This window comes from Bacillus sp. 5mfcol3.1 (genome assembly GCF_900114335.1).
Taxonomy (GTDB): domain Bacteria; phylum Bacillota; class Bacilli; order Bacillales; family Bacillaceae_G; genus Bacillus_A; species Bacillus_A thuringiensis_S.
On the sequence record NZ_FOST01000008.1, the window covers coordinates 57672 to 115342 of the forward strand.

Below are 57671 nucleotides of genomic sequence, written 5' to 3' on the forward strand. Positions count from 1 at the left end.
ACTAGGAAACTTAAATCGCTACATGTTACAGCTAAAAGTGCACTTTGTAGACGAAGTGACTGAAGTAGAGAAGAGAGCTACGCTGCAAGAATTACACGTAAGACGCGGCGACATAACAGAGTATATGGTACGTTCTACAGAAGTACGTAAAAAGTACAAAGACTATGACTTCCCAGTGCGTGAAAGTGTGCTACAGGAAAGAGGGCAAGTTGTAATTGGAAATAATTCATTTGGTAAGTATAAAGGTGAACTGCAAATCATTTTAAAAGAAATGCCGATAGATGAACGGAAAAATATCGTCGGTACAATTGCGGAAGAGGAGCTATTCTTACTAAATTATGTAGGAGCTTGGACGCAGTTTACTTGTGTGGAATAGGGAAGATAGGGGGCGTTCCAAATTTTGGACCGCCTTTTTAATATTAAAGTACTTTTAACGTCAAAATTTGTCGGTAAATCGATATCTCTTGTCGAATCGTTGATATATTATAAGTTACGATAGATATATTCGAAAAATCGTTGATATATTGTAGGTTACGATAGATATATTTGAAAAATCGTTGATATAATTTCATTTACTATGTCATTTTTCAGTAGTTTAATAGAGTAAAAAAAGAGCCAGCCTCAACGATGAGACTGACTCTTTTTTACTAACTAGTTTAATACTTTAACTGTAACTGTTTTACGTCCCCAGCTACTTGATGTACCTTTATCTGGCATTAAAACGTCGATTTTATTACCTTTAATAGCTCCACCAGTATCACCAGCGATTGCTACTCCGTAACCTTCAACCCATACTTTTGAACCTAATGGAATTACACTTGGATCAACTGCAATAAGTTTCATGTTTGGATTAGCTGTTAAGTTATGACCTAAAGCTGATTTTACTTGGTCGCCTGCTTTATAACCATTTTCAAGTGGATCTGCTGTGTAAGCTGTTGCTACAACTTGGAATTCACGAGAAGAAGATTGTGTGTTTTTCTCAGTTTCTTTTGCAACAGGTTGTTGTGTAGCTGGTTTTTGAACTTTATTAGCCGCTTCACGATCAGCTGCCTCTTGAGCCTTAGCTGCTTTACGAGCCTCAGCTGCTGCCTCTTGAGCTTTAGCTGCTTCACGAGCTTCAGCATCTGCCTGAGCTTTAGCTTCTGCTTGAGCCTTAGCTGCTTCTTGAGCTTTAGCCGCTGCTTGAGCTTCAGCTGCTGCCTGAGCTTTAGCTGCTTCACGAGCTTTAGCCGCTTCTTGAGCTTTAGTTTCTGCTTGAGCTTCAGCGTCTGCCTGAGCTTTAGCTTCTGCTTGAGCCTTAGCTGCTTCACGAGCTTTAGCTGCTTCCTGAGCTTTAACTTCTGCTTGAGCTTCAGCCGCTTCACGAGCTTTAGTTGCTTCTTGAGCTTTAGCTTTTGCTTGAGTTTCAGCTACTTCCTGAGCTTTAACTGCTTCACGAACTTTAGCTGTATCTTGAACATTAGTCGTTTTTTCAACTTTAACTACTGGTTGAACTTTAACTGGTGCTTTACCTGTTAAGTAAGGAACATGAACATAAGCTGTTTTTCCGTTATATTCAAATTGAATCCAATCATTCTGTACTTGGTGTGTTGTTTCAATTACATCATCTTTTTTCAACTTACCAAGAATTTCTGAGTCTGTGTTTGCTCCAGCACGTACGTTTAATACGTTTGCTGTGACGTAGTAAGTGTCTTTTGTATAGTCAGCGCTTATGAAAGCTTCTTTACCGCTATTCAATTGAACTTTTGACCAACCATTTTCTGTATGTAAAACATTTACTTTATATCCATCTAATAATTTTCCTACAACTTTTGATTCAGTAGTTGGGTTTTCTCGTACGTTTAGTACGTCAGTCGTTACGATCGTTTCTGCTTTAGCAGATGTTGTGAAAATCCCAAGACCAAAAACCGCTGCTGTTGCTATACCCATAAATTTTTTCATAATAGCCTCCATTGCATTTGTTTTCGTTGACCTCATTATAGCAACCATTATTTTCTTATTTGCGAAAAACATATAATTACAAAGCTTTCGTAACGGGGCATTAATATTCTGTAACAATTCCATAAATATCCTGATAGCGCTTCCTTGTTGTTTTTTGGCGTATTAGGGCATGTAAAACACAAAATGAGTAGTATTTCAATTACTGTAACATTAATAATGTTACAGTAATGTTTCTTGAGGATATCTATAGTGTTACGAAAACAGCTTATTTTACTGTTTAAATGAAAAAATAGTTATGGGATAATAACCTTTTTAGATGTGAAAAGATATAAATGAGGTGAAATTTAATGAAATATCGATATAATTGTTACAAAATCAGTCGAAGCATGGAAAAAATTACGCCTTGATTTTCGTCTGTTACATAGTATTTTTGCAATAATAGGATTAGATAATAGCCTTAGTACCTATAAATAATGAAGAGTATTAGAATGATAGTTGTAACATGAAACATATATAATAGAAGAAACTCGATTTAATAGGTAAATAAAAAACGTAGGAGTGTAAACTCCTACGTTTTTGTTTATTCATATCGTAAACATTCAATTGGATCAAGTTTTGCAGCTTTGTTAGCTGGTAATAGTCCGAATGCAATACCGATTAGCATTGAAATACCTACTGCAAGAAGTCCAAGTTCTTTTGAGACAACGAGTGGCCATCCAGCAAAGATTGAGACGATCCAAGCGAAGAAAATACCGAGCATGAATCCGATGAAACCACCAAGTCCTGTTAAAATACAAGATTCGATTAAGAATTGTGTTAATACTTTACCACGTGTTGCACCAAGTGCTTTACGAATACCAATCTCGCGTGTACGTTCTGTTACAGATACAAGCATAATGTTCATTACACCGATACCACCAACAAGTAAGGAGATAGCAGCAATACCACCGAATACCATTTTCATCATACCGATTGATTCGTCTAGTTGTTTCGTAAATTCACCTAAGTCTTGTGCTTCGAATTTGTGCTCAAATTTAGGAGCTTTCATTTCGTTTAAAACAGAAACAGCTTGTTTTTCTACACTTTTACGTTCTGTCGGAGAGGTCATTGTTAATCTTACAGAGTCATACTCATTTACTCCTGAAATGACAGGCGCATTTTCAAGTGATGTATAACCTTCAGGCATAGGCATTCCAAAGTCGTTTTTCGTTTCGTATACACCAACTATTTTATACGGCTTTCCTTTTATATCTGTGTATTGATTGGATTCCCAACCACTACTAAATAATTTGTTGAAAGCTTCTTCATTTAATATAACAGCAGGGATTGCTTGGTTTAGTTCACTGTCATTTAATTCACGACCGTGAACTAATTTTATTTTCGAATCTGTCATAAAGGAGCCTGTTCCACCTTTTAAATCAAGATTTACATCTTTTGAACCAGCAGCTGCTTTTACTTTCATACTTACGTCTGGATACACATCTTTAACGCCTGGTACAGTTTGCAGACGGTTTAGCATATCAGGTGTGATTTTGGCACTATCTGTTCCGTAATCAGGATTGTTGTAGTAAATCGTTACTTCATTATCTTTTCCTTGGCCTAATTCTTTTTTAAACTTTGCGTTTGTACCATCACCCATCGAGATGATAGTAATAATGGCACTAATACCGATAATAATACCTAACATTGTTAAGATAGAACGCATCTTATGAGCAAAGATAGAGGAAAGGGCCATGCGTATATTTTCACTCGTATTCAAAATTAACCCCTCCAATCTTGGACGATATTTCCGTCACGAATTACAATTTGACGTGCTGCAGCTTCCCCGATTTCACGATCATGGGTAATCATAATAATTGTTGAGCCTTGTTTATTTAATTCGTAAAAGAGGTCCATAATTTGTGTGCTTGTTTTCGTATCAAGTGCTCCCGTCGGTTCATCGGCTAAAATGAATTTTGGGTTATTTACGATTGCACGTGCAACAGCGACACGCTGCTTTTGCCCACCGGACAATTCGTTCGGTAAGTGAGTAGCGCGATCAGCTAAGCCTACTTTTGTTAAAGCAGCTAACGAGCGCTCACGTCTTTCTTTTTTATCGACTCCAGCGTAAATAAGAGGTAGCTCTACATTTTGAAGTGCTGTAAGTCTAGGTAATAACATGAAGTTTTGGAATACGAATCCGATTTCTTTATTACGTACGTGTGCAAGTTCTGTTTCAGACATGTTTGAAATGTTTTGACCAGCTAGTTCGTACGTACCTGTCGTCGGTTTATCTAAGCAACCGATAATGTTCATTAATGTTGATTTACCAGAACCAGAAGGTCCCATAATCGAAGTGAATTCTCCTTGGTTCAGTGTTACATCAATTCCGTGTAATATTTGAACGGACTCTGCACCATTTTGGAAGGATTTCGTGATGCCTTTTAAGTTAATCACTGGGCGACAACCTCCATACCATCTTTTAAGTCTTTTTCAGGCTTAGAGATAATTTCCTCTCCTTTTTTCACTCCAGAAACTTTTGCTTCGCTATCAGTCTCGAATTCAACAGTAACTGCTTGTTCTTTCGCTTTACCGTCTTTTACAACGAAGACAACATTTTTGTCACCTTTTTTCACGATACTGCTTTTCGGAATAATTGTACCAGTTGCTTCGCCAGATTTACTTGTTACGTAAACGTGGAAGCCGTTTTGTAGTTCGTCACTATTATCTAATGTGACAGTGAATTGGTAATTAGAAACAGTTTTATTTTCATCCATGCTCTTTAAAGGTGTAGAACCGATTTCTGTTACTTTTCCTGTCCAAGTCTTACCAGCGACAGTTTTTGATGAAACAGTTACTTCTTGCCCAACTTTCATACTAGCAAGCTCATATTCAGAAAGTTGACCTTTTACTTTAAATTGACCAGCGTGACGAAGAGTAATTCCGCTCATACCTGTTTTTTCGTCAGCAGTTTTTACGATATCATCAATTACGCCATCAGCAGGACTTGTTACAGAAAGATTGTTTACTTTCTCTTTTGCTGCTTTAATCATTTCATCAGCTTTTTCAACTTCAAACTTTTTCATTTCAATTTGTGATTCTAATTGCCCAACTTCGGCTTCTGATGCTTTTAATGCTTCAGCAGGAAGGCCTGCATTTTTATCTTTTTGTAATTTTTGTTTCGCTGTATCAATTTGTTTTTGGAGCAACGTTACTTCTTTTTGTGCGATTTTCTTTTGCATTTCTGCTTCTGTTACACCTTGTTTCGCAGTCGGATCATTGTATTTAAATAGAAGCTGACCCTTTTTCACTTCATCGCCTTTTTTCACAGCTAATTCATATGTTCCTTTTGTTGGATCGAATGAAATAGTTTCAATTCCATTTGGAATAACTTCGCCACCAAATTTTTGCGCGTTTTGGATTTGTTTTTCGGTTACTTTATATCCGCTATATGCCATTGCTACATCTGAACCGCCCCCAGCAAATGCAAAGTATGATCCAGCTGCAATTCCGATTGCTACTACACTAGTAATTAACACTTTATTTTTCTTTTTCATCTATTTATCACCTTTTCGTTCGTTTTAGTATCTACATTAAGTATAGAAGAGGTGAAGAATCTGACAAATCGTTTTAGCTTACAATAACCTTACAGTTTTGTAAGGTATGAATATGTAAATGTAAGGTAGAGGTTGTCCTAGTGTAAGCAAATGAATTGACTCGTCGTTTCTTTCTTACAATAATATTGTATGGAGGAAAGGAGGAAGGAAGATGGAAGCTTATTTTAGCGCACACCCATTAAAACCATTTATTCCATACTCAAGGCAACATGCCCTTATATTATTTATTATGTTGGTGGGGATATTTTTTCTGTATCAATACCAAGATGTATTACGTCAAAGTGAGTGGAATATAACGGTTCGATATGCAATTGTATTTTTATTTATAGGTAGTGAAATTGGGCTTCATATGTGGGAGTGGAAAGCGGGGATTTTTGAGCTAGCTACTTCATTACCGTTTGAATTATGTACGATTAGTTTATTATTAGCTTCGATTATGATCGTAACGAAAAGTTACCGCATATATGAGATTGTATTTTTCACGGGAATTATTGGTGCATCACAAGCTATTTTAACGCCAAACTTGCAGTATGATTTTCCACATTTTCGTTTCATTGAATATTTTATCGCGCATATATTGCTCATTTGGGCACCAATCTTTATGACTTGGGTGGAAGGATATCGTCCGACAGTACAATCTATTAAACGCACAATGATATTTTTAAACATATTGATTCCAATTGTTTCGTTTGTAAATTACAAAACAGGTGGTAATTATATGTTTTTAGCCCATAAGCCAGAAACAGCTTCATTACTTGATATGTTAGGACCACATCCTTACTATATTATTTCATTAGAACTCGCAGCGCTTATTGGATGTTTTATTTTGTATATGCCGTTTGCGAAAAGAGAAGGGCATACGCATAAAGAATCACTAGAATCATAACCTAGTGATTTTTTTGTGTGAATATTTACAATTCAGAAAATTAAGAATAATATTAGAGAGTAAATTATATAAAGAGAGAAGGGAAAACGTGGTCAAAAAATTTTTTCTGAATGGGATGGAAGTGACGTTTCAATTTCTTATTTCGATTTTGGGTATTATTTGTTTAGGGACATTGCCGAAACTATTTTATGGATTTGAGCTGCATGCATCACAGTACATAAAGAGTTTACAAGAAGTGTTTGTGAATTTAATGGACATCTCCAATTTTAAATATGTGGGAGATAAATTTTTATTTCCACAGTTGTTTGTCCATTATAAAGAAACAATTATTATATTTTTAGCTGCTTTTTTCATTTCATTATTTGTAGCATTTTGTATTGTTTATGTAATTATGAGTAGTTCACCGCGTATACAACATCGAATTAAATCATTTCTTATCTTCCTAGAATCCATTCCAGATATCCTTCTTATTTTAGTATCACAAATTTTAGTTGTATGGTTTTTTAAACAAACAGGTTTTTTACCTTTTCAAATTGCTTCAATTGGAGGCGAGTCGATTAGGGGGTTGCCAATATTGTGTTTGAGCATCCCGACTACGATTATGTTTGTAAAAATGGTCGTGCTTCGTTTTGAAAATGAACTAGAAAAAGATTATGTACTATTTGCTAAGGCGAAAGGGCTGGGGCGCTTTCATATTTTAAATCGTCATATTTTACGAAATGTGTTGCTTAGTACATTATTCTTTGCGAAAACGAATATCTTTTTTATGTTATCTAATTTATATATTATAGAATGGATTTTTAATACGGGTGGTATTTTTATGTTTTTGAAATCGTATTTCGGTATTAGAGTTGAGGTTTTCATCGTTAGTGTGCTTCTTATATATATTCCGATTTTTATTTTATTTAAATTGTTTCATTATCTCATTCCGGCTGCGATGAAGGAGAGATTATAATATGTGGACGTATATAAAACGTGATAAAAGATTTTGGATAAGCATTGGGTTTCTTCTCCTATTAGTTCTTTTGAGCATCGGAAATACGTTATGGAATGATGGACATATTAGACAAGTTACATTGCAATATGATGCGGATGAAAATCCACAAGTGCCACCGTTTCCACCTTCATTACAATTTTTACTCGGGACAGACCGGAAAGGGTATGACCTGTTACATTTAGTCATTGAGGGCGCGAAGTGGACGATTGGTATATCTATTTTAATTGCGGCACTTAGAATGGTAATAGGTGTGTTTTTCGGTGTCGTACTCGGAACGTATATAAAAAGAGGATTTTCAAAAATTGAGGCTTTCTTTGATAGTTTTACAGTTATTCCGACAGTTATGATTGCGTATTTTTTTCTTCAATCTGCAAATACATTTGGAAGCGGAGAGGAGACAACAACCTTTTTTGAAAGGGCTTCGTTTCAAGTGGTATTACTTGTACTGCTTGTAATGCCAGTTATTGCACTGTATGTGGCGAAGGAAGTTCGTAAATTGCGAACGGAAGAATTTGTTGATGCCGCGCGCATATTAGGTGGATCGAGAAGGCATATTGTTATAAAGCATATTTTCCCGCATCTCTATATGACGTTTATACTTGTATTTTTTCAGCAGTTTACGCAAACTCTTACTATTTTACTGCACTTAGGATTACTGGAAATATTCTTTGGCGGAACAGTTCAGTTTTTAGGACCGATAGAAGAAATAGACTCTTACACACATGAATGGTCAGGTTTAATTGGAGTCTATTTTAGATCATTAACAGTGAATCCATGGATCCCTCTCGTCCCAATTACATTTTTCGGGCTTACTATTTTTTCAGGAAATATGATTGTAAAAAGTATAGAAGAGGCGATGATGAAAGTAAGGTTAGGGGGAGAGATGAAGAAGGACGTTGTAGAAGAGGAACAATCTGCTGTGCAGTCGAAAGAAGAGTTATTTACTTTTAAGCATACGATGTAAAGAACCTAGGAAACTAGGTTCTTTTTATTTTATTATATTACAATATCGTAAGAGAGATGTAATGAAAATCGATAGGGGAGAAATACAATTTCGTATACACTTTATGTATAGAGAAATACGAGAGCGGGTGAAGGTATACGATGGATTTTTTAGAAGTATCAAAACGTAGTATAAAACGAAATATAAAAGATTATTTTCTATACTTTATTTCATTAGTAGGTAGCATTATTATTTATTTTACATTCGTATCGATTAAACGAAATGAAAGTGTAGTAGCTCTTTTAAAAGAATCGGATAAGGTGGAAACGACATTTACGTTTGCACAAATATTGTTAATTATCTTTTTAACGGTATTTATTTTTTATTGTAATAGCTTCTTTTTGCGAAAGAAGAAAAAAGAAATTGCGCTATATAGTTTACTAGGTATCCGTAAAGAGGAAATCGCGAAGTTACTTTTTTATGAAACATTATTAGTTGGTGGTGCGGCAAGTGTATTAGGTATTCTTGCTGGTTTATTTATAGCGAATATGTGCGCGGGGCTTCTCGTGAAGTTAATGGGAAGTGCGTTTACTTTTACATTTACGATTTCATTTGTATCTATAGTAGAAGTTCTTATAACGATAGGCGCAATTTTCTTTATTGCATCATGGAAAAGTAAAAAGTTAATTTATGAGCATCGTTTAGTTGAATTACTATATGGTGAAAATCAAAAAGAAGAGGCACCTACGTATTCAAGTAAGAAGGCAAAACGAGCGATTGTTTTATTAATTACAGGTTATATCATTGCGTTACTTACACAAGTTTTTGGATTTGGAGCAATTTTTATTACAGGTCTACTTATTTTTGGCTGTATTGTAAAAGGTACGTTTTTACTATTTGAGCAATATACAGTGAAATCACTCCATACAATCAAGGGAGATAAAACGAAATATTGGAATGGAACGAACATTTTATCGATTTCTTCATTGTTCTTCAGAATAAAAGGAAACGTAAAGATGCTTGCGTTATTATCTTTATTAAGTGCGGTAACATTATGCACCATTGGGGTGAGTTCCAGTATGTATTATGGGGCGCAGAAGACAGCGACCTTAATGAATCCAGTTAGTTATGAGTATGTAACAACTGGAAAGGAACTAGATAAGAAGGTTAGAGAAGAAATTCAAAAACATGAATTAGCAATTAAAAATGAAACGTCTGTAGCTATGCTGTCTATGCAAGGGAAGATAGATGGAGAACAAATATTAACAGGGTATTTAATAGGTAATGGTAATGTGCAAATGATAAAAGTGACAGATTATAATAAATCAGCTTCTATATTAGGCAATAAACAAGTTATTCTCGGTTCTGAAAAGGAAGTTGTTTTATTAGATCCGTATAAATCATATAACATCGAAAAGAATTCGCTTGAAGGAAACAATGTGTTCTTTGAAGGGATGAAGGACGATATTACAATCGTTAATCATCGAGAGGAAACAATTATGAGTGCGAAACTTGCACCAGTGGGGCTTGTTGTTCGAGATTCGTTATTTAATAAGTTGCAGCAAGGAAAGGATGTTTCAACAGTTAGTGGATTTATCGTTGAAGGAAACGGTAATAGAGCGCTAACGAAAGAGCTAGGGACAATCATTCCTAAAGAAGTGAAATTCCAATCATTTGAAGAGGCGAGCCAATCTGAATTGCAAGATGGTGCAGTGTTATTATTTGCTAGTATATTTTTAGGGATTGTCTTTATTCTTGCAACAGGCTGTATTTTATACTTTAAACAAATAACAGAAGCGATGGCAGAGCGACCGGCGTACGGAATGTTAAAGAAAATCGGACTAACGAAAAAGGAAGCAAGGGAATCTGTAAGAAAGCAAGTAGGTGCAATATTCTTAGTACCACTATTTCTTGCGATTGTTCATACGTTCTTTGCATTTTTAAGTTTGATGGGTTTTACAGGAATGTTTGAATATAGTCTTCCCTTACTAGGTAGTATAGGAGTGTATATCATAATCTACTTTGGTTATTATATGTTAACTGTTCGTTCTTACACAAATACTGTATTTAATAATAGAAGATAAAAAGAAGCAAGCATGGATTTCATGCTTGCTTCTTTTCTTTATTTTGTAGAGACTTCGCCTTCCGCTTCTGTTTGCGGAATAAAGTATCCAATTATACCACCGATTATTGCTGGAATGATCCAGCCAATTCCTAAGTTATAAAAAGGAATCGTGTGTACAATATTAGCGATAAAACCTGGTATCATTTCCACATTATCAAGTGCATGAATACAGCTAATAATAAATGCTGCGATCATCGCTCCAATGTAGACAGAAGGTTTACGTTTCGTATATTTATCGATAAATGATACGAAAACTAAAATGATCGTAATTGGGTACAAAATAATTAATACAGGTAGTGTGATTTTAATTAATAAGCTTAATCCTAAGTTTGAAATAACGAAACTAAAGATACAAACGTATAGCACAAGCTTTTTGTATGAAACATTTGTTAGCACTGTTGTGAAGTAATTTGCAAATGCACTTACAACACCAATTGCCGTCGTTAAACAAGCGAAGATAATGGCGATACTTAATAAAATATTACCGCTTGTCCCAAAGAATTGATACATAACAATAGCTAATAGTTGACCACCGTTTTCGAATTGCCCTAAGTTCCCGTTTGAAGCTCCGATATAACCGAGTAAGAAGTAAACAATTGTTAAGAATAGAGCAGCAATGCTTCCGCAAATGATTGTATATTTTGCGATAGATTTCTTCTCTTGTATACCGTTTTGACGAATTGCATTTACAACAATTGTTGATAGTACGAGAGCGCCAATTGCATCTAATGTTAAAAATCCTTCAAGAAATCCTTTGAAAAACGGGATGTCTTTATAGTCACCGATAGGCTCTGCAAACGTTCCTGGTGAAAGAATCGCTTTTGTTGCCATAATTGCAATAATTACAAGTAAAATTGGCGTTAATATTTTACCGATATGATCTACTAGCTTGGATGGATTTAATGATAAGAAGTAAACGACTGTGAAGAAAATCGCACTAAAAACTAACATAGAATACCATTGATCTGGGAAAAGTGGTGCAATCCCGATTTCATAAGATACAGATCCAGTTCGTGGAATAACAAATAGTGGGCCGATTGAAAGATAAATAATGATAGCGAATACTGCTGCGAATTTTGGATGAACACGGCTCGCTAAAGTGTTAAAACTACCACCAGCAAGGGCAACAGCAACGATAGCAAGTAAAGATAAACCGACGTCTGTAATAATAAACCCTGTAATGGAAACCCACATATTTTCTCCGGAAGAAAGACCAAGAAGGGGCGGGAAAATCATATTACCAGCACCGAAGAAAACTGCGAATAGTAATAAACTAATCGAAAGTATTTGCGCTGGTTTTAAAGTTGTATGCATATAAAGAAAATCCTCCTAATGAGTGTTTTTGTCGAAAATTCAAATAATTTGTCGAGTAACTGTTATTATTTTAAAGGTCTGATGACTAGAAAGCAATAGGGAATTTTGAAAATATTAAAAAATAATGCATTAAATCGAATAAATATACTATTTATATGTTTAATAGGAAGGATTTAACTTTTAACATAAAAAAACACATATCGCTAGGATACGTGTTTTAAAAAAATATTTTTTTATCGCGTTCTTCTTTTAAAATTTCAACTGCTTCTCGGAAACGTTGTGAATGGACAATTTCTCGTTCACGTAAGAAGCGTAGGCTGTCATTTATATCTGGATCATCTGATAAGTTAATGAGCCATTGATATGTTGCGCGTGCTTTTTCTTCAGCTGCAATATCCTCGTATAGATCGGCAATTGGATCACCTTTAGCCTGTATATAGGTTGCAGTAAATGGAACACCAGCAGCGTTATGGTAATGAAGAGCACTGTCATGATCAGCGTAATGAGGGTCAAGACCAGCAGCTTTCATTTGTTCAGGGGTCGCATCTTTCGTCAGCTTATAAACCATCGTAGCAATCATTTCAAGGTGAGCAAATTCTTCTGTACCAATATCAGTAAGTAGGCCAATGACTTTATCAGGAATTGTATAACGTTGATTTAAGTAACGTAGTGCAGCAGCTAATTCTCCATCTGCACCACCGTATTGCTCGATTAATAATTTTGCAAGTGCGGGATTACAAGTTCCCACTTTAACTGGGTATTGTAATTTCTTTTCATAAATCCACATAGTTTCTCTCCTTTATATTTGCCATGGCCAAGGACCTTTACTCCATTCCCAAGGGGCATTAGAATAGCTGTTTCCAAACTGTTGGAGTGGTCCGTATTTTTCTTCCATCTTTTGTTTTAATACTCTCCGCTTATAGGAAAAGTCATTAAATTGATTAATCGCGGCGGTGTCATCTGGATGTGTATCTAAATAAAGAGTGAGTTCAACTAGTACAAAGTCTAATTCTTGAAGCTCCAGTAAAAGCTGATAGTATTCTTCTGGTAGCGATTGATTCACGTCAGTAGTCACCGCCCTTTTTTATAAGGATTTTCATAATAGTCATAAAAAACAGGCCATAAAGTCCCTTTTTGTAGTGCTTCTTTTGGTGTGAATTGAGGCAAGTTTGGCGGTTGAAAGCCTAAAAATAAATTAGGAGGAGTAGAATAATATTTTTTTCCGATAGGAGGACAAGGATCGAGAGGACTATGATAGGGCACGAATGATCTCATATATTTATTCATGAATAAACCTCCTTACATGTTCATTACTACGTATTGTATTCAGACATAATGAGCATTTATGACACATATAAAAAAGTAATAAGTACAGGGGGAATGAATGTGGAGAATGTAAAGAATTTAATCGTGTTAGAAGTAAAGAACTTAAAGGAAACTCTGTATTTTTATGAAGGGATTTTAGGAATCAAGCCTAGTTTAGAAAGACCCCAATTAGATGTAACAGGGGTTTGGTATGATACTGATTCAACGAGAATTAGTTTTGTAATGAATCGTAGTTTGGGTGGGCGTGAGAAGAGTGTTACGGATGCGGTTGATGTTCTAATGTTTTCAATTTCTAACATAGAGAATTTAAAGAAGAGGTTAGTGTTTTATAAAATTGCATATACAGAAAACAAAAGTGAGAAGAGTATTGTAGTACAAGACCCAGATGGATATAAACTTCAAGTGATAGAGAAGGGTGAATAAACGGAGGTGATTTAGTGGAGAGGAATTATGAAGAAAGTGCGTTGTTTGAGCATCAATTTTGGCTAAGGGTGCTTACTGATCATTCGCAATTTTTACTTGATGCATTAGCTCCGAAGGAAAAAGAAGATATAAAGAAGGCCACATATTTTCTTGAAACATTTACGAATCTTTTAAATAAAGTTCATAATGTGAATCTCATTGCATTTTCAAAAGAGGCAGAACGAGCCGCAAAGGAAATACGAACGTTTAAATTAAGTATTATACAGAAACAACTCGAGGGAAAAATCACTATTCATTTTACGCCAACTTTCATCAATCATATGGTAAACGAAGTAGAAGAATATATAACGGTGTTAGAATTTTTAAAGAAAGGAGAAGTTCCGCCTGTTTTTCATGAATTACATTACCATCTCGTTTGGTTAACGGATGCGGCTGGTCATGCAGGCTCTATTTCTGGTGGATTAGATCTTGTTGAAAAAAGATTGAAAGAGAAAAGTGAAGAATTTACGAAGCACTTTGAACAATTTTACTTAAAGGCAGTTGAGATGACAGGTTATTTACGGACAGAGCTTCATCATTTTCCTGCATTAAAGAAGTTTACAAAAGATGTTTCACTTGAGTTAAAATTATTTTCGCATTTTCTCCATGAGGTTGAAGAGATGGAGTTATCGAATGAAATATTAAGTGCATTATCTGCTAGAATGGCGGATCATATGGCAAGAGAAGAATGTTATTACTTATTAAAATTAGCACAATCTTCTGGACTTGAGATGCCAAAATGTAATCCGCTTTAAAGAAAAAAGAGGTCAATTTTATTTGGCCTCTTTTTCTGTTTTATTGTCTCTTTTTATTTTTGCTTGTTCAATACTTGCCTGTAATGTCTCCATAATATTGATGATGTTTGGAGCAGGAGAGATGGTTTCGGTTTTTTCCTGTTGTTCAATTTTATTTTCGATTAATTCGGTAAGAGCTTCTTTATATTCATCTGTATATAACTCTTGTTCGAAAGGATTTGTAAGATGGTGGATTAAATTGATTGCTGCTGTGAGTTCTTGTTTTTGAATCGGATAATTTTCATTACTTGGTAAGTTAGGTGTATTTGTTATATCGCGAATTTCATTAGGGTAGTGAATAGTTTGTAATATAAGCCCATCTTCAAAGTTACGGATAATAGCTAAATGTTGTTTTTTTCTAATGGAAATATGGATAAGACCAAGTTTATTCGTACGTTCAAGAGCTTCTTTTAATAATAAATATGATTTTTCATGTCCTAGGGTAGGTCCTATAAAATAAGAGCGATCATAGAGAACAGAATCAATTTCGTTATTTTGGACAAAAGATATAATACGAATGGATCGTGGTTCATGAGCTTGTTGTAATTCAGTTAATTCTTTTTCATCCATAATAATATATTTATGAGGTGCGTATTCATAGGCTTTTACAATATCTTTATCATCAATTTCTTCATCCGTACAATCAGGAGCAAATTTTTTATATTTAATAGGTGTTAAGCATTCTTTATGAAGACTTAAAAATTTTATGTCGTTTTCTTCTACGGCACTATATAGTTTGATTCCTATATTTAATAGTCCAAGTGAAAGTGCACCTTTCCATACAGTATGCAAATGAAACATCTCCTTTCGTTCAAAAATGATTATGTATATTATGAGATAGTAAGAAATTTCCTATACGTTTTTTGTTTTTTACGAAAGGGATTGGGATATAAAATATATTGACAAGCCCTCTGAAATATTTTAATGTGAGTGTATAAAATTGTGTATAAAGGGGAGTAACTTATTACAGTAAAGTCGTCATTACAGGGAGAAACCCTCGGCTTTATTGGCAACGTTTCGTTGTTAGTGAGACCTTTACCAGCAATGGTAAAGGCCCCTTTCTGTCTTTTTGAGGACCCTTACCATATTTGGTAGGGTCCTTTTCGTATACAAAGAGAGGAGATATAAAAATGAAAAAACTTATTAGTAGATTAAGAGTTGTATTTCATGTTCGCCGATTTGTTCCATTCCTATTTGACTTTTTCACTTCAAAAGAGGTTTCAATAAAGAAGAAAATTTTATCTATTGCGTTTTTAGTTGGTTATGTTACGATGCCGCTCGATTTAATTCCAGACTTCCTGCCGTTTATCGGTATTTTAGATGATATTGGAATTGTGTTATTTATTTTGAACCGAATTGTAAAAATGGCGCCAGTTCAATTACAAGAAAAGCATAACGTAAATGTAGGATAGGAGTTAAAAATATGGAGCAAATTATTTTAGATATAATCGAATTTTTAAAGCAGTTTTCTTATTTTGGAGTTGTGTTAGCATTAACGTTTGAATTTATTCCGGCAGAAGTAGTTTTGCCTATGGTTGGGTATTGGGTATACGAGGGTGATATGAATTTTTGGCTTGCTGTACTAGCCGGAACGCTTGGCGGAACGACAGGACCGTTAACGTTATACGCACTCGGTTATTACGGTGGTCGTCCGCTATTAATAAAATACGGAAAATACTTCTTTATTAAAGAAGAACAAATTCAAAAAGCAGATGATTTCTTTGAGAAATATGGACCAGTTGTAGCATTTGTTGGACGCTTTGTACCAGGAGTTAGAACGCTTATTTCTGTTCCATGCGGTATGGCGAAAATGAACATATGGAAATTCAGCATATATACATTTGTAGCAATGTTCCCGTTAACGACTTTGTATGTTTATTTTGGAATGAAATTAGGTCCGCATTGGGAAAAAGCAGCAGATGTTGTTGGGCAATATATGCTACCGATATTAGGGGGCGTTATTCTTATCGTTGCTAGTATCTTTGTCTATAAATATATGAAGAAAAGAAACAAAACGGAATCTATCTAGTCATTTGAATATTTTTTGAAAATAGATGAATAGTACAGGCAAAAGACTCTGAGGGACATACACATATAGGGAATATAAAAGAGAGAGGGGAAACAACTATGTCTTGTGAGTGCTCAGGGTCAGCATTAACTTGTTGTCCAGATAAAAATTATGTGCAAGATAAAGTGTGTAGTCCGTGGTCTGCTACTGTAGTTGCAACAGCAATTGATAATGTTCTCTATACAAATAATATTAACCAAAACGTAATTGGTACTGGTTTTGTTAAATATGATGTTGGACCAGGCCCAATTACTGTAGAGGTACTTGATTCTGCTGGGGGGACAATTGATACACAAACATTAAACCCAGGAACGAGTATTGCTTTTACGTATCGCCGCTTTGATAGTATACAAGTTGTGTTACCTGCAACACCTGCTGGAACGTATCAGGGAGAATTTTGTATTACAACACGTTATCCACTTTCATAGCAGAATAGGAGAGGATCGAAATGGGAATGAGAAGTTCCAGTTTGTCTTGTTGTTCTAATAAAACACTTGTGCAAGACCAAGTATGTACAGACTGGTCTATTACAGGTGCTGGTACTCAAATTGTATATACAAATAATATCACGCAAGAAGTATATGGTTCAGGTTACGTGAAATATGATGTAGGAGCCAACCCGATTACAGTTGATTTTTTAGTAGGTGCAACAGTAGTTGATACAATTACTGTACAACCACAAAGCAGTGGTACTTTCACTGTCCGATATTTTACTACTGTCCGAATTACTACGACAGGAACGACTGTTAATCAAGGCGAGTTTTGTATTACAGTACGTTATCCAATTTCATAAAAAAGCATACCGTAAATGGTATGCTTTTTTTAGAAAGTAATGAAATTGGTATTCTATAAGCAACATGTAAATTCGCAACAGTACTTGCCTTCTAAATATAGTGAAGGATTACTTGTTATATTGATAATATTGACAGAATGTAGGTCTTTTCCTGTGTACGATATTGTATTACCAGGAAAAACAGTGAAAATATTGGTTACTGTTCCAACGATTTGAATTGTAATTGCTTTGGTGCTGCTAGTACTATTGTAAACCGAGACAGTACCTGATATAAGTAGTATCCCATCACTTTGCCATAGTATCATTGATTGTGACGCATCTTTGGCAGAGGGGATGGTGTTATTAGTTATGAGGAAATTCCCTGCAAATTCATTTGTTACTCGCTCGCAATTTGGATTTGGAGGAGGGGGCGGTGGACAAGGGTCTGGACAAATAATAGATAAAGGAGCGAAACAGCCGATATTTTTTTTATTCTTCAATACAACCCCTCCTTTTAAGTTGTCTTTTACTACTATTAAATGTAAAAGCATGGCCGATGTGTTAAAAAAGAAGGAAATATTAAAAATTAAGATTGTCTAATAGGCTTAAACCTTAACTTATCATTAGCGTTATAGAAAAGATTATATGTGAATAGTCATAGGAAAAGAATGATCAGACTCTTTTAGACAAAAGGTGGTTGTATACAATAGTAGGAGGAATGTTGGACTTAATTTCTAATTAACTGTATATTTACAAAAATCTAATAAAGTTCATTTGTTATTTAAACGACATTAACATGTATTAGATAAAATAGCCCTTGTAATGAATCAATTATTATGAGGAGGATTCACGTGGACAGAAATGCTTTAAGAAAAGTAAAAGGCCTTATTGGATTATTAATGGTTTTTGTATTAGCGTTCGTATCATTTCCGTGGAGTACATCAGTCAAGGCGGAAGAGAAAAAGCAAGAAAAGGCATCAAGTGAGAAGAAGATAGTTTTTCCAGTTGTAAGTGATGTGCATATTAAAAATAGTGGAACAGATGATACGTTTCGCTGGAAAAGAGCGATCGAACAGTTTAATACATTAGCACCGAAGCAAGATGCATTTGTTATTGTAGGTGATTTCACAGATACAGGATCGGTGCAGCAATATGATCGTTTCATGCAAGTGTACAATGAAAATGCAAATAAAGATGCTGTGCGAATGAATTCTCTTGGTAACCATGATTATTGGAACGGTTTATCTGTAGAAGGTGCGCAGAAGCGTTTCTTAGAAAAAACAGGTATGGAATCAATTTATTATCATAAAGTGGTAAAAGGTTATCACTTCCTTGTTATGTCTCCAGAGAATGGAACAACTCATGGATATTATTCAGACAAGCAAATTAATTGGTTAAAAGAAGAAATGGCGAAAGCGCAAAAAGATGATCCAGAAAAACCGATTTTTGTATTTTTACATCAACACATTAAAGAGACAGTATACGGTAGTCATGAATGGGGAACACAAGATAGCGCAAAAATTAATGCGGTATTAAAAGAATACCCACAAGTTATTACGTTTTCAGGTCATTCACATTATCCATTAGATGATCCGAGATCGATACATCAAAAAGACTTTACATCAGTTGGTACATCTTCAGTAAGTTATATGGAAGTTGAAGGTGGTAAAGTACAAGGGAATATCCCGCCAGGAGCTAGTACGTTAAGCCAAGGTTTATTAGTAGAAGTAGATGATAAAGAAGTAACGATTAATCGTCGTGATTTCCATACGAATTCTTGGACAGGCGAGCCTTGGAAAATTAAATTACCAGCAAAGAAAGAAACATTTACACATGTAGAAGATCGTGATAAAGAAAAGCCTTACTTTGCTAAGGATGCAAAGCTTGCTGTATCAAATGTAACAGAAAATGCGGCAACAGTAACATTCCCACAAGCATTGGACAACCTTCTTGTTCATTCTTATCGTGTACAAGCTAGAGATAAGCAAACGGGAGAAATAAAGAATAAATTGTTAGCATTCTCAGAGTTTTATCGTGATCCAGTGCCAAAAGACCTTACATTTACACTTGCAGGATTAGATGGCGGGAAAACATATACACTTGAAGTCGTTGCAATTGATTCATTTGGCAATGAAACCGCACAGCCGTTAACTGCGGAAATTACTACGAAAAAAGATAATATTGACCCGAATGTGAAAGTACCAAAAGCTGATGTTTTCGATGTAAACTTTGCAGATGGTACATTTAAAGACAATTCACCATTTGGTACAAAAGGTGATGTGAAAGGCAATGTGACTATTGAATATGATAAAGCATTGAAAAAGAATGTGATGAAGTTAAACGGACAATCTAATACATTTGGATACCTTCCATTTTCAGCAGCACAAAAAGAGAAAGTAGCAAATACATTTACGCTAGAAACGGTATTTTCAATGAATCAAATCCGTGGCCAAGGTATTTTGCAAAATACAGAGAGCGGCGGAATTGGATTTGAGTCTACAGGAAGTGGATATGTTGAATTATGGGCTCACATTGGTGGCAGCTATAAACGTGTTGGAGTTCAATTAGAAGCGAACAAAACGTATCATTTAACAGGAACGTATAACGGAAGTGAAGTGGCAATTTACGTAGATGGTAAAAAAGTAAATAGTCAGCCAGCTACTGGGAAAGTGTATCATCCAAACGTACCATTTGCATTTGGAGCGGATCCTGATAGTAACGGAAATGGTGGTATTCCGTTAAATGGACAAATCGCGCTTGCGAAATTATATAGTAAAGCGTTAAGTTCTTCAGAAGTATTAGCGGCGTACAATGAGTTCTCTAACCGTACGAAGTTAGAGCAAGTGAACGCGTTATATGAAGAGCTTGGAAAAGTGAAAGAAGTGTTAGCTGGTACGTATGAGTTTGGTGATAAGCCAGGTCAATATTCAAAGGAAGCATTTCAAGAACTAGAGAAAAGCTATAACATTGCAAAGCAAGCATTTGAAAATGTAGGAAGTACTGGGGAACAAATTATTCAAACATATAACGAATTAAAAACAGCTAATGTAACATTTGTACAATCTAAAGTAGTAGAACAACCGAAAACACCGAAAGAAAAATTACAAATCAATATTGAATCTGCAAAAGTAGTAGTGAAAAAAGCGCAAGATGCAAATGTAACGGACGGTTCAATGAAAGCACTGATTCAAAAAATTACAGTGGCCGAAGCTGTAGTGAAAGATGTAAAAGTAAAAGATGCACAGGTAGAAACGATGAATCGTACATTAGAGTATACGATTTCACTTGTTGAAAAAAGCATAAACAAATAAGAGAGAAGAAAAGAAGCTTATCATGATAGGCTTCTTTTTTGTTATACTAAAAGTAGTATAGAATGAAGGAGCGAATAATTTGGAACAGAAAAAGCTAAAAAGAATTCTTGAATATGTATGGATTGCGGTTGTGCTCCTTGTAGGATATTATTTCTTAAAAGAGAAAAGTATTTGGGTTTTATTTTTAATGACTTTCTTATTAGCAGGACTAGGAACGTTATTTATTAACTTTTTCTTTGATAGTTTGAATGCCTGGAAGAATAAAAAGAAGGGAACGAAGTAAAGGAGGGAATATATGCAAAAGTGGAAGCTCATATATCAGGTGATTATTTTCCTATTACTTGTAGGTATTGGAATTATTAAATACGCAACGCCAATAGGAAATTGGGCATGGTTTACAGCTTGCATCGGCATATTTTTCATTTTACAGTCGTTAACGAAAAAATATAATAGTACAGAAAAATAGCTCGCCGCTAAAACGGCGAGCTATTTTGTTATGCTTTTTTCTTTTCATCATTCGTTTTTTCGGTAGCTAAATGACTATGTTTCCTAGAGTAGAAGAAATAGAAGCATAAGCCGACTATAAGCCAAACAGCAAAGCTAATCCATGTTGTTTTAGACAAATTGATCATTAAATATAAGCAGCAAAGAATCGCGACAACTGGTAATACAGGTACGAAAGGTGTACGGAATCCACGTTTTAAATCAGGATGTGTTTTTCGTAAAATAAGTACTGCGCAGCAAACGAATGTAAAGGCTGTTAACGTGCCGATGTTTACTAAATTCGCTAGCAAATGTAAATCTAAAAGTCCTGCTAATAAAGCGGCAACAACGCCAGTAATCCACGTATTTAATAAAGGGATTTTTACTCTTTTATTTACACGTGCTAACGCTTTTGGAAGTAGACCGTCACGGCTCATTGCATACGAAACGCGAACTTGTCCATACATAACGACTAAGAGAACGGTTGTCATTCCAGTCATCGCTCCGACAGCGAGTAGTCCTGCAATTGTATCCTCACCAACGAAATGCAATGCAAATGCAACTGGATCAGAGACGTCTAATTGCGTATAAGGAACCATACCTGTTAAAACGAAAGATACAATCATATATAAAACAGTACAAATAAGAAGAGAACCGATAATACCAATTGGTAAGTCACGCTGCGGTTTTTTCGTTTCTTCTGCAGCGGTTGCGATTGCATCAAAACCTAAAAAGGCGAAGAACACAGTGGCAGCCCCAGTAATAATACCGTCGTATCCGAATGGGATGAACGGTGTCCAATTTTCAGGTTTTACATATTTTGCACCTGCTACGATAAAGGCAATGATAACAGCTAGTTTAATAAGAACCATAATATTATTAATGCGTGCACTTTCACGTATACCAAAACTTAAAAGGCCAGTAATAAGAAGTAAAATGCAGACAGCTGGTAAATCGATGAGACCACCTTTTCCTACGCCGGGGGCCGAGGCGATTATGGCGGGCAGGTGTATATTGAATCCTTGTAGTAATGATTGCAAATAACCAGACCAACCGACAGCTACTGCCGCGACTGCAAGTAAATATTCGAGCATTAAACACCATCCGACGATGAAGGCGACGACTTCTCCGACTGTCATATATGCGTAAGTATACACACTTCCTGAGACAGGAATAGAAGAAGCAAATTCAGCATAACAAAAGGCTACACAAGCACAAGTAAATGCAGCGATAAGGAATGATAGCATAATACCAGGACCAGAATGTTTTGCTGCAACAATACCTGTTAATACAAAGATCCCTGTCCCAATTACGGCGCCGATCCCTAAAAACGTTAAATCGAGTGCAGTTAATGTTCTATCTAGCTGCTTTGGTGATTCAGTACTAAGCGCTTTTTTTCGTAATAATGACTTCACTTTGGACTCTCCCCCCGTTTTTTCATTTCCATAACTGCGACTATAGTATGAGCCCATTAAAAAAGAGTAAGTAAGTGGAGGTGCAGTTATGGTATGTAGTTTTTTAAAATTGCTGGATTAATCTTAATATAATTCAGAATATTTTGTCAAATAAAAATATGACAAATAAAATGCGGATCAATAGGGGAAACTACTTGCAGAAATGGACGGGGGTTAACGACCCACTGATTAAAGTTAAAGTAGGAGCAGATGCTATGTTATTTTATTTTGAACTTGTCGTCATTTTACTTTGTACGAAATTAGCTGGTGACATTAGTGTGAGACTTGGTCAGCCTTCTGTACTTGGTAAGTTAATTGTTGGTATTATTATCGGTCCGGCTGTACTCGGTATTATTAATAGTTCTGAACTGATTGATGAACTGAGTGAGATTGGTGTTTTGCTACTTATGTTTATGGCGGGACTTGAAACAGATTTAGAAGAGTTAAATCGGAATTTGAAATCGTCATTTGCAGTAGCCGCTGGTGGAATTATTTTTCCTTTCATCGGTGGTTATGTAACAGGGTTACTGTTTGGATTAATACAGTCCCATGCCATTTTTTTAGGGTTATTACTTTGCGCAACATCGGTTAGTATTACGGTGCAGACGCTACGTGATCTAGGAAAAATGAATACGAGAGAAAGTACAACAATTTTAGGTGCTGCCGTATTTGATGATGTCATTGTCGTTATTTTATTGGCATTTGTAATGAGTTTTTTAGGAACACAAGATGTGAATATAACACTTGTCATTGCAAAGAAAATTATTTTCTTTGTAAGTATTGTTTTTATTGCTTGGAAAGTCGTTCCTTGGATTATGAAAATGCTTGTCCCGCTTCGTGTAACAGAAGCGTTAATTAGCGCGGCTCTTATTATTTGCTTTTCTTTTTCTTATTACAGTGAAATGATGGGAATTGCAGGTATTATTGGAGCATTTGCAGCAGGAATTGCTATTTCTCAAACAGAGTATAAGCATGAAGTGGAACATAAAATTGAACCGATTGCTTATGCAATATTTGTTCCAGTATTCTTCGTAAGTATCGGAATGGAAATTACATTTCAAGGCATTGGAAGCCAGCTTTGGTTCATTATTATTATGACCCTCATTGCAATTTTCACAAAGTTAATTGGATCAGGTTTAGGAGCGAGATTGACAGGTTTTAATCTCCAATCTTCTATTAGTATTGGTGCGGGGATGGTATCACGTGGTGAAGTAGCGCTTATCATCGCAGCAAATGGACTTACGGCGAATTTATTAGCGAAAGAAAATTTCACAGCGATTGTTATTGTTGTTATATTGACGACGATTATTACACCGCCACTTTTGAAGAAATATTTTGTATAGAGAGGAAGGGCTTATCTGATGTAGGTAAGCTCTTTTTTTATTCCCAAAAGCAATGATCATATAGCATGAAGGGTTTGTAATTATGGTAAAATCTATGTATGTGATATGACAAGGAGAGGGAAGTGTGAAGATTACGAAGGAGAAGGTTATCGGTGTAATCGTACTTATTGCAGTATGTATACCATTTACTGCATGGAAAGAATCAAAAGTGAAAGATTTTCCGGTTTCTATTTTTTCGGAAGAAGCAGATGGTGAGTACGGTCAGAAGCTGAAATATACTGCTTTTTTACCTGATGTTGCGATTTGGATGAACGGTTGGAAAGAGAAGTGGACAGAAGGAGAAAGAACTGTTTATCAAAAAGGGAACCGCATTGTAAATGTGTTTCATCCTCCTGGCGATGATGGTTTTTACCTTCTTGAAGCAAGAGAAAATAAGTGAACGCAACCGTAAGAAGTGGAGGTTAAATAGTGAAAGCTTCAACGTTACTATTTAAAATTGAAAGTAATATGGATCAATTTTCACCAGCTGAAAAGAAGGTTGCCATGTACATAATGGAGAATGCAGAGATTGTTCCGAACTTAACGACGAAAGAAGTGTCAACGAATGCAGGAGCAAGTGAAGCAAGTGTTGTTCGCTTTTGTAAATCGATTGGGATCGGAAGTTTTAAAGCATTTAAGATAGCACTCGTTCGTGAATTAACGATTGCTGATTATAATATTAACGATTTTTCAGTGATGAATACGGAAGATGGCCCGTACGATTTGTTTAATAAAGTCACTTATGTGAATAAAGCTGCAATTGAGGCGAGCGTTACTGCGATAGATAAGAAGGAACTTGAAAAAGCTGCAGATCGTATTGTAAATGCGGATAAAATTATCTTTTACGGAGTAGGCGGATCAGCTACGCCAGCAATGGACGGGGCTTATAAATTTACACGGCTTGGATTTACAGCGATGATGCTATCTGATTTTCATATGATGTTGCCGCTTGTGACGAATTTAAAAGAAGGCGATATATTTGTTGCGATTTCAACATCTGGTCGAACGAGAGATGTGCTTGAAATGGCGCAGTATGCAAAGAGACAAGGTGCAACTGTTATTGGAATTACGAAGCTAGATCAATCATCCCCCTTATATAAAGAAGCGGACATTCGTCTTTGTATGCCAGATGTAGAACAAGATCATCGTATTGCAAGTATTGCGTCGAGAATGACGCAACTGAATATGATTGATGCTTTATATGTGATTACTTTCAACCGAATTGGTAATAAAGTATTGGATCAATTTATGGAGACGCGAGAAGAAGCGTTGCGGTTACGGAAGTTAAAGTAGAAGAAAAGATGAGGAGACTCATCTTTTTTATTATCTTTGACACAAATATGTCATGTTGTGAAATTTTATTTCATAAAATAAGAAAGGGTTATTGATTTTTAGTTTCTTAAAGTTATAATAAAAGTGTGAAATATAATTTCAAAGAGGGTGGCAATATGTTAGAAAATTTATCGACAGAACATCGTAATGAGAAAACAATGAATCTGGATGAAATGAGTATAAAAGAAGTGTTGCAAAGTATGAATGAAGAAGATCGAACTGTTGCGTTAGCAGTTGAAAAAGAGATAGAACAAATTGAAAAGGTTGTACAGACTGTTATTAAATCTTTTGAAGAAGAGGGACGTTTAATTTACATTGGTGCTGGTACGAGTGGTCGTTTAGGTATTCTAGATGCAGTGGAATGTCCGCCGACATTTGGCACGGATGATAAAATGGTGCAAGGATTTATAGCAGGTGGGTTGAAAGCGTTTACTAAAGCGGTGGAAGGTGCCGAAGATCGCGAAGAGTTAGCAGAAGAAGATTTAAAAAGTATTGGATTAAATGAGAAAGATACAGTGATTGGAATTGCTGCAAGTGGCAGAACTCCTTACGTAATTGGCGGCTTGAAATACGCACAGAGCGTAGGAGCGAGTACAGCGAGTATTTCTTGTAATAAAAATGCTGAAATAAGTAAATATGCAAAGTTAAATGTAGAAGTAGAGACAGGTGCAGAAATATTAACAGGATCAACGCGTTTAAAAGCTGGTACAGCACAAAAATTAGTGTTGAATATGATTTCAACAGCTTCGATGATTGGTGTAGGAAAAGTATATAAAAACTTAATGGTAGATGTTCAATCCACAAATGAAAAGTTAGTAGAACGGTCAAAACGAATTATTGTGGAAGCAACAGGCGCTAGTTATGAAGTAGCGACAGAGTATTATGAAAAGGCAGAACGTAACGTAAAAGCTGCCATTGTTATGGTGTTGTTGCAGTGCGAATATGGGGAAGCACTGGAGAAACTAAAATGCGCAAAAGGGTTTGTGAAGAAAGCACTATAAAATAATAGGGAGGGGGATTCTATTATGAAGAAAGAAGAGAGAATGGCCAAGGAAATTTCGGAGCAACTTGGAGGAATAAAAAATATTCGTAGTATTGCTCATTGTATGACGAGACTACGTTTAACGCTTCATGATGAAAGTAAAGTAAATATGGACCTTTTGAAAAAAGTTGAAGGCGTTATGGGTGTTATAGAAGATGAGACGCTTCAAGTTGTCGTTGGTCCAGGAACAGTAAATAAAGTAGCAGCTGAAATGGAAGGTTTGACAGGACTACGAATTGGTGAGGTAGCAGATCATCACCTTGAAGATATTGGGCAAGAGATGAAATCAGAGATTAAGAAGAAAAATAATACACCGGTGAAAAACTTTTTACGAAAAATAGGAAGTATTTTCATCCCATTAATTCCGGGGCTTGTTGCGTCAGGAATTATAAACGGGGTTGCTAACTTTGCGAAAAATGCTGGTGCTGATCCAAATGCAACGTGGTTACAAATGTTACTACTCATTGGCGGCGGTATCTTTACATTCTTAGGAATTTTAGTCGGCTGGAATACAGCGAAAGAATTTGGCGGGACACCGGTTCTTGGGGCAATTGCTGGTATTTTAATTTTCAACCCGGCGATGGCAAACGTAAAATTGTTTGGTGAAGCATTAGTGCCCGGACGGGGCGGATTGTTTGCAGTTATTTTTGCAGCATGGCTTATGGTTGTAGTGGAAAGACAAGTACGAAAAGCAGTGCCAAATGCAGTTGATATTATTGTAACACCGCTTATTACTGTATTAGCTGTAAGTATAGTTACGATGTTAGCGATTCAGCCAGCAGCAGGATTCTTATCTGATGGTATTACGAGCGGTATTAACGCAATTTTAAATGTTGGTGGGGCATTTGCTGGGGCAGTGCTAGCTGGAACATTTTTACCACTTGTTATGGTCGGATTACACCACGGTTTAACACCAATTCATATGGAATTTATTAATCAAACACACGTAACACCTTTATTACCAGTGCTTGCAATGGCTGGTGCTGGCCAAGTGGGCGCAGCGATTGCGATTTATGTGAAAACAAAAAACAAACGACTTCGTAACGTAATTAAAGGTGGATTGCCAGTTGGCTTTTTAGGAATTGGTGAGCCGTTATTATACGGGGTGACATTACCACTTGGGAAACCGTTTATTACTGCTTGTTTAGGAGCGGCTGTCGGTGGTGCATTCCAAGCAGTTATGCAAACAGCTTCTCTTGGAATTGGCGTATCAGGGCTATCTTTAATTCCGTTAATTGCTGAAAATAAATATTTACTCTATTTCTTAGGTTTAGTAATTGCATATGCTTTCGGATTTATCTTTACGTACTTCTTCGGATTTAAAGAAGAAATGGCAGAAAACATATAGAGAAAGGGATTCCTTTCTCTTTTTCTATTAATAGAAAGGGAGATTTATATGATCGGAGTTTCCATTTATCTTTCAAAAGAACGAGTAGAGAAACAAGAAGAGTGGCTAAAAATAGCGAAGGAAAATGGGTTTACATCTATTTTTACATCACTGCACATTCCAGAAGATGATCCAAATACGTATAAAGAGTTAATTCAAATATTAGGGAAACAAGCTCTTGCACATGAAATGGAGTTAATGGTTGATGTTTCTCCAAAATCGTTACACCATTTAGGGCTAACATATGAAAATGTGGAAGAGCTATTGGACTGGGGCATTACCGGTTTAAGAATGGATTACGGCATTGCGCCAAAAGAAATTGCAAGCGTATCTCATAAGATGAAAGTAGCTTTAAATGCGAGTACGATTACAAAGTCATTTTGGAAAGAGTTACTTACAGAACATATACGAGTAGAGAATGTAGAAGCGTGGCATAATTTTTACCCACGTCCAGAGACAGGACTAGCAAGGTCCTTCTTACAAAAGCAAAATCAATATTTACAGGAGTGCGGAATAAAAACGATGGCATTTATTTCAGGAGATGCGGAAAAACGTGGTCCGTTATATGAAGGTTTACCGACGTTAGAGAAACACCGCAATATGCGCCCGCTTGAAGCGTATTTAGAACTGGTTCAAGATTGTGGCGTCGATAAAGTGTTGATTGGGGATATAAGCGCAGGTTTGGAAAGCATGCAAGAAGTAGCTAGTGCGAGTAGAGGGATTATTCCATTGCGTTACAAATCATTTATAACTGATAAAGAAGTATTAAAAGTGGTGGAGCAAGTGCATACAAATAGACTAGATCCGGCTCGTGATGTTATTCGATCTGTAGAATCAAGGGAAGGAAATAGAGTGGTGTTACAGCCGATGCATACAATTGTAAGAAAGAAGGGCAGTATTACAATTGATAATGAATTGTACGGTAGATATGCAGGGGAGATGCAAGTTACTACACATGATTTACCTGTAGATGAGAAAGTGAATGTTGTTGGAATAGTTGTGGAAGAGGACGTTTCTTTACTGCCTTATATTGGCGCTGGAAAAATGTTTCAACTTTTTCTATGCGATAGAATAAAAGCTTGAATTGGCGCTATTTTGTAGGAAAACATTATCCGTAAAACGGATAATGTTTTTTGTTTTCTTTAAAAAAGTATTTGACGAATGAAATAAAATACCGTATTGTTTTGACTTGTAAATAAAAGTTCACCATAACAAAACAAAAAGGAGAGTTCAAAATGAATCAATACATTGGGAATTTAATTATTCGTATCGTGTTAGGAGTTACGTTCTTTGCACACGGTTTAGCAAAGTTTCAATCAGGTATCGATAATGTAGCAGGATGGTTTACGAGCATCGGTTTACCAGGTGGCCTTGCATACGGCGTAGCAACTGTAGAATTAGTTGGTGGTATATTATTAATTATCGGTTTAGGTGTACGATATGTAGGATTGTTATTCGCTCTTATTTTAGCTGGAGCTATCGTAAAGGTAAATGGAGCAGCAGGTTTATTAGGAGATGGAAAGAATCCAGGATATGAATTAGATCTTGCATTATTATCAATGGGTGCGTATTTATTCGTAGTAAAAGCAGAAGGATATGTAGATCGTTTCTTAAAAGAGAAAGTAATGAAAACGAAGTAAATTTTATTTATAAATTGTTGACTTGAAGAATTATTGTAACTATAATGATTACAACTGATGGATTACGAATGAAATAATTTAAATATTTTTTTATACAAGATGTAACTGCATTGGTTACGTCTTGTGTAAAAATAAATAAACGGGAGGAAGTAATATGCCTAAATCAAATTTAGAAATTATTCAAAGCACGTATGAAGGATCAGCTTCTTCGAATGCAAAGCATTTAGCAGAAGCCTTCTCTGAAAAAGTGGAATGGACAGAGGCAGAAGGTTTCCCGTATGGCGGAACATATACAGGCGTAGAAGCTATAATGGAAAATGTATTTAGCCGTTTAGGATCAGAATGGGATGATTATAAAGCAAGTGTAAATACATATCATGAAGTAAACGGAAAAGATGTAATTATTGCTGAAGGTATGTATTCTGGAGTTTATAAAGAAACAGGAAAATCATTTGAAGCAGAATTTGTTCATGTATGGCAGCTTGAAAATGGAAAAATCGTGAAGTTTAAGCAGTATGTAGATAGTCATATTGTTAGGGAAGCGATGAAGAGCTAATGCTTTTTAAATGGATTGTAGGTATATGTATTACCATTATGGTAATCATCTCTTCTATAGTTGGCGGAAAGAAATTGCTTGCATATGTGGAAAAAGAAAATACAAATATTCAAACCGAGCGAGCGGCAAACGAAAAAGAGAAAAAAGCTGCAGAAGAAGCTCCGCAAATTAGTGAAGGTGAAATTATTTCTACTATGCATAAAATGGTGCACCAAAAGGTAAAATCCTCTGAAAAATGGGGATTTGTAGAGATGACAAAAAAGGAAATTTCTAATGTGAAAAGAGATATTGAAAATAGTACAGGTTTTCAATATAAAATGAAGTTATTTTCTATTATAAATAGATGGGAAAAAGGAGATTTTTCTCAAACTGTTGAGGAGCATAACTTTTTATGGAGCCTTCAAGGTGGAGATACTGGCAAGGCGACGGAACGTTTATCGCCAGAAGAGGAAAAGCGGTATATAAAAGAAATGAAGAGTAAATAAAAACATCGCCAACCCAGATGACGATGTTTTTTTATTAAGAATGTTTGCGCATTAAAGGTCTAACAGGCTGAACGGTAACAGTTTTGAAATGAGAAAATAAATAACATCCTGTTACAACGACAATTGTCCCTAAAATTTGTATCCACGTTAATTCTTCCCCGAGAAATATGAAGGCTAAAATGGCTGTGAAAATTGGATTGAAGTTTAGAAAAATACCTGATGTAGTTGCGCCTAATTTTTGTACGCCAATATTCCAAAATACCATACAAAGAACTGTCGAAATAAGCCCAGTATATAAAAGTGATGTGATGAAAGAAGTATTTATATTTGAAACAGTGAAGCTACCTATGTTAAACGGTAGTAATAAAATAACGCCGAAAATACCAGAGTACAACGTTGCCATAAGTGGTGTAGTTGTTTTTGTTGCCCATTTACTACAAACAGAATAGATTCCCCAAATACAAACTGCTGCAATCATCCATAAATCACCGCTATTAAAATGTAGTGAAAATAAAAGCGAGAAATCACCTTTTAATAGGACGAGGATAACCCCGAAAAATGAAAGAATCATGGATAGGATTTGAAGTGTATTTACTTTTTCTTTTAGAAATAATACTGAAAATAATGCGATTGAAATTGCATTCAAAGTAGAGATAAGACCTACATTCGTAGCGGATGTTTTTTCTAATGCTAAAAATTGAAAGATGTTAAAAAGAGCGACCCCTGAAATTCCCATCAATATTAACGGAAGTATTGCGGTACGTGGTGGAAGGATTTTCTTTTCTTTAAACCATACCATTGGTAATAAACAAACAATCGCAATCATCCATCTTAAATTTGTCAGTGTCATCGGCGATGCATGATCGACGAGTGATTTTCCAACGACAAAATTTCCTCCCCATAATAAGCTCGTTAGTAATAGTAAAAAGACGTAAAAATAAGGCATGCTAAAATCCCCTTTTTGTAATCAATACGAATTGTAAATAATTTTAGCATTTTTCTTTATTGTATAATATATTCTTTTGTATAATGGTAAAAACTCGATAAAATATTTATCTGTGAATGATATTTACGGAATGATATTCAGTTTTGGATAAATTATAAGGTGTTTTTTCGAATAATCATCGGTAAGAAAAAAGGGGGAATTGTAATGGAGTCGTCTGTTATTAAAGTGTTGGATGATTTGGATGTACAAATTTTAGATATATTGCAGAAGGAGTCACAAGTAAGTAATGCAGAGCTGGCACGTCGCGTTAATTTATCACCGGCTGCGATGCATGCAAGAATAAAAAGGTTAGATGGGGAAGGTTTCATCGATAAGCAAGTTGCGATTTTAAATCAAGAAAAGCTTGGGTTTGATTTATTATGTTTTATTTTTATGAGTACGAATATTCATCAATTTGACAAGTTGGAAGTGTTGGAGAAAGAATTAGAATCGATGCCGGAAGTGTTAGAATGTCACTGTTTAACAGGAGAATACGATTATTTATTAAAGGTTGCAAATCGTGATCGTAAAGAACTGGAGCAGTTTATTAGAAAGCTGAATAAGCTTGGTATTACAAGGATACAGACAAGTTTAGCACTTCGTGAAATTAAATATTCGACGGTATTGCCGATACGAGATGAGGAACCGAGCATCAATTAGATTGCTTGGTTTTTTGTTTGCATAAAGTGATTGACGAGGAGAAAAGAGAGCTGTATTATTATATAAAATTATGTATTAAAATTCATTTAAAGTTATAAATATTAATATCGAGGGCAAGGGGATGTAATATGAAAATCTGTAATGCGGTGACGAGTGATGTGAAAGAAATTTATAGTCTTATTGAGGTTTATGCAAAAGAGGGAGTGGTTTTACCACGTTCCCTTTTGTCTCTTTATCAATATTTGCAATGTTTATATGTTATGAAAGAAGACGAGAGAATTGTTGGAGTTGCTGGATTGCATGTATTAGGAGAAGATCTTGCAGAAATACGATCGTTAGTAGTTTCGCATACATATGCAGGGAAAGGGATAGGGCGTATGCTCGTAAATCATGTAATGGAGGAAGCTACGAAAATAAATGTAAGAAGAGTAATTTCCTTAACATATGAAACAGTATTTTTTCAAAAGTGTGGATTTGATTTTATAAACAAAGAAGCGTTGCCAGAGAAAGTATGGATTGATTGTAGACATTGTCCAAAGGTGGATTATTGTGATGAAGTGGCGATGGTGCGGTATGTTGGATGAAAAATTTATAGGGAAAAAGTTCCCACTATTATTTACATATATAGTGGGAATATATATTTCCATAAGAAATGGACAGGTTATTAAGAATTTGAATTCTTTTGTCTCACGGCAAAATTATAAAGTGGATCTTTAAGTTCATAGTTATACGTTAAACCGTCGACAATTCCTACAACTTTATCATTATCATAAAGGTCGAGCATAAATTGTGCCATTTGTTTTGCAGTGTGGAATTTTGGTACAACATTATCGTATTGGAATTCATCAATATCAAATGAATGCTTCGCAAATTCTGTTTCAGTTGCAGCAGGAGCTAAAACTTTTGCTTGCAGTTTTGCGCCTTGTTCTTTCAGTTCGTGAGACAGCCCTTCTGTAAATGCACTTACATAGAATTTCGTAGCGCAATACGTAACAGCATCAGCAACAATCGTGTATCCGCCGCCCGATGAAACGTTAATAAGCTGTGTTCCATCAACCATTGAATAATCTCGAACGAAAAGAGAAGAGAGTATTGTTAGTGCTTCTATATTTACATGTAACATCGTTTCGATTTTATTTAAATTTTGTTCAGCAATTGAGGCGAAATTACCAAAACCTGCGTTGTTAATCCACGTTTCAATTTGAAAAGCTTGTAGGCTTTCATAAAGTTTATAAACATCTTCAGTAACAGATAAATCAGTTCTTCGAATGACAACATCCAACTCCGGATGCATTTCGTTAATTTTTAATTTTAATCCGTTTAATTCTTCTTGTCTTCGAGCTACAAGTACTAAATTTTTTCCGCGAGATGCAAATGCTAAAGCTGCTTCATAACCAATTCCGGAACTTGCACCAGTAATAACCGTGTATTTCATATAAAATCCCCCTAAATTCAAATTCATTTATGGTTAGATTGTATTTGTTAGAGTATACTCTAAGTCAAATGTTTTTTATAAATTTGATACGGTCATAAAATATATGAGGGTAAGCATGTGGAGGGAGCTTTAGTATGTACACAATTAGTGAGGTAGCAAAATTATTAGGCGTGAGCACACATACACTACGTTATTATGAAAAGGAAAATATATTAATTGCAAATCGTGATACAAATGGAAATCGACTTTACGAAGAGTCACATATAAAGTGGTTGCAGTTTGTAATGAAATTAAAACAAACGCAAATGCCAATAGCGAAAATAAGAGAATACGCTAGATTATATACAGAAGGGGTGCATACAACAGAAGCTCGTTTACAGCTCCTAGAAGATCATAGGAAATCTATTCAGATTCAAAGAGAAAACTTAGAGGTTACAGAGAAGATGCTTGAGAATAAAATTCGTACATACAAAAGCTCATTGGAAAATAAATAGATGTTGTTATGTGATGAAAAATGGATTTGATCTATGAGTATTTCATCATAGTGTGCGGATAAATAAAAAAGAGCAGCTAGCAAAAGCTAACTGCTCCATTCAAGGGATCTCTCCAAGGGGGAGTGGAGAAAATATTATGTTACTAGCATTATTGACAGATTATTAGGAAATATACAAATCAGATGAAAGAAATTTTAAATAAACTTTCGGCATTGACAGTTTTTAAAATGTTCATGTACAATATATATGAATGACATTCAGTCATTTTGTATGACAGGATGCAGTTTACTTGGAAACGGAACAAATATAAATGGTAAATGAGGATGATATTTGTTTTTATATAGTATTGATGAAAGAGTATATTTTTTTAAAATAAAAATGACTGATAGTCAGTCATAAGAGGTGAGAGGTATGAAAAATAGAGCTTGGTTATATGTCATATTAACATGTATCTTTGAAATTTTTTGGGTGTTTGGTTTTAATACGGCTAATACTTGGTGGCATTGGATTATTATTTTAGGAGTTATCGCTGTTGATTTTCACTTCCTTTCTAAAGCGTGTGAACATCTTGCAACAGGAACTGTATATGCTGTTTTCGCTGGAGCTGGTACGGTAGGTACTTTCTTAATGGATGTATTTCTTTTCGGTGGAAGTTTCAGCGCAGGCAAACTATTCTTCATTCTTATGGTAGTAGCCGGCGTTATCGGTTTAAAGTTAGCTGACAATAAAGAAGAAACTGTGGAAGGAGCTGCTTAAAAATGGGTTGGTTTTTCGTATTTTGTGCTGCAATTAGTGAAATAGTCGGTGTGATAGGACTTAAAATGTATAGTAAAGATAAGACATTAGCCAATGGTGCGATTTATATAGGTGGGTTTGCTACATCCTTCGCATTTTTGTATACTTCCTTCTTATTTTTACAAGTAAGTGTCGCGTATGCGGTTTGGATTGGTATCGGAACAGCAGGTGCAGTTTTGTTAAACATGTTCTTGTTTGGTGAGTCGAAAAGTAAAGCGCGTATTATTAGTGTGTTTCTTATTGTATGTGGAGTGACAGGATTAAAGGCACTTTCTTAAAGGTATATTGTATTTTTATCTCCTAATTGTTTATTAGGAGATTTTATTATAAAAAAATGATTTCCTCTTAGAGTTCACTATCATTGACAGTACAATCGATTATCTTATAAAATGAGTGACAGTCATTCAATATGAGTGTGAAAGGGTTTAGATGATGAATAAAAAAGAGAAAATTGTCTATGCAGCTATTGAAGTGTTTCAGGAAAAGGGCGTCGAAAAAACGAAGATTTCTGATATCGTGAAATTAGCTGGCATTGCGCAAGGAACTTTCTATTTATATTTTCCTTCTAAGTTATCTGTTATGCCTGCAATAGCAGAAGTGATGGTTGAAAAGATGATACTTGCAGTGAAAGAAAAAGTGCAAAACGATGCGCCTTTCTCAAGTAAAGTGACGCAAGTAATAGATGCGGTGTTTCACTTTATAGCTGAATATCGTGAAATACAAGCTTTAATGTATGCAGGTCTTGCATCTACAGAACATATAAAAGAATGGGAAGCTGTGTATGAGCCCCTTTATATGTGGCTAAGTGAATTTTTAAATGAGGCAAAAGAAGCTGGTGAAATTCGTGATTCGGTTCACGCAGAGCGAACAGCGAAGTTATTTATCGCTCTAGTTGAATCAGCAGCGGAACAAGTGTATCTATATGATCATAAAGATGATGAGCAAGTCGAGCTACAAAAGGCAGAAGTACTAGATTTTTTAACACATGCACTACATATAAAGAAATAGTGAGATGAACCTGTCTGAAAAGGTAGGTTCATTTTTGAGGAAAACTGAATGATAGTCATTCACCTAATGCGTATGTATGTGTGGAAGGATAGTGTGAAATTCTAACGAGTAGGGGGCATCTCTACTCATGACTAGCCCACAAATAGAAGGATAGAGAAAAAGCTTCTTGGGCATTATTTTTTGAGAGGAACTTACGGGAAGAGGTGTTAAAAAGTGAAGAAACCGATAAAAGAACAAAAGATGGTATTGGTCATTCTTTTGAGTAATATATTTATCGCTTTTTTAGGGATTGGATTAATCATTCCGGTTATGCCGTCCTTTATGAATGATATGGGTTTAACAGGGAAGACGATGGGATATCTCGTTGCAGTGTTTGCAATGGCACAGCTCATTACTTCACCTATTACAGGCCGGTGGGTTGATCTTTACGGTAGAAAGAAAATGATAATCATTGGATTATTTATTTTTGGTGTTTCAGAGCTTCTTTTTGGATTAGGAAAAGATGTATGGATGCTTTATGTAGCAAGGGTATTAGGCGGAATTAGTGCTGCTTTTATTATGCCTGGTGTTACGGCATATGTTGCGGATATTACATCTATTCAGGAACGTCCAAAGGCGATGGGATACTTATCTGCGGCTATTAGTACTGGATTCATTATAGGGCCTGGAATCGGCGGATTTATTGCAGAATACGGTATACGTGTGCCGTTTTTCGTTGCAGCAGTAATTGCTTTTATAGCATGTGTGATTTCGATCTTTATTTTAAAAGAACCGTTAACGAAAGAAGAACTTGCAGAGATTTCTTCTAATACGAAAGAATCAAGTTTTATTGGGGATTTAAAGAAATCATTACATCCAATGTATGCAATTGCATTTATTATCGTATTTGTACTCGCATTCGGATTATCAGCGTATGAAACAGTGTTTAGCTTATTCTCTGATCATAAATTTGGTTTCTCGCCGAAAGATATTGCGGCAATTATTACAATTAGTTCAATCTTTGGGGTAGTTGTGCAAGTATTTATGTTTGGCAAATTGGTAGACATGTTCGGTGAGAAAGTGTTAATTCAAATATGTTTAATTGTAGGTGCAGTATTAGCATTCGTCTCAACTGTAGTCTTTAATTATTGGATTGTACTTCTCGTTACTTGCTTCATTTTCTTAGCATTTGATTTACTTCGTCCAGCTTTAACGACATTTTTATCAAAAGCAGCCGGAAAAGAGCAAGGATTCGTCGCTGGTATGAACTCGACTTATACGAGTTTAGGAAATATCGCAGGACCAGCGATGGGCGGAATATTATTTGATATGAATATTCATTATCCATATGCATTTTCAGGCGTTGTTTTAATAGTTGGTCTCGGCATTACATTTATGTGGAGAGAGAAACAGTTGGCTGAAAGTTTTGCGAAGTAATAAAACCCCTTACGACGGTAAGGGGTTTTTGTTTTATCCTGATTAAAGTTTCATTTTATAAACTTAACCCAAACCGTTTTAATTCAATAAAAATCCCCTCTAATTGCTTTCCTTTATCCGTTAATGTGTACTCTACACGAGGCGGAACTTCTGGATATACTTTTCTCGTTATAATGCCTTGAGACTCTAATTCTTTTAGTCGAAGCGATAATGTTTTTGGACTAATACCATCCATTGATTTTTGTAAATCACTAAAGCGTAATGTTCCTTCGATAAGAAGATCACGAATGATTAAAAACGTCCATTTTGTACTAATTACATCAAGCGTTTTAGCGATGGGACAAGGTATGCCAGGTAAACCTTTCGTTAATTCAACTGGATTTATATCGTTCATGGAACTAGCCTCCATAAAATTTTTTTGGATGAATTTGCTTTATAGTATCACAAAACTATACTTTTGGTAACTATATGAAAAAAATATCACTACTTCCATAAAGGAAGTTAGTGCATATACAATAGCAATACGAAACAAAAAGGATTTATATAAGGAGGTGGTGATTTCCATGGGGATAAAAAAGTTATTTAGATTTCTTAGTTTATTTGTTATTTGTATTGTGCTTGTAGCATGTGGTGTGGAACAAAAAACTGAAGTTCAGTTATTAAAAGAAATGCCAAAGCCAAAAGCAATGACAATTGATCCCTCACTAAGTAAAAAAGAAGCGACAGAAATGGTTCATGCGGCGCAGCGTTTTTATGCATTTTGGGATACAGGTAAGGAGGAACTTATTCCGCAGACTGTTACTAAAGATTTCTTCGATAATACATTGCCGAAAGGGCGACCACAAGGCATTGAAGGATTAAAGTTTGCAGCGCAAAATTTTCGTAAAGTTGTGCCTGATATACATTGCGAGATTGAAGACTTATTAGTTGTTGGTGATAAAGTAACGGCCCGTCTTTCTTTTACAGGAACGCATAATGGTAAGAAAATTAATTTTTTTGCAATTGATATTTTACATGTGAAAGACGGAAAGATAACAGAAGATTGGCATTTAGAAGATAATCTTACACTACAGCAGCAACTCGGCTTAATAGCTGAAGAGTAGATCATATAGGGGAGAGAAAAACGATGAAAAATATATTTATTATAAATGGACATGAAAAATACGGTACAAAGGAAGGACGATTAAATAAAACGTTAGTAGATTATATGGTTACTGTATTAGGCGAGAATCATCATGTGAAAACAACAACGATTCAAGATGGTTACAATATTAAAGAAGAACAAGAGAAGTTTTTATGGTCTGATGTTGTGATTTATCAAACACCAATTTACTGGTTTAGTGTTCCAGGCTTATTTAAAACGTATATGGATGAAGTATATGAATACGGTTTGTTCTTTAAAGGTGCAGATGAATATGGAACAGGTGGTTTATTAAAAGAGAAAGAGTATATGTTCTCTACAACTTGGAATGCACCTGAAAAAGCATTTGGAGATAAGACGAAGTTCTTTGAAGGAGAAAGTTTAGAATCAGCGCTTAGTCATTTACACCGAGTGCAAAAGTTTCTCGGTATGAGTCCGTTAAAGAGTTTTGCTTGTTATGATGTGGTGAAGAATCCGGATATAGAGAAGTATTTAGGGAACTTGAAGAATCATTTAGAAGAAGTTATTCAATAATTAGAGTCATCCCCGTATTTAATGCGGGGATGACTCTATCCATAACTTCGCAAAATTTGCCCAGCTGAATGAATCAGTTGTTACGTTTTTTTAGGAAGGGTGATATGTTATTCTTTTTAAAACGGATCAACTTCAGCCAAATCAGGGTTAGCATTCGGATTTGTTAATAAGGTTTTCAGCTCACCTACTTCAGAGAGCGCAACGAGGATATAACCACTAATAAGGACGACGAGTCCGATGACCCTTAATGTTTGCAGTGTAATATCACGGCTATTGTTTTCGGAGTTGTCTTGGGGCGTTGAAGGTGGATTGTTATTCATAAATAAGGCTCCCATCTTTTGTATTTATATATGTGCGAAATCATTATTTAACTTATGGATAGGAATTATATAGTCATTTTCACTATATGAGAACTGCCTATGAAAAGTGATAAGGAATTTTGGGGCGAGAAAAGGGGGGAATCCAAAAGATTATTAAAACTGAACTTTTGGATTCCCCTCTTTTTATTTATCTTGCTATTTGTGGTGGTCGGATTTCCTGTAAACGACCAGTTGATGAGGGCTAATGAATCAGTGGGGGATGAATAAAACCCCACTGATTCATTATTTTCATGTAAATAAAAGGAGGTTAGTTAACCGAAGTAGTTATCCTAATATACGCAACGATTCTTCAATAAACGCTGGGATGTCCTCTGGCTGTCTACTTGTTACTAGCTGATTTTGACATACGACAACCTCTTTGTCATGAAAGTTCCCGCCGGCATTTTTCAAATCGACTTCAATAGATTTATATCCAGTTACATCGCGTCCTTCAAGTGTTTGTGCAGTGATGAGTAGCTGAGGTCCGTGACAAATAGCGAAAACAGGTTTTTCCGCATCCATAAATGCTTTACTAAAGCGAACAAAACGTTCATCGGCACGAAGTATATCTGGAGAAAATCCACCCGGTATGAAGAGGGCATCAAAGTTCTCTGGAGAAACATCATCAATACTTTTATCAATCACGACTTCACTTTTTCCTTGCTTACCGTGTACCGTTTTATCTTTTTCTGCTTCAATAGTTGTTAATTCATATCCCTTTTGTTTAAAAGCTTCTGCTGGCTCTGTGTATTCTGTGTCCTCGAAATAATCCGTTATTAAAATAGCAATTTTTTTACTCATTCTAATCCGCTCCTTATATTATATTATCGGCTCCAGAATCTTCCTTGGGCAATGCCTTCTATAAATGATTCAATTGAAGTATTTGTTAAGTTGTAAACTCCTGCTCCATCCAGTTTAATCTTACTATGGTCCAAAGCATGAGGATTACTAAGGACATGAGCTATCGGTTTAAAATGTTTAAAAGTAGTTTCTGCAAATTCTAAAACAGGGGGTTGAATGACAGACTCACTACTAAACACTAATACTGCATCAAAAAGGGAGGAGTCTGTTGTTGTATAAGTATCAGTTACTTTAATGGAATCATTGAACTGATAAATTTTATTATCTATGATGCTATAGTTAATTCGGTGTTGTACAAAAGCTTGAATCCATTCGGACAGAAGTGAGACGCTTGGGTCACCATTTAATAGAATTGCAACATTTTTGGAATCAGATTTAAAAATAGTATTGGACATACTTAGTGCAGGTGAATTTGCATCTGAATTTACTTCGTGATTTACCTTAGGTAAAGGAGCTCCAATAATGTTAGCGACTTCTTGTGCTAATTGACGATCGACGTGGTTTAGAAGAGCAATTACATTTGCCTTCACCATGTCTGATTTACACTTCCCAACTTCAAAGCAAAAAGCTTCTTTTATGTGCTGCTTTTCAATAGGGCTCATACTATTGTAGAAAAGTTTAGCCTGAGAATAGAAGTTAAGAAAGCTTTTACTGCGACCTCTAATTTTATGCCCATCAATCTTTTCTTGATAATGTTCATATCCTCCTTGTTCGGCTTGGACGGTTGCAGGTTGATTGTTATTTAATCCATTAGGATGATAGCTTGTTTGACCGCGATGAATCTGCATTTGATGCATACCATCACGTTGATTATTATGAAAAGGACATACAGGCTGATTAATAGGAATTTGATGGAAATTAGGGCCCCCTAAACGAGATAATTGTGTATCTGTATAGGAGAATAATCTTCCTTGCAGAAGAGGGTCATTTGAAAAATCAATACCTGGTACGACATGACCAGGGTGAAAAGCTACCTGCTCTGTTTCAGCAAAGAAGTTATCAACATTTTTGTTCAGTGTCATTTTACCAACTAATTTTACGGGAACTTCTTCTTCTGGCCATAATTTCGTTGGATCTAAAATATCAAAATCAAATTTATGTTCATCTTCTTCTGGAATTAGCTGTAATCCAAGCTCCCATTCAGGATAATCCCCTTTTTCAATTGCTTCGTATAAATCTTGACGATGAAAATCAGGATTTTTCCCGGCAATCTTTTGAGCTTCATCCCATACTAATGAATGAACCCCGAGGGTAGGTTTCCAGTGAAACTTTACGAAATGGGCTTTTCCTTCTGCGTTAATGAGTCGAAATGTGTGAACTCCAAAACCTTCCATCATTCGTAAACTACGCGGAATAGCTCGGTCGCTCATTTGCCACATGACCATATGAGTGGACTCAGGATTATGCGCAACAAAGTCCCAAAAGGTATCATGAGCGCTAGCTCCTTGAGGAATATCATTATGTGGTTCTGGTTTAACTGCATGGACAAAATCAGGAAATTTAATAGCATCTTGGATAAAGAATACTGGCATATTATTACCCACTAAATCATAGTTTCCTTCATCTGTATAAAATTTTGTGGCGAATCCGCGTACATCTCTTACTGTGTCATTGGATCCTTTAGAACCTTGAACGGTTGAGAACCGTACAAATACAGGTGTTTTCTTTGAAGGATTAGTAAGAAAATCTGCTTTCGTATATGCTTCTAACGATTCATAAAGCTGAAAATAACCATGAGCACCAACTCCGCGTGCATGAACAATCCTTTCGGGAATTCGTTCGTGATCAAAATGGGTCATTTTCTCGCGAAAGTGGAAATCCTCCATTAAGGTTGGGCCTCTTAAGCCCATCTTTAAAGAAAATTCATCTTCAGCTATTTTTACCCCTTGATTTGTTGTTAAAGCATGTTTGCATTGATTGTCAGTAACGTGATGCTTCAATTGTTCCGTTTTTTTATTCACAATATAGGCCCCTCCTTTACTCTGTTAATTAATAGATACCCTTTTTATTAGTATGTAAACATGTATTATGATTTTTGTATGTAAAAATCATAATTAAACCCTAAAACATCAAGGGGAAGACAGGGAGTTTGTATAGCACTCTATGCTTAAGAAAAACAGGAGTAACATACCTAAAGTTTTTAATTAAGTATGAAGGATAGGTTTAAAATTAAAAAATAAAAAAGCCAAGGAGATAATTTATTTGCTCCTTGGCTTTTAAGATATTTCTTTTCGTTAAAACGAAGAAACACGTTGCTTCGTTTTTGGTACAATAATAAATTTGATCCAGAGTAACCCGACAATCATAATGATAAGGCTATGTAAAAATTGACCTGTAGCAATGAGTATAACAATTGAAAATACAATGAGTTGAATACTTAGCAATATAAAGATTAAGCGAAGAAATTGCTTCATTCTTTCTTCAGTACCAATCGGATATAATGCTACAATAATATTTCCTGAAAAATATTTCCACAGTGAACGGAGCTGCATAGAAATCATATATAGAACGATGTAAGCGATAGCGCCTTTTACGTATATATTTGGTATGAAATATAAGGCGAAAGCACCGATCAATCCTAAGCGAATATATATGCCGAAATAATCATTTCCACGTAAAAATGCTAGTGTATGTAAGTAGAAGAAAGTTGCTCGTTTTTTATGTAATAAAGGTTCAATCCAATTTGTAAGCCATTTTCTTTTATTTACTTGTTTATTCAGTTGCGGAACATCTGTGAAAATGCTAGCAAATTGATAAAAACGAACGTTCATTTTTTCTTCTTGCTCGATTATGTAATCCCAAGGTATTCGTTTTGTAGGCTGTTTTTTCGTATATAGAAGTAGGAAAGCAAGTAGTAAGAGTAGTCCGCCCAATATGAGAACATTTGCGGAATAAAACAGCATGAAAATGATTAGGGCGTTACAAGTAATACGAATGATTAGCCATATGTTTTTTTCGTGACTATCACGCCACATCCAATGTATGTACATGTTCCAGGCTTTCGTAATCATTAACATGATAAAGATTGTACATAAAAAAGGAACCGTTAATTGCAATGATTGCATAGCAAGTGGAACGAGAATAAGGAACGTAAATAACAATGGGAAAAGCTGAATGATGTAATTGTATAGAAGAGATTTTTTGAAATAAGATGTTAATTTCTCTTCTAGTGCTAGTAAATAGACAGCATCAGGTTTTTGAATAAATGTACGGATAGGGCATCTCGTTATAATGAATGTAAGTACAATCGTTATAATTATTAAAGATATTCCTTTAGAAGGAGATGCTTTTAGAAACTGAGCATAATAATATGCACCAACGCATGAAATAAAGATAAAGCTATATAGTAAACCGTTAATCATACGTGCAAAGTATGTAATGATATTTTGAATATGTTGTTGGAAGCGACTGCTCCATAGCGATTCGATTGACATGTTTTTCACCTCTTTGTTCTATTATATATGTTTTACAAAAGAAAAAACGAGCAAATTGCGTTATGCAACTTGCCCGTTTTTCTTTTCGTTATTTTTTTTCTGATCACGATTCATTAATGGATAGAAAGCAAATCCGATTACGAATAAACCAATTCCGAGAAGGAACGTTTTTATATCGGATGCGCCGGTTTTAATAACCCATAGTGCGTAGCAAAGTGCGATAACTGCGACTATGCCATCTGTAATTCTTGCCCGCATTTCATTTTTATATGTTTCACCAGTTGCGACTAGTTTTAACTGGAAGATTGGTGAAACGAGATATGGAATGAGGTAGGCCAGTGTCGATACGGTAATAACGAATGTATAAGCTTCCGCAATGGTTCCTGATAATGTTGAGAATAGGAATACTTGCGACATAATGTTTGTTAATCGTAATGAGTAAATTGGACTTCCTTTTTTATTTGTTTTCGTGAAGAAGGAAGGGAAGAAACCTTCTTTTGCTGCTTGATAAGGTACTTCTGAGCTTAATAAAATCCAGCCTAAGATAGAACCGAACAGGGAAGTAAGAGCAAGTAATGCCATCAGTTTCCCACCGCCATGACCCATTGCAGCGTTTAATGCATCTGCTAATGGACGTTCAGAAGCTTGTAATTTATCAACGTGAAGTACACCCATTGTTAAAATTGTAATTCCTAAGTAAATCGCAACTGTAATAAGTAATCCCGCAACTGTTGCACGTTTTACCGTTTTTGGAGAAACAGCACGGTTTGATAAAAGAACGGCTGATTCAATTCCGATAAACGCCCAAAGCGTTGTAAGAGCCGCTAAATTTACTTGTGAAAGAAGACCGTGTGATGCACCTGATTTATCGATCATCGGTGTGTACCATTGTCCAAATTTAGAAGCTTCGAATGCAAATAACGTAACGACGATGAATAAAAGGAATCCAGTTACTTTCGTTGTTGTTGCTAAGAAGTTTAGTTTTCCAGCTCCGCTTACACCATTTGTTAATATAATATGAGTTCCCCAAAGTAAGATGGAACAAATCGTAAATGTAATTAGTTTTCCGACTTCTATGTTAAAAGAACCGATTGAAAATAGTAGTCGCGTATCTTTCATAATTGGGAAGAAGAGTGATAAATATCCCGCAAATGATGTAATGATGGCAACGTTACTTGCCCAGTTTGCAACCCAATATCCCCATACCATACTGAAACCAGCCATTTTTTTCTTTTTTGGTGTTGAGAATAAAGCATATGCATGACTTTGTGGTCCTGTCGTTAAATCAGGACGACGAATTGCTAAATTACCGAAAACAAGAGCTAGCATTAAAACACCAAACCCTGTTGTTAACCAAGCTAAAGTGACACCGAGTGGGCTTGCTGTTTGTGCCAACGTACTTGGCACCATGAAAATACCAGCGCCAACCATGTTACCGACAACGAAAGCTGTTAGTACCCAAAAGCCCCATTTTTTTTGTTGCATAGAAAATACCTCCAAAGTTAGTATAACCAAGTCAAGCGAGGAGATATGTATGTCTTCCTGAGTCAGGAAGAGAAGTCCCAAACAAAACAAAAAAAGCACGTAATCTGCCGCTACATGCTTTCTATCTTATAAGAAACCCACGACATACCTCTCGATAGCTCTCCACAAACGAAACGTTTGTGACAGTTCTGCACTTATTAAATGCAGACCCAGCAAGCGTGCATGGTGGACACGACTTACTTCGGCAACCATTCCTTTCTCATTCCTTCATCAATGCCACTACATCTCCTGAAATGATACTCTTAATGATTGCAACCTCTACCTCACCGAGATACGAATGAGGATTTAAATATTAAATTAACGTCTTTAAGAGTAACAAATGTATTTTTATACGTCAATGGATATAGTAATAATCAGATTATAGAGAAGAGTTTGTGATTAAAAAGGGGGTTAGGAGAAGATGTAACGATTATTAGTTCTGCAGAAGAAACAGCGATAGAGTTAAGTACCATTTTACAGCACAAAGGAATTTTGTCTGACAATCTGAATCCGAAGCATCGTTTTTTTACAACGGGATCTGTTTTATCATTTGAACATATTGCTGAGCGATGGCTAGGATATCACATTTCTGTAGAATGTGTGGATTTACCCGTAAAGAATGCTCGTATCTGTAATTAGACTGTATTAAAGTACTTTTTGTTCAATAAATTAGGTTAGTTGCATAAGAAGGAAAAAATGCACTTTTAATTGAAAGGATTAAGGTCATTTCAATTAAAGGGGAGATTGGATTATGGAATTATCAAGATCTCAATTATTTGCTTTAGAATATATTTCAAAATATGCAGAGAACGAAAAACGTAGGGCTAAAGCAACGATTAATCATATACTTAAAATGTCTAATATTACAGATGAAATATTTGAAGAAGCTGTCGCTAATTTAAAATCTCATGCAAGGATTGCTTTACACTTTCATCCAGACAGACTAGATTCGAATATGAAAAGAGTTGCTGAAGCACTGTTTGAGCAAGGAGTATATAAAAGTCAATTTGAAACGTTGCTATCTAATGGAAGCGTATCTGCTTACCCTGGTGGTGAACGTGACCTTTGGGAAAAGAGAATATTTGGAGGGGCATATCAATTAGAAGGCGTAACGAATGATCAACGTCCAAAATACGGAGCGCTAAATTTGATGTTACATCCAGATGGGCCGGCTCCGCGTTTTGGATCCTGTTATTTTCTCTTATCTCCAAAAGTTTCTTCGCGCTCTACATATACATATTTAGATTCACATCAAGATCCGAAAGAAAAGGGGACTTATGAGGAGTTTGATATGATTTTAGCTGCTCTTTTGGAAGAGGCATTCGTAAGAGATTTTGCAATTGGTGAAGGAAATTTGACTCCAACAATAATAATTAATCATTTATTGGCTAATCTGAAAAGGCCGTTTATAGATTTAGTAAGCAAAGAGCCAGCCCGTAATCTTAATCATTATATTGAAGCGCAGATTCATGGAGAGATTTCTCTTAAAGAAGACGTAGAGGTGCTTGTTGCAGATCCTTCATTTAAGGGTACGGATGTAGGAAGAGTTTTAGAAGAAATTTGCCTGAAGTATGCTATTGATTTGTATTGGCACATCGGTTTTGTACTTGCGGTAGACGAAGTTCCGATGGATTTTAGAGGTTCAAAAATGCCATCTTTAGCAAGACGTATTGCACGGAATCATTGTATCGATGCAAATATAATTGGCTCTGCTGTAGTGGATTTAAAACGCAATCCATTATCTTGGAGTGATCGTGGAACTTATGAAGAAGTGCTTCAGGAATTAAAATTATTATGGCATGTTTTAGTTCGATTTGGAAAACCAAATCAGAAGTAGAACGAAATACTCCGTTTTTGGAAGTATTTATATAGAAAAGAAGCTGATCTATTTATAGATTAGCTTCTTTTTATAAGATTAGACTAAGTTTAATACAGTTACTTTTTCACGTGTCATAGACTCAAGGCTCTTACGAATACCTTGTGCGCCCATACCTGAACCTTTTACACCGATGAATGGGAAGTGGTCAGGGCCGCGCTCTGTACGTCCGTTAATTTGAACAGAACCAGTTTCGATTTTGTTAGCAATTGCAAATGCTTTGTTAATGTCTTTTGTGAAGACACTTGCTTGTAAGCCGAACTCTGATTTGTTAGCAATTTCAATTGCTTGCTCGTCTGAAGAAACACGGATGATTGGAAGGATTGGGCCGAATGGCTCTTCCCAAGCAACTTTCATCTCTTCTGTTACGTGATCGATTAATGTTGGGTAAATTAAGTTACGCTCACGTTTGTTACCGATAACGATTGTAGCACCTTTTTCTACAGCGTCGTCAACTAAACCTTGAACGAAATCAGCAGACTTGTCGTCGATTAATGGAACGATTGTGCTATCTTGTTCTGGAGATCCAACTGATAGTTCAGCTACTTGTGCTTTTAATAAGCTAACAAGCTCGTCCGCTACGTTTTCGTGTACAAGTACACGTTTAATAGCTGTACAACGTTGACCAGAGTAAGAGAATGCACCGCTTACGATATGGTTTGCAGCATCTTGTAAGTCAGCATCTTCACGAACGATACCAGGATCTTTACCACCAAGTTCTAATACAAGTGGAATCATTGAAGCTTTTTTCGCTAAATGTTTACCTGTGTTTGTACCACCTGTGAACGATACCATATTGATGCCTTCGTGTTCTACTAAGTAGTCACCAATTACAGAACCGCGTCCTGTAGCTACGTTTACAAGACCTTTTGGAAGGCCAGCTTTGTGAAGTGCTTCAACCATTTTAATACCACTAATTGCACCTTGAGTTGCTGGTTTGAAAATAACAGCGTTACCCATAATTAATGCTGGTGCAAGTTTTGCAGCAGATAAGTTTACTGGGTAGTTAAATGGTGCGATTGCTAATACAACACCAAGTGGTGCGCGTTGGATGATCGCAAGTTTCGATTTCGTTCCGCCAGGGAAGCTATCGCCCATCATGCTTTCTCCGTGCATATGTAAAGCTTCTTCGATCGTGTAACGAATGAAGTCAGCTGTACGAACAACTTCTTTCTTCGCATCTTTATAGCCTTTACCGACTTCTTTCATAATGATATCGGCAATTTCATCCTGCATATTTACGAGCTCATCAGCCCATTTATATAAGTATTTTGCGCGATCTTGTAGGGAAGCTTCTGCCCATGATTTTTGAGCTTCTTTTGCAGATGCAATTGCTTCATCTACTTCTCCGCGAGTAATTGCTTGTACTTGTCCAATTACTTCGTGTAAGTATGGAGATGGAATTTCGATTGTTTCTCCTGAAGAGCTTTCTCTCCATTCTCCGTTTAAATAAAATTTGTACGTATTGCTAGTTGTCATGATTAGTCCTCCTAAAATAGCAACTTGTAAGAGTGAGTATAAGGTGATTGTAGGGGGTTTGATAACATTTTTCAAATGAAATGTTTGTGAAAACGATTTCTTATTCTTTTTTTATTTTGTATGCCCTTTCTTACAGAACATTCTTTTATTTCAAACTGGTTTATTATGTCATGAACCATTTGCATTTTCGTGTATTTTACTTTATGTGTAAAAAAACAATTGACAGAATACTCAATAAAGTTGTAAGATTATAAATGGAAAATAAATGAAGGGGGTGTGCGTAATGATTGTAATCGTAAATGTAATGAGCTTAGCTCTGTTAAATGGCAGAAAACATTTATATCATTACGCAACCCGTGCGGATATATAGGGCATCTTTGTCTTATAAAAAGCGTACGTTGCGTATATCGTAACGTACGCTTTTTATGCATTCCTGTGCATATCGTCAAGCGGCGGTATGCTTTTTTTTGTTTATTTTCCATATTCCTATATAAAACTTTGGAAGGTGGAAAAATGTGATGAGATTGTATGGGTTACGAAATGTAAATGTAATGGGTTTGGATAGTGGATAAAGAAATGAGAAGTAAACGAGAACGAGAAGGGAGAGGTTACATTGTTATCAGTATTACTAAAGTTAAAGTGGTTTTTTAAAGAGCACTGGAAGAGATATAGTATCGCCATTGGAGCTCTTTTAATTGTGAATATAGTTGAAGTGATTCCCCCGAAAGTGTTAGGGGTTACGATAGATAACATAAAAACAGGAACGTTATCGAACGAAGCAATTATGCAATCTATTCTCATTTTAATAGGGGTTACGATCGTTGGATATGGCCTCACTTTCGTATGGCAACATCAATTGTTTGGCGGTGCATTTGTACTGGAGAAAACGATGCGCTCTAAATTTATGGGGCATTTACTTAAGATGACGCCGACTTTTTATCAAAAAAATCGTACTGGCGATTTAATGGCGAGAGCAACGAATGATTTAAAAGCAATCGCTATGACAGCTGGTTTTGGTATATTAACGCTCGTGGATTCTAGTTTATATATGCTTACGATCGTTTGTATGATGGGTTTTACAATTAGTTGGGAGCTTACATTTGCAGCGCTTATACCGCTTCCAATTATGGCGTATGCGATGAATATATATGGAAAGAAATTGCATGAAAGATTTACCGTTGCGCAAGATGCGTTTGGTGATATGAACGATAAAGTGCTTGAATCAATCGCTGGTGTGCGCGTTATTCGTGCATACGTACAAGAGAATGCAGACGAGGAAAGATTTCATCATTTAGGAGATGACGTCTACGAAAAAAATATGAAGGTAGCGAGAATTGATGCATTATTCCAACCAACTGTGAAAATGCTTGTCGGTCTTAGTTATTTAATCGGTTTAGTGTACGGTGCATACCTTGTGTTCCAGTCAAAGGTGACGCTTGGTGAACTCGTTTCTTTTAACGTGTATTTAGGGATGATGATTTGGCCGATGTTTGCAATTGGTGAATTAATTAATGTTATGCAAAGAGGAAATGCTTCGCTTGACCGTGTGAATGAAACGTTAGCGTATGAGCCAGATGTAAAGAATCCGAAACATCCAAAGCTTGTGCAAGAGCCGGATTATATTCAGTTTGATGATGTGTCTTTCTCATATCCTTCATCAACTGAAGAAAATTTAAAAAAGGTTTCTTTCACATTAAAGCAAGGAGAAACGCTTGGGGTTGTCGGAAAAACAGGAAGCGGGAAAACGACGCTTGTACGTCAGCTTCTTCGCCAATATCCGCTTGGAGATGGAGATATTGCAGTTTCTGATGTGACATTAGATAAAATAAAGAATGAAAATGTACTCGGGTGGATTGGCTATGTACCGCAGGAGCATATTTTGTTCTCAAAAACAGCGCGAGAAAATATTTTATTCGGAAATAGGGAAGCGACGGAAGAAGAACTAGAGAAAGCAATTGAAATTGCTGCGTTTAAAAAGGATTTAGAGTTTTTACCAGAAGGATTAGAAACGCTCGTTGGAGAGAAAGGTGTTTCTTTATCCGGAGGGCAAAAACAAAGGATCTCGATTGCAAGAGCTGTTATTCAAAATCCAGAAATTTTAATTTTGGATGATTCTTTATCAGCTGTAGATGCTCGTACGGAAGCAGCGATCATTGAAAATATTAGAACGGAAAGAAGCGGAAAGACGACGATTATTACGACGCATCGTTTATCTGCAGTGCAACATGCGGATTGGATTCTCGTTATGGACGAAGGTGAAGTAATGGAAGAAGGTACGCATGCTCAGCTTATCCAAAGCGGAGGCTGGTATGCTGAGCAGTTTGAAAGACAACAAGGCGAAAGTGAAAGTGCGGATAGTGGGGTGAAAATATGAGCGTTTCAAAAAGATTATTTCAATATGCGATGAAAGTGAAAGGGACGATTTTTGCTGCGATGTTAATGTTATTTATTTTCGTCATCGCAGAGCTTGCTGGTCCTTTCGTTGCTAAAACGATGATTGATGATCATATCGTCGGGATAGAGAAACCTTGGTATGAAACAGAAAAGAGTGAAGAAGCTGTTTCATATAATGGCGCTTTTTATAAGCGAAGTGATCGCTTTGAACAAGGCGAGACAAAAGGTAAAGAAGTACGTGTGATGCAAGTCGGTTTTCAATATTACTTTGTACCGAATAAAGTGAATATTGAAGGGTCACGTACTATAAAAGGGGATATGATTACTATTCAAAATGGTAAGGCGGTGCAAGTGTATAAAGCGAAAGCATTAACGAAAGAAGAAGTGTTTGCGTTTTATAAACCAGAAATAAACCGTCTATTATTACTTGGTGGTGGCTATTTTGCTTTATTAGTAGTCGTATCATTATTTGCATATGGAAAGCAGTTCTTCTTGCAGAAGGCAGCGAACAAAATTATTCAAATTATGAGGGAGGATGTTTTCTCTCATATTCAAAAGTTGCCAATTCGGTACTTTGATCATTTACCGGCGGGGAAAATTGTTTCGCGTGTGACGAATGATACAGAGGCCATTCGTGATTTATATGTAACGGTGCTGGCAACATTCGTTTCTAGTATCATCTATATTATTGGGATATTCGCTGCGCTATTTTTACTAGATGTGAAGCTCGCTTCATTATGTTTATTAATTATCCCAATTTTAATTGTTTGGGCGATTCTTTATAGAAAATATGCGTCTGTATACAACCATAAAATGCGTTCCCGTTTATCTGATATTAACGGAACGGTGAATGAATCCATTCAAGGGATGCCGATTATTCAAGCGTTTCGTCAAGAACGTGAAACGAAAAAAGAGTTTGAAGAATTAAATGGCGATTATTTTAAGTATCAAAATAAAATTTTAAATTTAAATGCAGCAACTTCGCATAACTTAGTAGCCGTATTAAGAAATATCGCTTTCACAGGAGTGATTTGGTATTTCGGCGGTGCGTCATTAAGTGCTACAGGTATTATTTCACTTGGGGTACTGTATGCGTTCGTCGATTATTTAACACGATTATTCTCGCCAATTACGAATATGGTGAACCAGCTTGCCAACTTAGAGCAAGCGCGCGTTGCATCAGAACGTGTCTTTGAATTGTTAGAGGAAAAAGGGGAAGCGGTAGAAGAAGAACGTATGCCTCGTTTAAAAGGAAATGTGAAATTTGATAATGTATCATTTTCTTATAATGGAAAAGATGAAGTGTTAAAAAATATTTCTTTTGAAGCGAAACAAGGCGAGACAGTGGCACTTGTCGGTCATACTGGATCAGGAAAAAGTTCTATTATGAATGTACTCTTTCAATTTTATGAGTTTGAAAAAGGAAAGCTTACGATTGATGGTCATGATGTAAGAGAAATGCCGAAACAAGCAACTCGTGAGCATATGGGAATCGTATTGCAAGACCCGTTTTTATTTAGCGGGACGGTCGCTTCCAATGTAAGCTTAGAGAACGAAAAAATTTCAAAAGAGCGTATCATAAAAGCATTGCATGATGTTGGTGCTGAAAGATTTGCGAACAATATAAATGAAGAAATTACAGAAAAGGGAAGTACGCTTTCCACTGGTGAACGTCAGCTTATTTCGTTTGCTAGAGCACTCGCTTTTGATCCAGCTATCTTAATTCTAGATGAAGCAACGTCTAGTATTGATACAGAAACAGAGGCGATGATTCAACAAGCACTAGAAGTTGTGAAAAAAGGAAGAACGACATTTATTATTGCGCACCGTCTTTCAACAATTAAAAGCGCAGATCAAATTATTGTACTCGATAGAGGAACAATTTTGGAAAAAGGTTCCCATGATGAACTAATGAAAAAGCGCGGGCGTTATTATGATATGTATAAAACGCAAATGGAAGGAAACCAGAGCGCTTAATGCGGGGAAGAACTTGCGATTGTTGCAAGTTCTTTTTTGTTGGCAAAATGTCAGCGATAAAGGTACATAATAAGAAGTATTATTTTACCTTTCCTACAATTAATGCTATATTAAAAAATGTTACTTATTTTTTGTATGTGGCGTTATTTTTCCCTTTTGTTTGATTATGAAGAAAAAGGATAAACTAAATAAGAACATTTTCATTGAAAAATTGTTCAAGATTGCATACAATCAATATAGTTTTTAAATTCCTATCAGAATACTTGGAGGATTACAATCATGAAGAAATTATTTTCAGTGCTTGCAGTAACTACATTAGCGATCGGGATTGTAGCCGGCTGCGGTAAAGAAGAGAAAAAAGATACAGCTAGTCAAGATGCGTTACAAAAGATTAAACAAAGCGGTGAACTTGTAATTGGTACAGAAGGTACATATCCACCATTTACGTTCCACGATTCAAGCAATAAATTAACTGGATTTGACGTTGAATTATCGGAAGAAGTTGCAAAACGTTTAGGTGTAAAGCCTGTATTTAAAGAAACACAATGGGATAGCTTACTTGCTGGTCTTGATGCAAAACGTTTCGATATGGTTGCAAACGAAGTTGGTATTCGTGAAGATCGTCAAAAGAAATACGATTTCTCTAAGCCATACGTTTCATCTTCAGCGGCATTAGTTATTGCAAAAGATAAAGATAAGCCTGCTACATTTGCTGATGTAAAAGGATTAAAAGGAGCACAATCTTTAACGAGTAACTATGCAGATATCGCTAAGAAAAATGGTGCGGAAATTATTGGTGTAGAAGGATTTAGCCAAGCAGCAGAATTATTAGCTTCAGGACGCGTTGATTTTACAATTAATGATAAGTTATCAGTATTAAATTATTTAGAAACGAAAAAAGATGCGAAAATTAAAATTGTAGATACTGAAAAAGAAGCTTCAGAAAGTGGATTCTTATTCCGTAAAGGTAGCGATAAGCTTGTACAAGAAGTAGATAAAGCGTTAGAAGATATGAAAAAAGACGGTACGTATGACAAAATAACGAAAAAATGGTTCGGTGAAAATGTATCTAAGTAGTGCATTGGTTTCAGATCGATTGTCTACTTGGATAGATATTATGCAGACTTCCTTCATGCCTATGCTGAAGGAAGCTGTTTTTACAACAATTCCATTAACGCTTATTACATTTATTATCGGGATTATACTGGCAACGTTAACAGCGCTCGCACGTATTTCTGGTAGTCGTATTTTACAATGGATTGCTCGTATCTATGTATCTATCATTCGCGGAACGCCACTTCTTGTACAATTATTTATTATTTTCTATGGACTTCCAACTCTTAATATTGAAGTTGAGCCATATACAGCAGCAGTTGTTGGATTTTCATTAAATGTCGGTGCATATGCATCGGAAATTATTCGTGCTTCTATCCTTTCCATTCCGAAAGGGCAGTGGGAAGCAGCTTACACAATTGGGATGACATACCCGCAAGCGTTAAAACGTGTTATTTTACCACAAGCAACGCGCGTATCAATCCCGCCGCTTTCGAATACATTTATTAGCTTAGTGAAGGATACTTCATTAGCATCGTTAATTTTAGTAACAGAAATGTTCCGAAAAGCGCAGGAAATTGCGGCAATGAACTATGAGTTTTTAATTGTTTATTTCGAAGCAGGTCTTATTTATTGGGTTATTTGTTTCTTATTATCAATCGTACAACAGATGTTAGAAAAGCGTTCAGAACGCTATACGTTAAAATAATCCTTTTACAAAAGGAGTTTTTGTTTTTATGATTTCAATTCAGCACTTACAAAAAAGTTTCGGAGATAATACCGTACTAAAGCATATAGATTTATCAGTTGAGAAGGGCGAGGTTGTTGTTATTATTGGGCCGTCTGGATCTGGTAAAACGACATTCTTGCGTTGTCTCAACGTACTAGAAACACCGGATGCTGGTAATATTAGCATCGGTAATAAAGAGCTTAATTTCGCTCAAAAAGTATCGAAGAAAGATATTGTAAATCTTCGTACACAAACAGGTATGGTCTTCCAGCACCATAACTTATTCCCTCATTTAACAGCACTTCAGAATGTAATGGAAGGGCTCATTACAGTGAAAAAAGTAGGGAAAGAAGAAGCAAAGAAAAAAGCAAACTATTTCCTTGAAAAAGTTGGTTTAGCAGATAAAGTGGATTTATATCCATTCCAATTATCAGGTGGACAACAACAGCGCGTTGGAATTGCGCGTGCGCTTGCGATGGAGCCAGAAGTGTTACTATTTGATGAGCCGACTTCAGCGCTTGATCCTGAACTCGTTCAAGAAGTTTTGAAAGTAATGAAAGAACTTGCTAAAGAAGGCATGACGATGGTTATTGTAACGCACGAAATGCGTTTTGCACATCAAATTGCCAACCGTGTTATTTTCATGGATGGTGGTGTCGTTGTCGAACAAGGTACACCAGAAGAAGTATTTACAAATCCAAAAGAAGAACGTACGAAGAAGTTTTTACAAATGTTGCAATAAATTAAGGAAGGTCTCAAGGCATATGCCTTGAGACCTTTTTGCCATATATATTTATTTGTGGAATCCGCCAAGGCTTTGCTCAGCCATTGCAACTAGACGTTTTGTAATTTCTCCACCAACTGAACCGTTAGCGCGAGCCGTAGAATCTGCTCCTAATTGTACACCAAATTCTTGAGCGATTTCGTACTTCATTTGATCGATTGCAGCTGTTGCACCTGGTACTACTAATTGATTTGAAGAATTTTGGTTTGCCATAGGAATATATCCTCCTTAGAGTTATAAAAATTTTTTTTGGTTGGACTAGCTGGAGTTGAACCAGATTATCGCCCCGGTTGGCGCTAATCCATCGGTAATTAAGTTTGTACTCATAGTATGGATGTTACCTAGAAAGATATACAAAATAATAATTTGTAAATTTTGTCAAAAAAACGTATTGATTTCGTAAATTATGAAATAAGAGTAATCGTTGTATTTTTAAGAAAACAGGCCAAACTAAGGAGGATATTAAATATAATTTTCTCATTGTAGCCTGCTACTTGTAGGCTAATTATTAGCTTCTTATTTATGATTTATTGAAATGAAATCGGTAGCGACTTCATAGTTCTATTTTTAAGTAGGGATGGAGTGACCGCTCCTATGCATGGGTAGGTGCTCTCTTCAATCTAAAAAAGAGAGGCTTTAAACGATAACGTATGGAGGAATCATGATGGGGATTTGCCCGCTTTGCAACGCATTAGAATCACAAACATATTCTTGTCAAAATTGCCAAAGTATACTCCAAGATTATGGGAAGTCTGTAGATTACATAGACGATTATAGTGCCTATATGGATCAAGAATTATTAAGTGCAGTAGATGGTTTAACGCATAATAATTCAAATGAATATTGCAATCATATTTTTTATTGCGGAGTATGTAACGTGGAAACTGAGGTTGTAGTGAAACTTGTGTAAATAGAAAACTTCCACCTTATTATCTAGGTGGAAGTTTTTGTTTTTGTATTTGTGAGTGAATCATAGGAGAAGGGATATGTTCGGTGTTTGATGAAGTCCCTGATTTTATTTGAGACATTTTTTCTTTTGTATCACGTAAAGAATGTTCAGTTAAGTAGACGGCATATTCGTAAAATAATTGGCGCGTCATTTCACTTTGTTCTTTTAATTTTTCATCTTGGAATACAGTTCGACCAGGTTTAGAGTTAGCTTCAAAGAGCCACGGATTTTCCTTTGTGTCTAAACCGATATCAAAACCGATTTCTCCAATATTTCCGGTTACTTGTTCATCGAGCGCGTAACTTATTTGTAAGGCAGTATGTTTTAATTTATTTTCAATTTGAACTTGTTTCGTTGAATCTGGAAAAAGCTCTTGTAGCAATTTTGTATCACCGCCGCTATTTACGTGCGTTGTTAAACTGCCTTTGCCGGCGATTTTGGCGACGATTGCACTAACTATCCAATTACCGAAATGGTTTTTATTTGTATGAATGCGGAAATCAACAGGTTGCCCATCAAAGCGAAGTAATGAAATACCTTGCTGTACGATAAACTTTTTTAAATCATGTCCTTTTAATACGTGGTTTAGAAGAGTTTCTAATGATTGATACTTTCTCAGTTTATTTTTTTCATTTTCGCGATAACGGCAGTAGTAGCAATTCTCTGTTTGAGAATAAAATATTTGATGAATATTTCTACCAAAGCTCCCGTGTATTGGTTTCATGTACACAGATTTATACGTGCCAAGAAACCGTTCTACTTGTTCAAAATGCTGAAATGCTTCTGTGTTTGGTAATAAGTGTCTAATTGATTCGTCTTTTATAAGAAGTTGATGAACGTCCCATTTATTGAAAAATCCTGGGTTAAACCATGGAATGGAGTAGTCATGTTCTAACTTTCTTTTTGCTCTGACGATCGGTTTGTAATTTTCTGCTTGTCGATTCGGTAATCGATCGTAAATAACATTTGGTAAAGGGACCTTTTTCTTTATCCATTGTTTCTCTTGAAAGAAATATCCTTCAATCGTTTCTTCTTCCCAGTTTATATGCTGAACGCCAAAGACGAATACGAACGGTCGTAATGAGAATGGTGGTGTTAACAACTCACTGAGAGCAATTGAACGATTTCCTAAAGGGTTAGAAGAATCATCGTTAAAGCCAGTTGTAAAAATGCCGATTAATGGTCCGAAAATAATTGTTTGGTTTTGTGTGAATGCATGAATAGTAGTGGATTGAGGTAGTAAAAGTTTTTCGGCAATATGTTTTCCGATAATAATTTCGCGAGTAAAGGAATAATGAATTTTCACCTCTTCACTTGCAATGTGACGTATACCGAAGGAGAGGGATGTAATAGGTGGCGTAATAGAAAAAACGTAAGGTAAAGTAATACTATTTGGATGTTCATCTGAAATGTTTAATGTATATATATGTTCTTTCAAAATAGGTTTACCTCCTTTCATTATGGTGTAAAGCTACTGAATTTAAGTG

64 protein-coding genes, 1 pseudogene and 1 riboswitch (2 of these 66 cut by a window edge) are annotated in these 57671 nt (G+C 35.8%); of the genes and pseudogenes, 42 read left to right on the top strand and 23 right to left on the bottom strand.

Annotated elements, in window-relative coordinates; genetic code table 11:
- Window positions 1-376: the final stretch of a DUF871 domain-containing protein gene (locus tag BM089_RS26165; RefSeq protein ID WP_090978472.1), read on the top strand. The gene continues 710 nt to the left of window position 1, outside the view; the window shows 376 of its 1086 coding nt (coding positions 711-1086); its start codon lies beyond the left edge, outside the window; it ends in the stop codon at window positions 374-376.
- 275 nt (window positions 377-651) lie between these two features.
- Here the strand turns inward: BM089_RS26165 and entC are convergent, their stop codons facing one another.
- The 4 genes from entC to BM089_RS26185 form a co-directional block, all read right to left on the bottom strand.
- Window positions 652-2064 (bottom strand): cell wall-binding protein EntC, encoded by a 1413-nt coding sequence (gene entC, locus BM089_RS26170; RefSeq protein ID WP_139213334.1) that lies wholly within the window; start codon window positions 2062-2064, stop codon window positions 652-654.
- Between the two features lie 457 nt (window positions 2065-2521).
- On the bottom strand, window positions 2522-3700 hold the full coding sequence (locus BM089_RS26175; protein ID WP_090978473.1) for an ABC transporter permease: 1179 nt from the start codon (window positions 3698-3700) through the stop codon (window positions 2522-2524).
- 2 nt (window positions 3701-3702) lie between these two features.
- Window positions 3703-4377, bottom strand: coding sequence for an ABC transporter ATP-binding protein (locus tag BM089_RS26180; protein WP_000609100.1), 675 nt, complete (start codon window positions 4375-4377; stop codon window positions 3703-3705).
- Entirely contained in the window at window positions 4374-5477 is a 1104-nt protein-coding gene (locus BM089_RS26185; RefSeq protein WP_053565182.1) for an efflux RND transporter periplasmic adaptor subunit, read from the bottom strand. The genes BM089_RS26180 and BM089_RS26185 overlap by 4 nt, the downstream gene beginning before the upstream one ends.
- Window positions 5478-5688: 211 nt before the next feature.
- On the opposite strand from BM089_RS26185, the gene BM089_RS26190 reads away from it, so the two are divergent.
- The 4 genes from BM089_RS26190 to BM089_RS26205 all read left to right on the top strand — a co-directional run bounded on the left by BM089_RS26190 (window position 5689) and on the right by BM089_RS26205 (window position 10447).
- On the top strand, window positions 5689-6423 hold the full coding sequence (locus BM089_RS26190) for a YwaF family protein (RefSeq protein WP_090978475.1): 735 nt from the start codon (window positions 5689-5691) through the stop codon (window positions 6421-6423).
- A gap of 88 nt (window positions 6424-6511) precedes the next feature.
- Window positions 6512-7378, top strand: a complete 867-nt coding sequence (locus tag BM089_RS26195; RefSeq protein ID WP_064532591.1) for an ABC transporter permease subunit — start codon at window positions 6512-6514, stop codon at window positions 7376-7378.
- A gap of 1 nt (window position 7379) precedes the next feature.
- A complete protein-coding gene (locus BM089_RS26200) occupies window positions 7380-8384 on the top strand; it encodes an ABC transporter permease (RefSeq protein ID WP_016082746.1) in 1005 nt (334 codons plus the stop codon).
- Between the two features lie 140 nt (window positions 8385-8524).
- The gene (locus BM089_RS26205; RefSeq protein WP_090978477.1) at window positions 8525-10447 is read left to right on the top strand and encodes an ABC transporter permease; all 1923 of its coding nucleotides are present in this window, start codon (window positions 8525-8527) and stop codon (window positions 10445-10447) included.
- A 38-nt stretch (window positions 10448-10485) separates the two neighbouring features.
- Here the strand turns inward: BM089_RS26205 and brnQ are convergent, their stop codons facing one another.
- The 4 genes from brnQ to BM089_RS26225 form a co-directional block, all read right to left on the bottom strand.
- Window positions 10486-11802 (bottom strand): branched-chain amino acid transport system II carrier protein BrnQ2, encoded by a 1317-nt coding sequence (gene brnQ, locus BM089_RS26210; RefSeq protein WP_090978479.1) that lies wholly within the window; start codon window positions 11800-11802, stop codon window positions 10486-10488.
- 217 nt (window positions 11803-12019) lie between these two features.
- Window positions 12020-12589, bottom strand: a complete 570-nt coding sequence (cotJC, locus tag BM089_RS26215; RefSeq protein WP_000265273.1) for a spore coat protein CotJC — start codon at window positions 12587-12589, stop codon at window positions 12020-12022.
- Between the two features lie 12 nt (window positions 12590-12601).
- Window positions 12602-12865, bottom strand: a complete 264-nt coding sequence (locus BM089_RS26220) for a spore coat protein CotJB (RefSeq protein WP_001076510.1) — start codon at window positions 12863-12865, stop codon at window positions 12602-12604.
- 8 nt (window positions 12866-12873) lie between these two features.
- A complete protein-coding gene (locus BM089_RS26225) occupies window positions 12874-13089 on the bottom strand; it encodes a spore coat associated protein CotJA (RefSeq protein WP_001046257.1) in 216 nt (71 codons plus the stop codon).
- A 48-nt stretch (window positions 13090-13137) separates the two neighbouring features.
- Between BM089_RS26225 and BM089_RS26230 the strand changes: the two genes are divergently transcribed.
- Together BM089_RS26230 and BM089_RS26235 are read left to right on the top strand one after the other, a co-directional pair.
- On the top strand, window positions 13138-13551 hold the full coding sequence (locus BM089_RS26230; protein WP_139213335.1) for a VOC family protein: 414 nt from the start codon (window positions 13138-13140) through the stop codon (window positions 13549-13551).
- Window positions 13552-13565: 14 nt separating this feature from the next.
- On the top strand, window positions 13566-14345 hold the full coding sequence (locus BM089_RS26235) for a DUF2935 domain-containing protein (protein WP_000440991.1): 780 nt from the start codon (window positions 13566-13568) through the stop codon (window positions 14343-14345).
- 18 nt (window positions 14346-14363) lie between these two features.
- On the opposite strand, the gene BM089_RS26240 is transcribed toward BM089_RS26235, so the two are convergent.
- Window positions 14364-15176 (bottom strand): non-homologous end joining protein Ku, encoded by an 813-nt coding sequence (locus tag BM089_RS26240; protein WP_000557742.1) that lies wholly within the window; start codon window positions 15174-15176, stop codon window positions 14364-14366.
- A 338-nt stretch (window positions 15177-15514) separates the two neighbouring features.
- On the opposite strand from BM089_RS26240, the gene BM089_RS26245 reads away from it, so the two are divergent.
- From BM089_RS26245 to BM089_RS26260, 4 genes are all read left to right on the top strand, one after another.
- Complete coding sequence (locus BM089_RS26245) at window positions 15515-15796, top strand: YkvA family protein (RefSeq protein ID WP_000733846.1); 282 nt, start codon at window positions 15515-15517, stop codon at window positions 15794-15796.
- Window positions 15797-15807: 11 nt separating this feature from the next.
- Entirely contained in the window at window positions 15808-16413 is a 606-nt protein-coding gene (locus tag BM089_RS26250; protein ID WP_000435017.1) for a DedA family protein, read from the top strand.
- Between the two features lie 98 nt (window positions 16414-16511).
- Window positions 16512-16880, top strand: a complete 369-nt coding sequence (locus BM089_RS26255; protein ID WP_001277537.1) for a DUF3992 domain-containing protein — start codon at window positions 16512-16514, stop codon at window positions 16878-16880.
- A gap of 20 nt (window positions 16881-16900) precedes the next feature.
- A complete protein-coding gene (locus BM089_RS26260) occupies window positions 16901-17245 on the top strand; it encodes a DUF3992 domain-containing protein (RefSeq protein ID WP_000525819.1) in 345 nt (114 codons plus the stop codon).
- A 53-nt stretch (window positions 17246-17298) separates the two neighbouring features.
- On the opposite strand, the gene BM089_RS26265 is transcribed toward BM089_RS26260, so the two are convergent.
- Window positions 17299-17682 (bottom strand): S-Ena type endospore appendage, encoded by a 384-nt coding sequence (locus BM089_RS26265; protein WP_255295330.1) that lies wholly within the window; start codon window positions 17680-17682, stop codon window positions 17299-17301.
- On the opposite strand from BM089_RS26265, the gene BM089_RS31595 reads away from it, so the two are divergent.
- From BM089_RS31595 to BM089_RS31220, 4 genes are all read left to right on the top strand, one after another.
- A complete protein-coding gene (locus BM089_RS31595) occupies window positions 17567-17824 on the top strand; it encodes a hypothetical protein (protein ID WP_327898490.1) in 258 nt (85 codons plus the stop codon). The genes BM089_RS26265 and BM089_RS31595 overlap by 116 nt on opposite strands.
- A gap of 251 nt (window positions 17825-18075) precedes the next feature.
- On the top strand, window positions 18076-20535 hold the full coding sequence (locus BM089_RS26270; RefSeq protein WP_139213336.1) for a LamG-like jellyroll fold domain-containing protein: 2460 nt from the start codon (window positions 18076-18078) through the stop codon (window positions 20533-20535).
- Between the two features lie 79 nt (window positions 20536-20614).
- Window positions 20615-20818 (top strand): hypothetical protein, encoded by a 204-nt coding sequence (locus tag BM089_RS26275; RefSeq protein WP_000435797.1) that lies wholly within the window; start codon window positions 20615-20617, stop codon window positions 20816-20818.
- 12 nt (window positions 20819-20830) lie between these two features.
- On the top strand, window positions 20831-21001 hold the full coding sequence (locus BM089_RS31220) for a hypothetical protein (RefSeq protein ID WP_001174835.1): 171 nt from the start codon (window positions 20831-20833) through the stop codon (window positions 20999-21001).
- Between the two features lie 28 nt (window positions 21002-21029).
- Here BM089_RS31220 and BM089_RS26285 read toward each other — a convergent pair whose 3' ends face one another.
- Entirely contained in the window at window positions 21030-22490 is a 1461-nt protein-coding gene (locus BM089_RS26285; protein WP_153592908.1) for a branched-chain amino acid transporter BcaP, read from the bottom strand.
- A 113-nt stretch (window positions 22491-22603) separates the two neighbouring features.
- Here BM089_RS26285 and BM089_RS26290 point away from each other — a divergent pair, with 113 nt between their 5' ends.
- The 9 genes from BM089_RS26290 to BM089_RS26330 all read left to right on the top strand — a co-directional run bounded on the left by BM089_RS26290 (window position 22604) and on the right by BM089_RS26330 (window position 30296).
- Complete coding sequence (locus BM089_RS26290) at window positions 22604-23815, top strand: cation:proton antiporter (RefSeq protein ID WP_120460771.1); 1212 nt, start codon at window positions 22604-22606, stop codon at window positions 23813-23815.
- A gap of 124 nt (window positions 23816-23939) precedes the next feature.
- Window positions 23940-24254 (top strand): hypothetical protein, encoded by a 315-nt coding sequence (locus BM089_RS26295; protein WP_000704960.1) that lies wholly within the window; start codon window positions 23940-23942, stop codon window positions 24252-24254.
- A gap of 29 nt (window positions 24255-24283) precedes the next feature.
- Window positions 24284-25147 carry a MurR/RpiR family transcriptional regulator gene (locus BM089_RS26300; protein WP_000648167.1) on the top strand — a complete coding sequence of 288 codons (864 nt, stop codon included), beginning with the start codon at window positions 24284-24286 and terminating at the stop codon, window positions 25145-25147.
- A gap of 155 nt (window positions 25148-25302) precedes the next feature.
- Window positions 25303-26187, top strand: a complete 885-nt coding sequence (gene murQ / locus BM089_RS26305) for an N-acetylmuramic acid 6-phosphate etherase (protein ID WP_000892347.1) — start codon at window positions 25303-25305, stop codon at window positions 26185-26187.
- 24 nt (window positions 26188-26211) lie between these two features.
- On the top strand, window positions 26212-27576 hold the full coding sequence (locus BM089_RS26310) for a PTS transporter subunit EIIC (protein WP_090978485.1): 1365 nt from the start codon (window positions 26212-26214) through the stop codon (window positions 27574-27576).
- A 48-nt stretch (window positions 27577-27624) separates the two neighbouring features.
- Entirely contained in the window at window positions 27625-28698 is a 1074-nt protein-coding gene (locus BM089_RS26315) for a DUF871 domain-containing protein (protein WP_090978487.1), read from the top strand.
- Window positions 28699-28850: 152 nt separating this feature from the next.
- Window positions 28851-29255: a DoxX family protein gene (locus BM089_RS26320; protein ID WP_001077751.1), complete on the top strand. Its 405-nt coding sequence runs from the start codon at window positions 28851-28853 to the stop codon at window positions 29253-29255.
- Window positions 29256-29409: 154 nt separating this feature from the next.
- Window positions 29410-29811 (top strand): nuclear transport factor 2 family protein, encoded by a 402-nt coding sequence (locus tag BM089_RS26325; RefSeq protein ID WP_090978489.1) that lies wholly within the window; start codon window positions 29410-29412, stop codon window positions 29809-29811.
- On the top strand, window positions 29811-30296 hold the full coding sequence (locus BM089_RS26330; protein WP_090978490.1) for a PRK06770 family protein: 486 nt from the start codon (window positions 29811-29813) through the stop codon (window positions 30294-30296). The genes BM089_RS26325 and BM089_RS26330 overlap by 1 nt, the downstream gene beginning before the upstream one ends.
- A gap of 34 nt (window positions 30297-30330) precedes the next feature.
- Here the strand turns inward: BM089_RS26330 and BM089_RS26335 are convergent, their stop codons facing one another.
- On the bottom strand, window positions 30331-31242 hold the full coding sequence (locus tag BM089_RS26335; protein ID WP_090978492.1) for a DMT family transporter: 912 nt from the start codon (window positions 31240-31242) through the stop codon (window positions 30331-30333).
- Window positions 31243-31446: 204 nt separating this feature from the next.
- Between BM089_RS26335 and BM089_RS26340 the strand changes: the two genes are divergently transcribed.
- Window positions 31447-31941 carry an Lrp/AsnC family transcriptional regulator gene (locus tag BM089_RS26340; protein ID WP_000446096.1) on the top strand — a complete coding sequence of 165 codons (495 nt, stop codon included), beginning with the start codon at window positions 31447-31449 and terminating at the stop codon, window positions 31939-31941.
- Window positions 31942-32069: 128 nt separating this feature from the next.
- Window positions 32070-32525: an N-acetyltransferase gene (locus tag BM089_RS26345; RefSeq protein ID WP_000686663.1), complete on the top strand. Its 456-nt coding sequence runs from the start codon at window positions 32070-32072 to the stop codon at window positions 32523-32525.
- A gap of 80 nt (window positions 32526-32605) precedes the next feature.
- Here the strand turns inward: BM089_RS26345 and BM089_RS26350 are convergent, their stop codons facing one another.
- A complete protein-coding gene (locus BM089_RS26350) occupies window positions 32606-33376 on the bottom strand; it encodes an SDR family NAD(P)-dependent oxidoreductase (protein ID WP_090978494.1) in 771 nt (256 codons plus the stop codon).
- Between the two features lie 134 nt (window positions 33377-33510).
- Here BM089_RS26350 and BM089_RS26355 point away from each other — a divergent pair, with 134 nt between their 5' ends.
- The 5 genes from BM089_RS26355 (at window position 33511) to BM089_RS26375 (ending at window position 37089) form a co-directional block, all read left to right on the top strand.
- Window positions 33511-33870 (top strand): MerR family transcriptional regulator, encoded by a 360-nt coding sequence (locus tag BM089_RS26355; RefSeq protein WP_000288074.1) that lies wholly within the window; start codon window positions 33511-33513, stop codon window positions 33868-33870.
- A 411-nt stretch (window positions 33871-34281) separates the two neighbouring features.
- Entirely contained in the window at window positions 34282-34626 is a 345-nt protein-coding gene (locus BM089_RS26360; RefSeq protein WP_000796020.1) for a DMT family transporter, read from the top strand.
- A 2-nt stretch (window positions 34627-34628) separates the two neighbouring features.
- Window positions 34629-34943, top strand: a complete 315-nt coding sequence (locus BM089_RS26365) for a DMT family transporter (RefSeq protein ID WP_000539671.1) — start codon at window positions 34629-34631, stop codon at window positions 34941-34943.
- 151 nt (window positions 34944-35094) lie between these two features.
- A complete protein-coding gene (locus BM089_RS26370; RefSeq protein ID WP_001996782.1) occupies window positions 35095-35673 on the top strand; it encodes a TetR/AcrR family transcriptional regulator in 579 nt (192 codons plus the stop codon).
- Window positions 35674-35886: 213 nt separating this feature from the next.
- On the top strand, window positions 35887-37089 hold the full coding sequence (locus BM089_RS26375) for an MFS transporter (protein ID WP_000742945.1): 1203 nt from the start codon (window positions 35887-35889) through the stop codon (window positions 37087-37089).
- 55 nt (window positions 37090-37144) lie between these two features.
- On the opposite strand, the gene BM089_RS26380 is transcribed toward BM089_RS26375, so the two are convergent.
- Window positions 37145-37483: a winged helix-turn-helix transcriptional regulator gene (locus BM089_RS26380; RefSeq protein WP_000997917.1), complete on the bottom strand. Its 339-nt coding sequence runs from the start codon at window positions 37481-37483 to the stop codon at window positions 37145-37147.
- Window positions 37484-37652: 169 nt separating this feature from the next.
- On the opposite strand from BM089_RS26380, the gene BM089_RS26385 reads away from it, so the two are divergent.
- Together BM089_RS26385 and BM089_RS26390 are read left to right on the top strand one after the other, a co-directional pair.
- On the top strand, window positions 37653-38192 hold the full coding sequence (locus BM089_RS26385) for an ester cyclase (RefSeq protein ID WP_086387960.1): 540 nt from the start codon (window positions 37653-37655) through the stop codon (window positions 38190-38192).
- Between the two features lie 23 nt (window positions 38193-38215).
- On the top strand, window positions 38216-38764 hold the full coding sequence (locus BM089_RS26390; protein WP_090978495.1) for an NAD(P)H-dependent oxidoreductase: 549 nt from the start codon (window positions 38216-38218) through the stop codon (window positions 38762-38764).
- A 116-nt stretch (window positions 38765-38880) separates the two neighbouring features.
- Here the strand turns inward: BM089_RS26390 and BM089_RS26395 are convergent, their stop codons facing one another.
- Window positions 38881-39084 (bottom strand): hypothetical protein, encoded by a 204-nt coding sequence (locus BM089_RS26395; RefSeq protein ID WP_016078064.1) that lies wholly within the window; start codon window positions 39082-39084, stop codon window positions 38881-38883.
- A 99-nt stretch (window positions 39085-39183) separates the two neighbouring features.
- Between BM089_RS26395 and BM089_RS31225 the strand changes: the two genes are divergently transcribed.
- Window positions 39184-39351: a hypothetical protein gene (locus BM089_RS31225; protein ID WP_175495700.1), complete on the top strand. Its 168-nt coding sequence runs from the start codon at window positions 39184-39186 to the stop codon at window positions 39349-39351.
- Window positions 39352-39408: 57 nt separating this feature from the next.
- On the opposite strand, the gene BM089_RS26400 is transcribed toward BM089_RS31225, so the two are convergent.
- The 4 genes from BM089_RS26400 to BM089_RS26415 form a co-directional block, all read right to left on the bottom strand.
- Complete coding sequence (locus BM089_RS26400) at window positions 39409-39924, bottom strand: type 1 glutamine amidotransferase domain-containing protein (protein ID WP_090978496.1); 516 nt, start codon at window positions 39922-39924, stop codon at window positions 39409-39411.
- A 23-nt stretch (window positions 39925-39947) separates the two neighbouring features.
- Window positions 39948-41945, bottom strand: coding sequence for a catalase (locus BM089_RS26405; RefSeq protein ID WP_090978497.1), 1998 nt, complete (start codon window positions 41943-41945; stop codon window positions 39948-39950).
- A 273-nt stretch (window positions 41946-42218) separates the two neighbouring features.
- The gene (locus BM089_RS26410; RefSeq protein WP_090978499.1) at window positions 42219-43418 is read right to left on the bottom strand and encodes an ABC transporter permease; all 1200 of its coding nucleotides are present in this window, start codon (window positions 43416-43418) and stop codon (window positions 42219-42221) included.
- 60 nt (window positions 43419-43478) lie between these two features.
- The gene (locus tag BM089_RS26415; RefSeq protein WP_023521252.1) at window positions 43479-44903 is read right to left on the bottom strand and encodes an amino acid permease; all 1425 of its coding nucleotides are present in this window, start codon (window positions 44901-44903) and stop codon (window positions 43479-43481) included.
- Window positions 44904-45050: 147 nt separating this feature from the next.
- Window positions 45051-45232, bottom strand: a riboswitch (Lysine riboswitch).
- 109 nt (window positions 45233-45341) lie between these two features.
- On the opposite strand from BM089_RS26415, the pseudogene BM089_RS26420 reads away from it, so the two are divergent.
- Both BM089_RS26420 and BM089_RS26425 read left to right on the top strand, forming a co-directional pair.
- A pseudogene (locus BM089_RS26420) lies at window positions 45342-45581 on the top strand (glutamate racemase); the annotation flags it as partial.
- 112 nt (window positions 45582-45693) lie between these two features.
- Window positions 45694-46779, top strand: a complete 1086-nt coding sequence (locus tag BM089_RS26425) for a DUF3626 domain-containing protein (RefSeq protein ID WP_090978500.1) — start codon at window positions 45694-45696, stop codon at window positions 46777-46779.
- A 78-nt stretch (window positions 46780-46857) separates the two neighbouring features.
- Here BM089_RS26425 and gapN read toward each other — a convergent pair whose 3' ends face one another.
- Window positions 46858-48297, bottom strand: coding sequence for an NADP-dependent glyceraldehyde-3-phosphate dehydrogenase (gapN, locus tag BM089_RS26430; protein ID WP_000213634.1), 1440 nt, complete (start codon window positions 48295-48297; stop codon window positions 46858-46860).
- A gap of 613 nt (window positions 48298-48910) precedes the next feature.
- Between gapN and BM089_RS26450 the strand changes: the two genes are divergently transcribed.
- The 5 genes from BM089_RS26450 to BM089_RS26475 all read left to right on the top strand — a co-directional run bounded on the left by BM089_RS26450 (window position 48911) and on the right by BM089_RS26475 (window position 55193).
- Window positions 48911-50671 carry an ABC transporter ATP-binding protein gene (locus BM089_RS26450; RefSeq protein WP_090978502.1) on the top strand — a complete coding sequence of 587 codons (1761 nt, stop codon included), beginning with the start codon at window positions 48911-48913 and terminating at the stop codon, window positions 50669-50671.
- Entirely contained in the window at window positions 50668-52668 is a 2001-nt protein-coding gene (locus tag BM089_RS26455; RefSeq protein WP_090978504.1) for an ABC transporter ATP-binding protein, read from the top strand. Before BM089_RS26450 ends, BM089_RS26455 begins: the two co-directional genes overlap by 4 nt.
- A 279-nt stretch (window positions 52669-52947) precedes the next feature.
- Complete coding sequence (locus BM089_RS26465; RefSeq protein ID WP_000732856.1) at window positions 52948-53745, top strand: amino acid ABC transporter substrate-binding protein; 798 nt, start codon at window positions 52948-52950, stop codon at window positions 53743-53745.
- Window positions 53732-54430, top strand: a complete 699-nt coding sequence (locus BM089_RS26470) for an amino acid ABC transporter permease (protein WP_000281499.1) — start codon at window positions 53732-53734, stop codon at window positions 54428-54430. The genes BM089_RS26465 and BM089_RS26470 overlap by 14 nt, the downstream gene beginning before the upstream one ends.
- A gap of 28 nt (window positions 54431-54458) precedes the next feature.
- On the top strand, window positions 54459-55193 hold the full coding sequence (locus BM089_RS26475; RefSeq protein ID WP_000623591.1) for an amino acid ABC transporter ATP-binding protein: 735 nt from the start codon (window positions 54459-54461) through the stop codon (window positions 55191-55193).
- Window positions 55194-55244: 51 nt separating this feature from the next.
- Here the strand turns inward: BM089_RS26475 and sasP are convergent, their stop codons facing one another.
- Window positions 55245-55448: a small acid-soluble spore protein, SasP family gene (sasP, locus tag BM089_RS26480; protein ID WP_000013338.1), complete on the bottom strand. Its 204-nt coding sequence runs from the start codon at window positions 55446-55448 to the stop codon at window positions 55245-55247.
- Window positions 55449-55899: 451 nt separating this feature from the next.
- Between sasP and BM089_RS26485 the strand changes: the two genes are divergently transcribed.
- Window positions 55900-56145, top strand: a complete 246-nt coding sequence (locus BM089_RS26485; protein WP_000510474.1) for a hypothetical protein — start codon at window positions 55900-55902, stop codon at window positions 56143-56145.
- 19 nt (window positions 56146-56164) lie between these two features.
- Here BM089_RS26485 and BM089_RS26490 read toward each other — a convergent pair whose 3' ends face one another.
- Both BM089_RS26490 and BM089_RS26495 read right to left on the bottom strand, forming a co-directional pair.
- Window positions 56165-57622, bottom strand: coding sequence for a YheC/YheD family endospore coat-associated protein (locus tag BM089_RS26490; RefSeq protein ID WP_000658097.1), 1458 nt, complete (start codon window positions 57620-57622; stop codon window positions 56165-56167).
- Between the two features lie 20 nt (window positions 57623-57642).
- Window positions 57643-57671: the 3' end of a YheC/YheD family endospore coat-associated protein gene (locus BM089_RS26495; RefSeq protein ID WP_000242806.1), read on the bottom strand. Its footprint extends 1024 nt past the window's final position; 29 of the gene's 1053 nt are visible here — the last part of the coding sequence; its start codon lies off the right edge, out of view; the stop codon is at window positions 57643-57645.

What these genes read in the sequence shown, in the direction of transcription:
- BM089_RS26470 (WP_000281499.1), top strand. Translation starts at nt 53,732, where the DNA reads ATGTATCTAAGTAGTGCATTGGTTTCAGATCGATTGTCTACTTGGATA.
- BM089_RS26320 (WP_001077751.1), top strand. Translation starts at nt 28,851, where the DNA reads ATGAATCAATACATTGGGAATTTAATTATTCGTATCGTGTTAGGAGTT.
- BM089_RS26355 (WP_000288074.1), top strand. Translation starts at nt 33,511, where the DNA reads ATGTACACAATTAGTGAGGTAGCAAAATTATTAGGCGTGAGCACACAT.
- BM089_RS26400 (WP_090978496.1), bottom strand. Translation starts at nt 39,924, where the DNA reads ATGAGTAAAAAAATTGCTATTTTAATAACGGATTATTTCGAGGACACA.
- BM089_RS26255 (WP_001277537.1), top strand. Translation starts at nt 16,512, where the DNA reads ATGTCTTGTGAGTGCTCAGGGTCAGCATTAACTTGTTGTCCAGATAAA.
- BM089_RS26250 (WP_000435017.1), top strand. Translation starts at nt 15,808, where the DNA reads ATGGAGCAAATTATTTTAGATATAATCGAATTTTTAAAGCAGTTTTCT.
- BM089_RS26260 (WP_000525819.1), top strand. Translation starts at nt 16,901, where the DNA reads ATGGGAATGAGAAGTTCCAGTTTGTCTTGTTGTTCTAATAAAACACTT.
- BM089_RS26350 (WP_090978494.1), bottom strand. Translation starts at nt 33,376, where the DNA reads ATGAAATACACGGTTATTACTGGTGCAAGTTCCGGAATTGGTTATGAA.
- BM089_RS26315 (WP_090978487.1), top strand. Translation starts at nt 27,625, where the DNA reads ATGATCGGAGTTTCCATTTATCTTTCAAAAGAACGAGTAGAGAAACAA.
- BM089_RS26230 (WP_139213335.1), top strand. Translation starts at nt 13,138, where the DNA reads ATGAGCATTTATGACACATATAAAAAAGTAATAAGTACAGGGGGAATG.
- BM089_RS26425 (WP_090978500.1), top strand. Translation starts at nt 45,694, where the DNA reads ATGGAATTATCAAGATCTCAATTATTTGCTTTAGAATATATTTCAAAA.
- BM089_RS26360 (WP_000796020.1), top strand. Translation starts at nt 34,282, where the DNA reads ATGAAAAATAGAGCTTGGTTATATGTCATATTAACATGTATCTTTGAA.
- BM089_RS26285 (WP_153592908.1), bottom strand. Translation starts at nt 22,490, where the DNA reads ATGGGCTCATACTATAGTCGCAGTTATGGAAATGAAAAAACGGGGGGA.
- BM089_RS26385 (WP_086387960.1), top strand. Translation starts at nt 37,653, where the DNA reads ATGGGGATAAAAAAGTTATTTAGATTTCTTAGTTTATTTGTTATTTGT.
- BM089_RS26330 (WP_090978490.1), top strand. Translation starts at nt 29,811, where the DNA reads ATGCTTTTTAAATGGATTGTAGGTATATGTATTACCATTATGGTAATC.
- BM089_RS26395 (WP_016078064.1), bottom strand. Translation starts at nt 39,084, where the DNA reads ATGAATAACAATCCACCTTCAACGCCCCAAGACAACTCCGAAAACAAT.
- BM089_RS26335 (WP_090978492.1), bottom strand. Translation starts at nt 31,242, where the DNA reads ATGCCTTATTTTTACGTCTTTTTACTATTACTAACGAGCTTATTATGG.
- BM089_RS31220 (WP_001174835.1), top strand. Translation starts at nt 20,831, where the DNA reads ATGCAAAAGTGGAAGCTCATATATCAGGTGATTATTTTCCTATTACTT.
- BM089_RS26290 (WP_120460771.1), top strand. Translation starts at nt 22,604, where the DNA reads ATGCGGATCAATAGGGGAAACTACTTGCAGAAATGGACGGGGGTTAAC.
- BM089_RS26310 (WP_090978485.1), top strand. Translation starts at nt 26,212, where the DNA reads ATGAAGAAAGAAGAGAGAATGGCCAAGGAAATTTCGGAGCAACTTGGA.
- BM089_RS26465 (WP_000732856.1), top strand. Translation starts at nt 52,948, where the DNA reads ATGAAGAAATTATTTTCAGTGCTTGCAGTAACTACATTAGCGATCGGG.
- murQ (WP_000892347.1), top strand. Translation starts at nt 25,303, where the DNA reads ATGTTAGAAAATTTATCGACAGAACATCGTAATGAGAAAACAATGAAT.
- gapN (WP_000213634.1), bottom strand. Translation starts at nt 48,297, where the DNA reads ATGACAACTAGCAATACGTACAAATTTTATTTAAACGGAGAATGGAGA.
- BM089_RS26340 (WP_000446096.1), top strand. Translation starts at nt 31,447, where the DNA reads ATGGAGTCGTCTGTTATTAAAGTGTTGGATGATTTGGATGTACAAATT.
- BM089_RS26370 (WP_001996782.1), top strand. Translation starts at nt 35,095, where the DNA reads ATGATGAATAAAAAAGAGAAAATTGTCTATGCAGCTATTGAAGTGTTT.
- BM089_RS26345 (WP_000686663.1), top strand. Translation starts at nt 32,070, where the DNA reads ATGAAAATCTGTAATGCGGTGACGAGTGATGTGAAAGAAATTTATAGT.
- BM089_RS26410 (WP_090978499.1), bottom strand. Translation starts at nt 43,418, where the DNA reads ATGTCAATCGAATCGCTATGGAGCAGTCGCTTCCAACAACATATTCAA.
- BM089_RS26390 (WP_090978495.1), top strand. Translation starts at nt 38,216, where the DNA reads ATGAAAAATATATTTATTATAAATGGACATGAAAAATACGGTACAAAG.
- BM089_RS26485 (WP_000510474.1), top strand. Translation starts at nt 55,900, where the DNA reads ATGGGGATTTGCCCGCTTTGCAACGCATTAGAATCACAAACATATTCT.
- BM089_RS26365 (WP_000539671.1), top strand. Translation starts at nt 34,629, where the DNA reads ATGGGTTGGTTTTTCGTATTTTGTGCTGCAATTAGTGAAATAGTCGGT.
- sasP (WP_000013338.1), bottom strand. Translation starts at nt 55,448, where the DNA reads ATGGCAAACCAAAATTCTTCAAATCAATTAGTAGTACCAGGTGCAACA.
- BM089_RS26380 (WP_000997917.1), bottom strand. Translation starts at nt 37,483, where the DNA reads ATGAACGATATAAATCCAGTTGAATTAACGAAAGGTTTACCTGGCATA.
- cotJC (WP_000265273.1), bottom strand. Translation starts at nt 12,589, where the DNA reads ATGTGGATTTATGAAAAGAAATTACAATACCCAGTTAAAGTGGGAACT.
- BM089_RS26190 (WP_090978475.1), top strand. Translation starts at nt 5,689, where the DNA reads ATGGAAGCTTATTTTAGCGCACACCCATTAAAACCATTTATTCCATAC.
- BM089_RS26205 (WP_090978477.1), top strand. Translation starts at nt 8,525, where the DNA reads ATGGATTTTTTAGAAGTATCAAAACGTAGTATAAAACGAAATATAAAA.
- BM089_RS26415 (WP_023521252.1), bottom strand. Translation starts at nt 44,903, where the DNA reads ATGCAACAAAAAAAATGGGGCTTTTGGGTACTAACAGCTTTCGTTGTC.
- BM089_RS26185 (WP_053565182.1), bottom strand. Translation starts at nt 5,477, where the DNA reads ATGAAAAAGAAAAATAAAGTGTTAATTACTAGTGTAGTAGCAATCGGA.
- BM089_RS31225 (WP_175495700.1), top strand. Translation starts at nt 39,184, where the DNA reads ATGAAAAGTGATAAGGAATTTTGGGGCGAGAAAAGGGGGGAATCCAAA.
- BM089_RS26245 (WP_000733846.1), top strand. Translation starts at nt 15,515, where the DNA reads ATGAAAAAACTTATTAGTAGATTAAGAGTTGTATTTCATGTTCGCCGA.
- brnQ (WP_090978479.1), bottom strand. Translation starts at nt 11,802, where the DNA reads ATGCATACAACTTTAAAACCAGCGCAAATACTTTCGATTAGTTTATTA.
- BM089_RS26475 (WP_000623591.1), top strand. Translation starts at nt 54,459, where the DNA reads ATGATTTCAATTCAGCACTTACAAAAAAGTTTCGGAGATAATACCGTA.
- BM089_RS26200 (WP_016082746.1), top strand. Translation starts at nt 7,380, where the DNA reads ATGTGGACGTATATAAAACGTGATAAAAGATTTTGGATAAGCATTGGG.
- BM089_RS26455 (WP_090978504.1), top strand. Translation starts at nt 50,668, where the DNA reads ATGAGCGTTTCAAAAAGATTATTTCAATATGCGATGAAAGTGAAAGGG.
- BM089_RS26325 (WP_090978489.1), top strand. Translation starts at nt 29,410, where the DNA reads ATGCCTAAATCAAATTTAGAAATTATTCAAAGCACGTATGAAGGATCA.
- BM089_RS26225 (WP_001046257.1), bottom strand. Translation starts at nt 13,089, where the DNA reads ATGAATAAATATATGAGATCATTCGTGCCCTATCATAGTCCTCTCGAT.
- entC (WP_139213334.1), bottom strand. Translation starts at nt 2,064, where the DNA reads ATGGAATTGTTACAGAATATTAATGCCCCGTTACGAAAGCTTTGTAAT.